The organism is Caulobacter sp. P1_D6, from assembly GCF_056406095.1.
Map to the genome: position 1 here is coordinate 54056 of NZ_JBFUAW010000004.1, position 55900 is coordinate 109955.

Annotated in this window: 55 protein-coding genes and 1 tRNA gene (2 of these 56 cut by a window edge); 36 read left to right on the plus strand and 20 right to left on the minus strand. The window is 67.5% G+C overall.

Translation table 11 applies throughout. The annotated features are described in order from the left end of the window. The 13 genes from AC1DYP_RS02335 to AC1DYP_RS02395 all read left to right on the plus strand — a co-directional run. Positions 1-565, plus strand: the 3' end of a protein-coding gene (locus tag AC1DYP_RS02335; protein ID WP_477044961.1) for an alpha/beta hydrolase family protein. 1364 nt of this gene lie to the left of the window's left edge; 565 of the gene's 1929 nt are visible here — the last part of the coding sequence; its start codon lies off the left edge, out of view; it ends in the stop codon at positions 563-565. Between the two features lie 157 nt (positions 566-722). Beyond that, positions 723-923 (plus strand): 50S ribosomal protein L35, encoded by a 201-nt coding sequence (rpmI, locus tag AC1DYP_RS02340; RefSeq protein ID WP_007672148.1) that lies wholly within the window; start codon positions 723-725, stop codon positions 921-923. A gap of 13 nt (positions 924-936) precedes the next feature. Next, positions 937-1296 (plus strand): 50S ribosomal protein L20, encoded by a 360-nt coding sequence (gene rplT, locus AC1DYP_RS02345; RefSeq protein ID WP_165185547.1) that lies wholly within the window; start codon positions 937-939, stop codon positions 1294-1296. Positions 1297-1416: 120 nt separating this feature from the next. Beyond that, a complete protein-coding gene (gene pheS, locus AC1DYP_RS02350; RefSeq protein ID WP_477044962.1) occupies positions 1417-2505 on the plus strand; it encodes a phenylalanine--tRNA ligase subunit alpha in 1089 nt (362 codons plus the stop codon). Beyond that, positions 2505-2894, plus strand: coding sequence for a hypothetical protein (locus AC1DYP_RS02355; RefSeq protein WP_477044963.1), 390 nt, complete (start codon positions 2505-2507; stop codon positions 2892-2894). The genes pheS and AC1DYP_RS02355 overlap by 1 nt, the downstream gene beginning before the upstream one ends. After that, positions 2894-5398 carry a YtpR family tRNA-binding protein gene (gene ytpR / locus AC1DYP_RS02360; RefSeq protein WP_477044964.1) on the plus strand — a complete coding sequence of 835 codons (2505 nt, stop codon included), beginning with the start codon at positions 2894-2896 and terminating at the stop codon, positions 5396-5398. The genes AC1DYP_RS02355 and ytpR overlap by 1 nt, the downstream gene beginning before the upstream one ends. A 104-nt stretch (positions 5399-5502) precedes the next feature. Next, the gene (locus AC1DYP_RS02365; RefSeq protein ID WP_477044965.1) at positions 5503-6483 is read left to right on the plus strand and encodes a hypothetical protein; all 981 of its coding nucleotides are present in this window, start codon (positions 5503-5505) and stop codon (positions 6481-6483) included. Between the two features lie 104 nt (positions 6484-6587). After that, positions 6588-6734, plus strand: coding sequence for a hypothetical protein (locus tag AC1DYP_RS02370; protein WP_477044966.1), 147 nt, complete (start codon positions 6588-6590; stop codon positions 6732-6734). Between the two features lie 113 nt (positions 6735-6847). Next, on the plus strand, positions 6848-7144 hold the full coding sequence (locus tag AC1DYP_RS02375; RefSeq protein ID WP_035072771.1) for a hypothetical protein: 297 nt from the start codon (positions 6848-6850) through the stop codon (positions 7142-7144). After that, on the plus strand, positions 7141-7413 hold the full coding sequence (locus AC1DYP_RS02380) for a hypothetical protein (protein ID WP_477032095.1): 273 nt from the start codon (positions 7141-7143) through the stop codon (positions 7411-7413). The genes AC1DYP_RS02375 and AC1DYP_RS02380 overlap by 4 nt, the downstream gene beginning before the upstream one ends. Before the next feature lie 63 nt (positions 7414-7476). Next, on the plus strand, positions 7477-8070 hold the full coding sequence (gene msrA, locus AC1DYP_RS02385) for a peptide-methionine (S)-S-oxide reductase MsrA (protein WP_477045023.1): 594 nt from the start codon (positions 7477-7479) through the stop codon (positions 8068-8070). A gap of 119 nt (positions 8071-8189) precedes the next feature. After that, entirely contained in the window at positions 8190-8726 is a 537-nt protein-coding gene (locus AC1DYP_RS02390) for a TIGR00645 family protein (RefSeq protein ID WP_477044967.1), read from the plus strand. A gap of 59 nt (positions 8727-8785) precedes the next feature. Next, positions 8786-9559 carry a transglutaminase-like domain-containing protein gene (locus tag AC1DYP_RS02395; protein WP_477044968.1) on the plus strand — a complete coding sequence of 258 codons (774 nt, stop codon included), beginning with the start codon at positions 8786-8788 and terminating at the stop codon, positions 9557-9559. Between the two features lie 145 nt (positions 9560-9704). Here AC1DYP_RS02395 and AC1DYP_RS02400 read toward each other — a convergent pair whose 3' ends face one another. Together AC1DYP_RS02400 and AC1DYP_RS02405 are read right to left on the minus strand one after the other, a co-directional pair. Continuing rightward, positions 9705-10430 carry a hypothetical protein gene (locus tag AC1DYP_RS02400; RefSeq protein WP_477044969.1) on the minus strand — a complete coding sequence of 242 codons (726 nt, stop codon included), beginning with the start codon at positions 10428-10430 and terminating at the stop codon, positions 9705-9707. Positions 10431-10725: 295 nt separating this feature from the next. Next, positions 10726-11331, minus strand: coding sequence for a DUF1134 domain-containing protein (locus AC1DYP_RS02405; protein WP_477032098.1), 606 nt, complete (start codon positions 11329-11331; stop codon positions 10726-10728). Positions 11332-11485: 154 nt separating this feature from the next. Here AC1DYP_RS02405 and lepA point away from each other — a divergent pair, with 154 nt between their 5' ends. The 4 genes from lepA (at position 11486) to AC1DYP_RS02425 (ending at position 18770) form a co-directional block, all read left to right on the plus strand. Further along, positions 11486-13294 (plus strand): translation elongation factor 4, encoded by a 1809-nt coding sequence (gene lepA / locus AC1DYP_RS02410; protein WP_477032099.1) that lies wholly within the window; start codon positions 11486-11488, stop codon positions 13292-13294. Positions 13295-13370: 76 nt separating this feature from the next. Further along, a complete protein-coding gene (locus AC1DYP_RS02415; protein WP_477044970.1) occupies positions 13371-16457 on the plus strand; it encodes a type ISP restriction/modification enzyme in 3087 nt (1028 codons plus the stop codon). A 32-nt stretch (positions 16458-16489) separates the two neighbouring features. Beyond that, on the plus strand, positions 16490-18118 hold the full coding sequence (locus tag AC1DYP_RS02420) for an NAD(P)/FAD-dependent oxidoreductase (protein WP_477044971.1): 1629 nt from the start codon (positions 16490-16492) through the stop codon (positions 18116-18118). Positions 18119-18146: 28 nt separating this feature from the next. Further along, complete coding sequence (locus tag AC1DYP_RS02425; RefSeq protein ID WP_477044972.1) at positions 18147-18770, plus strand: glutathione S-transferase family protein; 624 nt, start codon at positions 18147-18149, stop codon at positions 18768-18770. A gap of 53 nt (positions 18771-18823) precedes the next feature. Here AC1DYP_RS02425 and AC1DYP_RS02430 read toward each other — a convergent pair whose 3' ends face one another. After that, a complete protein-coding gene (locus AC1DYP_RS02430) occupies positions 18824-19546 on the minus strand; it encodes a winged helix-turn-helix transcriptional regulator (RefSeq protein WP_477044973.1) in 723 nt (240 codons plus the stop codon). Between the two features lie 173 nt (positions 19547-19719). Here AC1DYP_RS02430 and AC1DYP_RS02435 point away from each other — a divergent pair, with 173 nt between their 5' ends. Then, a complete protein-coding gene (locus tag AC1DYP_RS02435) occupies positions 19720-20868 on the plus strand; it encodes an acyl-CoA dehydrogenase family protein (RefSeq protein ID WP_477044974.1) in 1149 nt (382 codons plus the stop codon). Here AC1DYP_RS02435 and AC1DYP_RS02440 read toward each other — a convergent pair. Continuing rightward, entirely contained in the window at positions 20826-21671 is an 846-nt protein-coding gene (locus AC1DYP_RS02440; RefSeq protein WP_477044975.1) for a protein NO VEIN domain-containing protein, read from the minus strand. The genes AC1DYP_RS02435 and AC1DYP_RS02440 overlap by 43 nt on opposite strands. A 90-nt stretch (positions 21672-21761) precedes the next feature. Here AC1DYP_RS02440 and AC1DYP_RS02445 point away from each other — a divergent pair, with 90 nt between their 5' ends. Beyond that, positions 21762-21932, plus strand: coding sequence for a hypothetical protein (locus AC1DYP_RS02445; RefSeq protein WP_477044976.1), 171 nt, complete (start codon positions 21762-21764; stop codon positions 21930-21932). A 71-nt stretch (positions 21933-22003) separates the two neighbouring features. Next, positions 22004-22564: a hypothetical protein gene (locus AC1DYP_RS02450; RefSeq protein ID WP_477044977.1), complete on the plus strand. Its 561-nt coding sequence runs from the start codon at positions 22004-22006 to the stop codon at positions 22562-22564. A gap of 228 nt (positions 22565-22792) precedes the next feature. Here AC1DYP_RS02450 and AC1DYP_RS02455 read toward each other — a convergent pair whose 3' ends face one another. Continuing rightward, entirely contained in the window at positions 22793-23512 is a 720-nt protein-coding gene (locus AC1DYP_RS02455; RefSeq protein ID WP_477032109.1) for a sensor histidine kinase, read from the minus strand. Between the two features lie 342 nt (positions 23513-23854). Here AC1DYP_RS02455 and AC1DYP_RS02460 point away from each other — a divergent pair, with 342 nt between their 5' ends. The 8 genes from AC1DYP_RS02460 (at position 23855) to AC1DYP_RS02495 (ending at position 30868) form a co-directional block, all read left to right on the plus strand. Then, positions 23855-24094: a hypothetical protein gene (locus AC1DYP_RS02460; protein ID WP_477032110.1), complete on the plus strand. Its 240-nt coding sequence runs from the start codon at positions 23855-23857 to the stop codon at positions 24092-24094. A 117-nt stretch (positions 24095-24211) separates the two neighbouring features. Continuing rightward, positions 24212-26317 (plus strand): acylase, encoded by a 2106-nt coding sequence (locus AC1DYP_RS02465; RefSeq protein ID WP_477044978.1) that lies wholly within the window; start codon positions 24212-24214, stop codon positions 26315-26317. 117 nt (positions 26318-26434) lie between these two features. After that, positions 26435-26569 (plus strand): entericidin A/B family lipoprotein, encoded by a 135-nt coding sequence (locus tag AC1DYP_RS02470; protein WP_018061959.1) that lies wholly within the window; start codon positions 26435-26437, stop codon positions 26567-26569. A gap of 299 nt (positions 26570-26868) precedes the next feature. Then, positions 26869-27267, plus strand: a complete 399-nt coding sequence (locus tag AC1DYP_RS02475; protein WP_477032112.1) for a DUF983 domain-containing protein — start codon at positions 26869-26871, stop codon at positions 27265-27267. 87 nt (positions 27268-27354) lie between these two features. Then, on the plus strand, positions 27355-28209 hold the full coding sequence (locus AC1DYP_RS02480; RefSeq protein WP_477044979.1) for a hypothetical protein: 855 nt from the start codon (positions 27355-27357) through the stop codon (positions 28207-28209). A gap of 108 nt (positions 28210-28317) precedes the next feature. Continuing rightward, positions 28318-28473: a DUF3309 family protein gene (locus AC1DYP_RS02485; RefSeq protein ID WP_018061962.1), complete on the plus strand. Its 156-nt coding sequence runs from the start codon at positions 28318-28320 to the stop codon at positions 28471-28473. A gap of 106 nt (positions 28474-28579) precedes the next feature. Next, positions 28580-30037, plus strand: a complete 1458-nt coding sequence (locus tag AC1DYP_RS02490) for an MFS transporter (protein ID WP_477044980.1) — start codon at positions 28580-28582, stop codon at positions 30035-30037. A gap of 93 nt (positions 30038-30130) precedes the next feature. Continuing rightward, a complete protein-coding gene (locus AC1DYP_RS02495; protein WP_477045024.1) occupies positions 30131-30868 on the plus strand; it encodes a DUF599 domain-containing protein in 738 nt (245 codons plus the stop codon). A 42-nt stretch (positions 30869-30910) separates the two neighbouring features. Here AC1DYP_RS02495 and AC1DYP_RS02500 read toward each other — a convergent pair whose 3' ends face one another. Both AC1DYP_RS02500 and msrA (AC1DYP_RS02505) read right to left on the minus strand, forming a co-directional pair. Beyond that, the gene (locus AC1DYP_RS02500; protein WP_477044981.1) at positions 30911-31258 is read right to left on the minus strand and encodes an MmcQ/YjbR family DNA-binding protein; all 348 of its coding nucleotides are present in this window, start codon (positions 31256-31258) and stop codon (positions 30911-30913) included. After that, positions 31255-31908 carry a peptide-methionine (S)-S-oxide reductase MsrA gene (gene msrA, locus AC1DYP_RS02505; RefSeq protein WP_477044982.1) on the minus strand — a complete coding sequence of 218 codons (654 nt, stop codon included), beginning with the start codon at positions 31906-31908 and terminating at the stop codon, positions 31255-31257. Before msrA (AC1DYP_RS02505) ends, AC1DYP_RS02500 begins: the two co-directional genes overlap by 4 nt. A 154-nt stretch (positions 31909-32062) precedes the next feature. Here msrA (AC1DYP_RS02505) and AC1DYP_RS02510 point away from each other — a divergent pair. Beyond that, positions 32063-32152 (plus strand) — tRNA-Ser (locus AC1DYP_RS02510). 116 nt (positions 32153-32268) lie between these two features. After that, positions 32269-32544, plus strand: coding sequence for a plant Invertase/pectin methylesterase inhibitor family protein (locus AC1DYP_RS02515; RefSeq protein WP_477044983.1), 276 nt, complete (start codon positions 32269-32271; stop codon positions 32542-32544). Positions 32545-32785: 241 nt separating this feature from the next. On the opposite strand, the gene AC1DYP_RS02520 is transcribed toward AC1DYP_RS02515, so the two are convergent. The 4 genes from AC1DYP_RS02520 to AC1DYP_RS02535 form a co-directional block, all read right to left on the minus strand. Beyond that, positions 32786-34732 carry a hypothetical protein gene (locus AC1DYP_RS02520; RefSeq protein ID WP_477044984.1) on the minus strand — a complete coding sequence of 649 codons (1947 nt, stop codon included), beginning with the start codon at positions 34730-34732 and terminating at the stop codon, positions 32786-32788. Next, entirely contained in the window at positions 34729-36591 is a 1863-nt protein-coding gene (locus tag AC1DYP_RS02525; protein ID WP_477044985.1) for an alpha-L-fucosidase, read from the minus strand. Before AC1DYP_RS02525 ends, AC1DYP_RS02520 begins: the two co-directional genes overlap by 4 nt. Before the next feature lie 63 nt (positions 36592-36654). After that, positions 36655-36903, minus strand: coding sequence for a hypothetical protein (locus AC1DYP_RS02530; RefSeq protein WP_477044986.1), 249 nt, complete (start codon positions 36901-36903; stop codon positions 36655-36657). Continuing rightward, positions 36900-37106 (minus strand): hypothetical protein, encoded by a 207-nt coding sequence (locus AC1DYP_RS02535; protein ID WP_477044987.1) that lies wholly within the window; start codon positions 37104-37106, stop codon positions 36900-36902. Before AC1DYP_RS02535 ends, AC1DYP_RS02530 begins: the two co-directional genes overlap by 4 nt. Before the next feature lie 48 nt (positions 37107-37154). Here AC1DYP_RS02535 and AC1DYP_RS02540 point away from each other — a divergent pair, with 48 nt between their 5' ends. Further along, positions 37155-37346 (plus strand): helix-turn-helix domain-containing protein, encoded by a 192-nt coding sequence (locus AC1DYP_RS02540; protein ID WP_477044988.1) that lies wholly within the window; start codon positions 37155-37157, stop codon positions 37344-37346. 444 nt (positions 37347-37790) lie between these two features. After that, positions 37791-38192, plus strand: coding sequence for a GreA/GreB family elongation factor (locus AC1DYP_RS02545; protein WP_477044989.1), 402 nt, complete (start codon positions 37791-37793; stop codon positions 38190-38192). Here the strand turns inward: AC1DYP_RS02545 and AC1DYP_RS02550 are convergent. Continuing rightward, positions 38189-39337: an alpha/beta hydrolase family protein gene (locus tag AC1DYP_RS02550; RefSeq protein ID WP_477044990.1), complete on the minus strand. Its 1149-nt coding sequence runs from the start codon at positions 39335-39337 to the stop codon at positions 38189-38191. The genes AC1DYP_RS02545 and AC1DYP_RS02550 overlap by 4 nt on opposite strands. Before the next feature lie 118 nt (positions 39338-39455). Between AC1DYP_RS02550 and AC1DYP_RS02555 the strand changes: the two genes are divergently transcribed. Beyond that, positions 39456-40145, plus strand: coding sequence for a VOC family protein (locus AC1DYP_RS02555; RefSeq protein WP_477044991.1), 690 nt, complete (start codon positions 39456-39458; stop codon positions 40143-40145). Positions 40146-40258: 113 nt separating this feature from the next. Here the strand turns inward: AC1DYP_RS02555 and AC1DYP_RS02560 are convergent, their stop codons facing one another. From AC1DYP_RS02560 to AC1DYP_RS02575, 4 genes are all read right to left on the minus strand, one after another. Further along, positions 40259-40600, minus strand: a complete 342-nt coding sequence (locus tag AC1DYP_RS02560) for an ArsR/SmtB family transcription factor (protein ID WP_477044992.1) — start codon at positions 40598-40600, stop codon at positions 40259-40261. Beyond that, positions 40587-41033, minus strand: coding sequence for an SRPBCC family protein (locus AC1DYP_RS02565; RefSeq protein WP_477044993.1), 447 nt, complete (start codon positions 41031-41033; stop codon positions 40587-40589). The genes AC1DYP_RS02560 and AC1DYP_RS02565 overlap by 14 nt, the downstream gene beginning before the upstream one ends. A 188-nt stretch (positions 41034-41221) precedes the next feature. Then, the gene (locus AC1DYP_RS02570) at positions 41222-41686 is read right to left on the minus strand and encodes an EF-hand domain-containing protein (protein WP_477044994.1); all 465 of its coding nucleotides are present in this window, start codon (positions 41684-41686) and stop codon (positions 41222-41224) included. A 14-nt stretch (positions 41687-41700) separates the two neighbouring features. After that, positions 41701-42498 (minus strand): DUF4198 domain-containing protein, encoded by a 798-nt coding sequence (locus AC1DYP_RS02575; RefSeq protein ID WP_477044995.1) that lies wholly within the window; start codon positions 42496-42498, stop codon positions 41701-41703. A 163-nt stretch (positions 42499-42661) separates the two neighbouring features. On the opposite strand from AC1DYP_RS02575, the gene AC1DYP_RS02580 reads away from it, so the two are divergent. The 3 genes from AC1DYP_RS02580 (at position 42662) to AC1DYP_RS02590 (ending at position 46909) form a co-directional block, all read left to right on the plus strand. After that, positions 42662-44941, plus strand: a complete 2280-nt coding sequence (locus tag AC1DYP_RS02580; protein WP_477044996.1) for a TonB-dependent hemoglobin/transferrin/lactoferrin family receptor — start codon at positions 42662-42664, stop codon at positions 44939-44941. 162 nt (positions 44942-45103) lie between these two features. Then, positions 45104-45973, plus strand: a complete 870-nt coding sequence (gene purU / locus AC1DYP_RS02585; protein WP_477044997.1) for a formyltetrahydrofolate deformylase — start codon at positions 45104-45106, stop codon at positions 45971-45973. A 57-nt stretch (positions 45974-46030) separates the two neighbouring features. Then, entirely contained in the window at positions 46031-46909 is an 879-nt protein-coding gene (locus tag AC1DYP_RS02590) for an amidohydrolase family protein (protein ID WP_477044998.1), read from the plus strand. On the opposite strand, the gene AC1DYP_RS02595 is transcribed toward AC1DYP_RS02590, so the two are convergent. The 4 genes from AC1DYP_RS02595 to AC1DYP_RS02610 form a co-directional block, all read right to left on the minus strand. Continuing rightward, positions 46906-47706, minus strand: a complete 801-nt coding sequence (locus AC1DYP_RS02595; protein WP_477044999.1) for an HvfC/BufC N-terminal domain-containing protein — start codon at positions 47704-47706, stop codon at positions 46906-46908. The genes AC1DYP_RS02590 and AC1DYP_RS02595 overlap by 4 nt on opposite strands. Continuing rightward, the gene (gene bufB / locus AC1DYP_RS02600; RefSeq protein WP_477045000.1) at positions 47699-48589 is read right to left on the minus strand and encodes an MNIO family bufferin maturase; all 891 of its coding nucleotides are present in this window, start codon (positions 48587-48589) and stop codon (positions 47699-47701) included. The genes AC1DYP_RS02595 and bufB overlap by 8 nt, the downstream gene beginning before the upstream one ends. Beyond that, positions 48589-50565: a ferritin-like domain-containing protein gene (locus tag AC1DYP_RS02605; RefSeq protein ID WP_477045001.1), complete on the minus strand. Its 1977-nt coding sequence runs from the start codon at positions 50563-50565 to the stop codon at positions 48589-48591. Before AC1DYP_RS02605 ends, bufB begins: the two co-directional genes overlap by 1 nt. Positions 50566-50702: 137 nt before the next feature. Beyond that, positions 50703-55900, minus strand: the 3' portion of a protein-coding gene (locus tag AC1DYP_RS02610) for a M10 family metallopeptidase C-terminal domain-containing protein (RefSeq protein WP_477045002.1). The gene runs 4798 nt beyond the window's last position; 5198 of the gene's 9996 nt are visible here — the last part of the coding sequence; its start codon lies beyond the right edge, outside the window; it ends in the stop codon at positions 50703-50705.

Consider the following 55900-nt stretch of genomic DNA (forward strand, 5'->3'; position numbering starts at 1 on the left):
CTTCATTCGCGCCAGCGACGGCGAGTGGGGCGGCAAGATGCAGACCGACCTGTCCGACGGCGTGCGCTTCCTGGCCAAGCAAGGCATCGTCGATCCCAAGCGCGTCTGCATCGCGGGCGCCAGCTATGGCGGCTACGCGGCCCTGGCCGGCATCACGATGGACAAGGGCGTCTACCGCTGCGCGGTGTCGGTGGCCGGCATCGGCGACCTGCGGCAATTCCTGAACTTCAAGCTTCTGCGCTATCGCGAGGAGAACCCGACCATCCGCTACTACAAGCGCATCTTCGGGATCGAAACGCCCACGGACAACAAGCTGGACGATCGCTCGCCCGAACGTCACGCCGGCGACGCCGACGGTCCGGTGCTGCTGATCCACGGCAAGGAAGACACCGTCGTGCGCTACGAGCAGAGCACGGGCATGCGCCGCGCCCTGGAGAAGGCCGGCAAGCCGGTCGAGTTCGTCGATCTTCGCGACGAAGACCATTGGCTGTCGCGTGAAGCCACCCGCCAGCAGATGCTGTCGGCGACCGTGACCTTCCTCGAGAAGAACAACCCGCCGAACTAGCCCTGGCGGGAGTCACCGGAGGGGCGGAGACGGCGCTTGCCTTCTCCGCCCCTTTCCCGTACTAACCCCGCCTTTCCGGAACCGCCTGGCCAATTGGCATGCCATGGCGGTTCGTCATGCTATCTCAGAGGACGGGGCCGTGAGGCTCCGACGCGAAATGCCTAAGTTGAAGACCAAGTCGGGCGCGAAGAAGCGCTTCAAGATCACGGCCACGGGCCTGCTGAAAGCCGGCGTCGCCGGCAAGCGTCACCGTCTGATCGGCCACAACGGCAAGTACATCCGCCAAAACCGCGGCACGAAGGTCATGAGCGAATCCGACGCCAAGACCATCCGTTCGTACCTGCCCTACGGCCTTTAAGGAGCGCTGACACATGGCTCGCGTTAAACGTGGCGTCACCGCCCACGCCAAGCACAAGAAGGTTCTTGAACAGGCGAAGGGCTTCTACGGCCGCCGCAAGAACACCATCCGCACCGCCAAGGCCGCCGTCGACAAGGCCGGCCAGTACGCGTACCGCGACCGCAAGGTGCGCAAGCGCGCCTTCCGCTCGCTGTGGATCCAACGCATCAACGCCGGCGCTCGCATCGAGGGCTTCACCTACTCGCAATTTATCCACGGCCTGGACGTGGCGGGTATCGTGATCGACCGTAAGGTCCTCTCGGACATCGCGGGCAACGACCCGGTCGCGTTCAAGGCCATTGCTGACAAGGTCCGCACCGCCCTGGCCGCCTAAAGGTCTTCATCGGGTTCGTCCTGATTGCGATCTGAAGAGCCCTCCGGTGCGAACCGGAGGGCTTTTTGCTGCGCGCTCCCCTACTCCCCGTCCCACGAATGCTCTAGACGGAACCCCGTCATGACCGATCTCACCACTCTCGAAGCCGACGTGCTGGCGCAAGTCGCCGCCGCCGGCGATCTCGCCGCCCTCGACGCCGTGCGCGTCGCCGCCCTGGGCAAGACCGGCTCGATCTCGGGCCTGCTCAAGACGCTGGGGGCCATGAGCCCCGACGAGCGCAAGGAACGGGGCGCCGCGATCAACGTCCTGCGCGACCGCGCGCAGACGGCGCTGAACGACAAGAAGGCCGCGCTGGAAACCGCCGCCCTCGACGCGCGCCTGGCCAGCGAGACCCTGGACCTGACCCTGCCCGCCCCGCATCGTCGCCGCGGCAGCGTCCATCCGACCATGCAGACCATGGACGAGGTGATCGCCATCTTCGCCGAGATGGGCTTCGCCGTCGCGGAAGGTCCCGACATCGAGGACGACCTCCACAACTTCACGGCCCTGAACTTCCCGCCCAAGCACCCGGCGCGGGAAATGCACGACACCTTCTTCTTCAATCCGAAGAAGAACGAGGACGGCTCGGACGGCGAGCGCATGCTTCTGCGCACCCACACCAGCCCCGTGCAGGTGCGGACCATGCTGTCGCAGAAGCCGCCGATCCGGATCATCGCCCCGGGCCGCACCTACCGTGTCGACAACGACGCCACCCACACGCCGGTGTTCCACCAGGTCGAGGGTCTGGTGATCGACACCGACACCAACATGGGCCAGCTGAAATGGACCCTGGAGACCTTCCTGGCGCGGTTCTTCGAGACCGACGCGGTGAAGACCCAGTTCCGGCCGCACCACTTCCCGTTCACCGAGCCCTCGGCCGAGATGGACGTTCAGTGCGACCGCTCGGGCGGCGAGATCAAGATCGGCCAGGGCACCTCCTGGCTCGAGATCCTGGGCTGCGGCATGGTTCACCCCAACGTCCTGCGCGCCTGCAACATCGATCCGGACGAGTACCAGGGCTTCGCCTTCGGCATGGGCGTCGACCGGCTGGGGATGCTGAAGTACGGCATGCCCGACCTGCGCGACATGTGGGCGTCCGACGTCCGCTGGCTCGAGCATTACGGCTTCAGCGCGTTCGCCGCGCCGAACGCGGCGTCGGGACTGAGCTGATGAGCTTCCAACCGGGCGGCCGCGACGGCCGCATCCCCACCGACGCCATGGCCAAGGTGTTCGAGAACGTCGACATCTCGCTGTTCGACCTGGCGCGCGCCGTCCTGAAGGCCGGCCAGCGCACGATCAACGGCCGGACGTTCCGCAACTGCTTCATCGAGGGTCCGGCCGTGATGCTGGTGCTCAACAACGTCAATTTCGACAACACCAATTTCGGCCCCAACGGCGGCGACATGCGCAACCTCGTGCTGCGCCCCGCCGGGCCGACCAGCGTGGTCGGCGCGATCCCCGTTTCGGACTGTGAGTTCATCAACTGCGAGTTCTTCGGCCTGGGCTTCACCGGACCCGACCAATTCCTCGACCAGTTGCTGACCCTGGAAACCCGCTAATGAAGTTCACCCTTTCCTGGCTCAAGGACCACCTCGACACCGAGGCGTCCGCCACCGAAGTCGTCGCCGCCATGACCATGGCCGGCCTCGAGGTCGAGCACGTCACCGACCCGGCGTCGAAGCTGGCCGCGTTCACGGTCGCCAAGATCGTCGAGGCCGTGCAGCACCCCAACGCCGACCGCCTGCGGGTTTGTCAGGTCGACACCGTCGACGGCCGCAAAGAGATCGTCTGCGGCGCGCCCAACGCGCGCGCGGGCCTGACCACCGTCTACGCCCCGATCGGCGCCTATGTGCCCGGCCTGGACGTGACCCTGGTCGAGAAGCCGGTGCGCGGCGTGGTGTCCAACGGCATGCTCTGCTCGGCCTCCGAACTGGAAGTCGCTGGCGAGAACGACGGCATCATGGAGCTGCCCGACGACCTAGCCGTCGGCACGCCGGCCGCCGACGCCCTGGGCCTGGAAGCCGTGATCGACTTCGAGGTCACCCCCAATCGCCCCGACTGGCTGGGCGTGGCCGGCATCGCCCGCGACCTGGCCGCCGCCGGCGTCGGGACGCTGAAGACCGCCCCCATCGACGAGATCCCGGGGACCTTCGACTGCCCGATCTCCATCAAGGTGGACGGCGAAGCCTGTCCGGTGTTCGCCGGCCGCGTGATCGAGGGCGTGAAGAACGGTCCTTCGCCCAAGTGGCTGCGCGATCGACTGACCGCCATCGGCCTGCGTCCGATCAGCGCCCTGGTGGATATCACCAACCTGATCACCTACGACCGCGCCCGCCCGCTGCACGTCTATGACCGCGCCAAGCTGGTCGGTACGACGATCGAGGCGCGCCTGGGCCACGGCAAGGCCGAAGCCACGCTCAGCGACCAGCCCTCGCCCGCCGAGCATCACGACGAGCAGCTGATCGCGCTGGACGGCAAGACCTACGACATCACGGCCGCGATGAGCGTCATCGCCGACGCCGACGGCAACCGCCCGATCGGCCTGGGCGGGGTGATGGGCGGCGAGAGCACGGGATGCTCGGACGACACCGTCGACATCTTCGTCGAAAGCGCCTGGTTCGACCCGATCACCACGGCCCAGACCGGCCGGGCCACCGGCATCAACAGCGACGCCCAGTACCGCTTCGCGCGGGGCGTGAACCCGCAGTCGTGCGAGGAGGGCCTGCACCTGGCCACCAAGCTCATTCTGGAGCTGTGCGGCGGCAAGCCTTCCAAGATCGTCGTGGCCGGCCAGCCGCCCGCGCCGCCCGCGCCCTTCGAGTTCGACTTCGGCTACATCGAAAAGCTGACGGGCATTTCGGAACCGCTGCAATCCAACGTCGCGATCCTCACGTCGCTGGGCTTCACGGTGGAGTCCCAAGCCGTGCACGTGATCGCCGATCTACCCACGGTCAGGATGGCTCCCATCGAGGGGCAGGCCGCGACCTCTTCGGTCTACACGATCACGCCGCCGCCCTGGCGTCGCGACGTCTCGCAGCCCGCGGACATCGTCGAGGAAGCCGCTCGCATCGCCGGGTTCGACAAGGTGCCCTCCCAGCCCCTGCCCGAGGTTCCTCGCGCGGTCGGCGGCGTGCTCACCGTCAAGCAGGCCCGCGCCCGCACGGCCCGTCGCGCCCTGGCGGCGGCCGGCTACGCCGAGGCCCTGACCTTCAGCTTCACCAGCAAGGCCACCGCCGAGCTGTTCGGCGGCGGCGCGCCCGAGCTTATCCTGGCCAATCCGATCGCCTCGGACCTGGACTGCATGCGCCCGTCGCTGCTGCCCAACCTGATCGACGCCGCCGGCCGCAACGCCCGCCAGGGCTTCCCGGGCGTCGCCCTGTTCGAAGTGGGCCCGGTGTTCTTCGGCGACCGCCCGCAGGACCAGAAGACCACGATCGCCGCCATCCTGGCCCCACGCGCCCCGCGCGGCTGGGCCAAGGCGCCGGCCGAGGACCTGTTCGACGTGAAGGCCGACCTGCTGGCCCTGCTGGAGGAGATCGGCGCGCCGGTCGCCTCGCTGCAGACCGCCCAGGGCTCGGCCTCGTCGTGGTGGCACCCGGGCCGCTCGGCGCGCCTGCAGCTGGGCCCCAAGGCGGTGCTGGCCGAGTTCGGCGAGCTGCATCCGGCGGTCCTCAAGGCCCTGGACGTGGCCGGCCCGGTCTATGGCTTCGAGATCACCCTGGAAGCCGTGCCCGAGCCCAAGAAGAAGGCCATCAAGTCGCGCCCGGCCTTCAGCCCCTCGCCGCTGATGCCCCTGACCCGCGACTTCGCCTTCGTGGCCGACAAGGCCAAGGCGGCGGGCGACCTGGTCAAGGCCGCCGCCGGCGCCGACAAGGCGCTGATCGACGCCGTGCGCGTGTTCGACGTCTACGAGGGCCCCGGCGTGCCGGAAGGCTCCAAGTCGGTCGCCCTCGAGGTGGTCGTCCAGCCGCGCGACAAGACCCTGACCGAAGCCGAGATCGAGGCCCTGTCGGCCAAGATCGTCGCTGCGGTCGAGAAGGCCGGCGGCAAGCTGCGGGGCTAAGCTGCTCTTCGCCTCCCGCGACATGTTGTTCGCGGGAGGCGATCGCAACCTCTCCTTAACCAAAGCCACACAACTTCCGGTGCAGTCGCCGGGAGACAAACGCCGTGGTCGCCAGCATTCCGCCCGCCAGCCTTCCGTCGGTCAGCGCCATACAGGCCATGCTCGCGGCGCGCCCTCGACTGACCGAGGACGAAATCCAGACGCGCAAGGCCAAGGCCGAGGCGATGAGCCAGCCGCCGGTCAAGGTCACGCTGTCGGACGAAGCCCAGGCCGCCCTGGCCGCGGACAAGCAACGCTTCGACCTGGAGATCAAGAAGAGCGACCTGCACAAGGCCTGGAGCGAGAATATCCACGCCATGTTGAAGGCCGATCCGCGCGCGCCCCAGGGCGGCGTCTATGCCGAGATCCGCAAGGACGGCAAGGTGATCGCCACCATCAACAACGACGGTTCGGCCAGCTGGCCGGGAACGTCGTCCTTCCCGCCCAGCGTCTTCGACGGCGAACCCAAATGGGGCGGTACGGCCTTGGCCCAGCATCGTCTGCAGGCCCTGCGCAAGGCCAGCGGCGGCGAGATCGTCATGGCCAAGACCGCCATCACCGATCCCTTCGCCCAGGCGGCCAACCGCGAGACGGTCATGGCCCCGTTCCGCGCCGAGAAGCAGCGGCTGGACGAAGCGACCTACGAGATCGACAAGCAGCTGGCCGACCAGTTCGGCTTCCCGGTTCCCACGCCGCCAGTCTCGCTGACGGAAGATCCCACCGGCGGCGATCCGCCGTTGGGCCTGACCCAGGACGCCCTGGACTACCTGAAGGCCCAGTTCGAAGACCCGGACGTCAAGACCGCCCTGGCCGACGGCGACCTGCAACCGCCCGACGCCGAGCAACTGACCGTCGAGCACGCGCTGGACGCCCTGTCGCAGCTGAACGAAGACATGAAGGCCCGCTTCGACGATCTGTTGAAGGGTCCGAACCTCTATCTCGCGCTGGCGCGACAGGCCGAGGATCCGCCCAAGCCCGACGCGCTTGCGCCGTCGCCGTCCGTTCCATCCTCGCCTTTGCCCGTTACCAAGGCGGCCGCTGGCTAGAACCTAGCCACCTCGCCTCGCCATCGCCCGCGAGCAGGCTAGACCTTGCGCTGTGCCTAAGCCCACGCTAACTGTGTAATCGCACACGGAGTTTCCACGCCATCATGCTCTCGCAGCTGGCCCTGAACGTTCTGATCGCCACCGGCCTCACCGCCGGCGTCGCGATCTCGTGCGCGCGCAACATTATGATGCAGGCCAAGATTAAAACCGTTCGTGTGCGAACGGGGCAGCACAGGCGCGCGGTCGACTAGACGACCAACAAGCCGAAAGATCGCAAGATCCGCAAAGCCCCGCTTCCCACAAGGAGCGGGGTTTTTGCTGTGCGGTCCTCGGTCCCCTTCAAATCCATAGGACCTTTGAAACCATGAGCTACCTGCCTTCCCCACCCGCCTTCAATTCCGACCACGAAGGCGTCACCGTCCACCAGCTGCTGCTGGCCGCCCAGGACGCGCCTTCGGCGCTGGAAGCCGTCCGCCAGGGCCTGGCCGACAGCGGCGCCGAGCTGTGCGCCCTGTCGATGAAGCCGGTCGGCCAGATCGTCGAAGGCTCTCTGCGCGTGCGCCACCTCAGCGACCAGGCCGCCCGCCTGCTGGCCCGCGATCTGGCCGCCTGGCCCGGCGTCACCTCGGCCAGCGTCGAGCATCAGTGGGTGCGGCCGTGAGCGAGCTTAAATCCCCCAAAGACGGAGAAGACGACAAACGCCGGCTGTTCCTGGTGATCGCCGACGACACGCCCGACGCCCTGATGCGGGTGCTGGGCGTGGCCAATGTCCAGCAGACCCGCCTGCGCGCCCTGACCGCCCAGCCGGACGGCGCGGGCCTGAGCATCCGCCTGGAGCTGGACGACCAGGGCGACGAGCGGGCCCAGATCCTGGCCGCCCGCCTGTCGGCCTGTCCCTCGGTGCGCGGGGTGGGCTTCGGCTGGCGATAAGGGTGTAACCTTTGACCCGCGCCATCCGTAACTAGAGGTACATCCTCCCGGAGCCACCCGATGATCCGCCGCCTGCTCGTCCTGATCGCCAGTTTCGCCGCCATACTGCTGCCCGCCGACGTGCTGGCCGCGCCCAAGCCCCAGCCCGCGACCGCCGTGTTCGCCGGCGGCTGCTTCTGGTGCATGGAGAACGACATGCGCGGCATTCCGGGCGTGCTGAAGGTCGAGAGCGGCTACACCGGCGGCCACGTCGATCGGCCGACCTATCGCGACGTGACCAGCGAGACCTCGGGCCACTACGAGTCGGTGCGCGTCACCTACGACCCGGCCAAGCTCGACTACGGCTTCCTGCTCTACAAGTATTGGAAGCTGGTCGACCCCACCGACGACGGCGGCCAGTTTTGCGACCGCGGTCCGTCCTACAAGCCCGCAGTGTTCGTCACCCCCGCCCAGCGCCCGATCGCCGAGAAGTCGCGCGCCGAGGCCGCCAAGCGCCTGAAGACCGGCACGATGAAGGCCCAGATCCTGGACCTGAAGACCTTCTGGCCGGCCGAGGCCTATCATCGCGACTACGCCAAGAACCACGCCGTCGAGTACCACGCCTACCGCATCGGCTGCGGCCGCGACCTGCGGCTGAAGCAGGTCTGGGGCGGTTGAGTTCGACCATCTAGGGTGCCGCCCGCTCCGAAACCGGCTTTTCCCTGATTGGCGCCTCGGGCGGTTGAGCATCGACTCCAGCCACGTTCGCTCCCGGCGAACACGCCCTGGAGCGCGCCATGCCCATGATCAAGCCGTTGGCCGAGCGCTGGCTGGAGCGGTGCCTGTTCGCCTCCCGCTGGCTGCTGGCGCCGATCTATCTGGGCCTGGTGGTCATACTGGCCGTCATGATCCTGGTGTTCTTCCAGGAGCTGATGCACGAACTGCCGATCATCCTGACCTCCAAGCCGGAGTTCGCGATCATCCTGGCGCTGTCGCTGATCGACCTGTCGCTGACCGGCAACCTGCTGGTGATCGTCATCCTGGCCGGCTACGAGAACTTCGTGTCGCGGATCGACACCGCCTCGCACAGCGAGCGGCCCCACTGGATGGGGTCGGTCGACTATTCGGCCATGAAGATGAAGCTGATCGCCTCGGTCGCGGCGATCTCGGCCGTTTCGCTGCTCAAGGCGGTCCTGAAGATGAGCGAGGATCCCGACATCCCGTTCGACCAGCCCCGGCTGGCCTGGCTGATGGGCATCCACCTGACATTCGTGATATCCGGGCTGCTGATGGCGGTCATGGACTGGATCGCCGGCAAGATCACCAAGCACTGAACTTCGTCGACGGCGGGCCGTTGTGCGTCGTGCCGGCTGAGCGGCGGGGAGACGACGGCATGCGCGTGCGCATCGAGACGCGGCTGGACTACGACTTCCCCGTCCGCGCCGAGTCCCTGCTGCAGATCGAGGCCGCCGTCGCGTCGGACCAGACGGTGGTCGAGGAGCGCCTGACCTTCGATCCGCCCCTGACGTTCGTCCGCCGCGACGACCCGCTCAGCGGCGAACGGCGCGTGGCCTTCGAACACCAGGGCCGGCTGGCCATCGCCTACACCGCCACCGTCGAGATCGCCGATCGCGAGATGGACTTGGCCGGCGCCGTCCAGCACCGGGTCGCCGAACTGCCGATCGAGACCCTGCCCTACCTGCGCGGCAGCCGTTACTGCCCGTCCGACACCTTCGAGACCATCGCCGATCAGAAGTTCGGAACCCTGAGCGGCGGCGATCGCGTCGCGGCCATCGTCGCCTGGATCATCGGCCACCTGGAATACCGCCCGTGCAGCGACTGGCGCACCACGGCTCTCGAGACCTACGTCCAGCGGGCCGGCGTCTGCCGCGACTTCGCTCACCTGGCCGTCACCCTGTGCCGGGCCAGCGACATCCCCGCGCGGGTGGCCAGCGTCTACGCCCTGGGCCTGCACCCACCCGACTTCCACGCCGTGGCCGAGGTGTTCGTCGGCGGCCGCTGGCGGCTGCTGGACCCCACGGGCCTGGCGCCGATCGACGGCCTGGTCCGCATCGCCTACGGCCGCGACGCGGCGGACGTGGCGTTCCTGACGATCTTCGGTCAGGCGACGATGGTCAGCCAGAGCGTGACGGTGACGGCGGCCTGATCCCTCTCCCCTTGCGGGAGAGGGTGGCCTCCGAAGGAGGTCGGGTGAGGGGTCGATGGCCGGCTCAGCCGCGCACTACGGACAGATTTGAGAGACCCCTCATCCGTCGGCTTCGCCGACACCTTCTCCCGCAAGGGGAGAGGGATCAGGCCGCCTTCTTCCGCCTCGGCTTCGGCTTCTTCTTCAAGAACCGCTCGAACAGCACGAAGGCGGCCGGCAGGGTCAGCAGGAACGACAACAGTCCCACTCCGCCCTTGGCGAGCAGCACTGTGGCCTTGGGCACGCCGTAGATCGTGAACACCTTCACCGGCAGCAGGACCTGCGGGTCCGACCCTTGCGCCTGGCCGTTGGCCGAGATCGGGATCGCCTTGAACGTGGCCGGGCTGACATTGAACCGCACCAGCAGCACGTGGTCGCCCTCGTCCTTGGGCGAGACGATCCACTTCACCCGCTCGACCCCGGTGGCGGCGATGCGCTGGACGTCGAACTCGTGGGTCGGGGACGGTGTCAGGGCCAGGTCCGCGCCGCTGAGTTCGACCTTCATGCCGGCCGGCGGCTGCACAGAGCCGTAGGCGTAGCCGTCCCCGGGCTCCTTGGCCTGGCCGGTCTTCCAGTGGGTGCCGCCAGTCGTGTACTCGGCCTCCAGCACCCCCTCCTCGTTCTCGCGGATCGTGCGGGGGTACTTGATGTTCAGCCAGCCGATGACCGTACCGTTCGGGTCATGGACGACGAAGCGCGACGCGGCGGCCGGCGTGGCCGGCGGCGGGGGCTGAGGAGCCGCGCGGGCGTCGATCAGCCTGGGCAGCACCACGGCCAACACCGCCGCCATCGCCAGCCAGATAAACCAGGTACGCTTCAACCGCTCGATCATGGCGCATCCCTGCGGGCGAGCGCGCGGCGGGCGAACAGCCGGCCCCCACCGACGGACCGCTCATGGCGGGCTCATTCTCGTTGGGATTGATAATGGCGAGGAACTCTCGCGAATCCAAGCGCTTGGATTTCGCGGCGTGGGATCACACCTACTTGCCCCCACCTGACCGCTTCGCGGTCTGTCCGCCCCCATAGGGGGCGGAGGACGAGAGCGCGGCTCCTCTTCCCCCTGTGGGGGAAGACGACCGCGAAGCGGTCCGTAGGGGGCAAGTGATCGCCGCCGCCCTCTATGGGTTTTAGAACGGCAGGATGTTGCGCTGGCGGCTGTAGGCCAGGTAGCCGATGTTGGCGCCCAGGCGCAGGCCGACGCCGGCGCGGATCGGGGCCAGGGTGATGGTGTCGGCGCGCTGGTAGTTCACGCCCAGGCCGCCGATCAGATAGGCCGTGCCCTCCACGCCCGGGAAGCGGCGGAAGATGGCGTCCGGATACTGCAGGTTATAGCACAGGGTGAAGACCCGGCTGGCGTTGCCGCCCCAGTCCCAGCCCACCGACGGGCCCTGCCAGAACACCTCCTGGGTGTCCTTGCCCTTCATGTACAGCAGGCCCCGGCCGTAGCGCAGGCCCACGCCGATGGCGCCCGAGCCCTCTTCGCCGGCGATGTAGCCGGTGGGCTGGCCGTTGTCGCGGAAGGCGCGCTCGATCACCGCCCCGGCGCTCTCGGCCGTGACGCCGAGGAAGTCCGAGGTGCTGCGGACCATTTCGTCGGCCGAATAGGTGGCGGCCCGGCCGGTGTCGTACTGCGACTGGCGCGGCGGGTCGCCCGGACGCTCTTGGGCGGTGCTGGCGCAGGCGCCGAGCCCCGCGGTGGCCATGCCCGAAAGGATCAGCTTGCGACGGTCCATGTTCTCTCTCGCGATTCCAACAGCCTAGACTGTCTCAACCCTTTGAGTCGGGTTTGCGGCTTGAAGCTTAACGGCGAGTTAACCATGAGGGATCCGGGCCGGGGCCGGATGAACGACACTCGCGAAACGCCGCAAATATGCTAGAGGCAGCCCCATGACTTCGACGCCTCTCGACCGCATTCGCAATTTCTCGATCGTGGCCCACATCGACCACGGCAAATCGACCCTCTCCGACCGCCTCATCCAGGAGACCGGGGGCCTCACCGCGCGTGAGATGACCGCCCAGGTCCTGGACAACATGGACATCGAGAAGGAACGCGGGATCACCATCAAGGCCCAGACCGTGCGTCTGGACTACAAGGCCGACGACGGCCAGACCTACGTCCTGAACCTGATGGACACCCCCGGCCACGTCGACTTCGCCTATGAGGTCAGCCGCAGCCTGGCCGCCTGCGAGGGCTCGATCCTGGTCGTCGACGCCTCGCAGGGCGTGGAAGCCCAGACCCTGGCCAACGTCTATTCGGCCATCGACAACAACCACGAGATCGTCCCGGTCCTCAACAAGATCGACCTGCCGGCCGCAGAGCCCGAGCGCGTGCGCGCCCAGATCGAGGACCTGATCGGCCTGGACGCCAGCGACGCCGTCCTGGCCAGCGCCAAGTCCGGCCTGGGCATCCACGACGTCCTGGAAGCCATCGTCACCCGCCTGCCGCCGCCCAAGGGCGACGAGAACGCGCCGCTGAAGGCGCTGCTGGTCGACGCCTGGTACGACGCCTATCTGGGCGTCGTCGTCCTGGTCCGCGTCTTCGACGGCCGCCTGCGGGCCGGCCAGAAGATCAAGATGATGCAGCACGGTTCGACCCACCTGGTCGACCGCGTCGGCGTCTTCAAGCCCAAGAACACCCCCGTCGAGAGCCTCGGCCCCGGCGAGATCGGCTTCTTCACCGCCCAGATCAAGGAAGTGGCCGACGCCGCCGTCGGCGACACCCTGACCGACGAGAAGAAGCCCACCGACAAGGCCCTGCCCGGCTTCAAGGACGTCCAGCCGGTCGTGTTCTGCGGCCTGTTCCCGGTGGACGCCGCCGACTTCGAGGACCTGCGCGCCGCGGTCGGCAAGCTGCGCCTGAACGACGGCAGCTTCACCTACGAGATGGAATCCAGCGCCGCCCTGGGCTTCGGCTTCCGCTGCGGCTTCCTGGGCCTGCTGCACCTGGAGATCATCCAGGAGCGCCTCAGCCGCGAGTTCGACCTCGACCTGATCGCGACCGCCCCCTCGGTGGTCTACAAGATCCACATGCGCGACGGCACGGAGGTCGAGCTCCACAACCCCGCCGACCTGCCCGACGTGATGCAGATCGAGAGCATCAGCGAGCCCTGGATCAAGGCCACGATCTTCACCCCCGACGAATATCTGGGCGGCGTGATCAAGCTCTGCCAGGACCGCCGCGGCATGCAGCGCGAGCTCTCCTATGTTGGCAGCCGCGCCATGGTGGTCTACGACCTGCCCCTGAACGAGGTCGTGTTCGACTTCTACGACCGCCTGAAGTCGATCTCGAAGGGCTACGCCAGCTTCGACTACCAGATCGAGGACTACCGGGTCGGCGACCTGGTCAAGATGTCGATCCTGGTCAACGCCGAGCCGGTCGACGCCCTGTCGATGCTGGTCCACCGCGACCGCGCCGAAAGCCGCGGCCGGGGCATGTGCGAGAAGATGAAGGAGCTCATCCCGCAGCACATGTTCGTCATCCCCATCCAGGCGGCGATCGGCGGCCGGATCATCGCCCGCGAAACCGTCCGCGCCCTGCGCAAGGACGTGACCGCCAAGTGCTACGGCGGCGACGCCTCGCGCAAGCGCAAGCTGCTGGACAAGCAGAAGGCCGGCAAGAAGCGCATGCGCCAGTTCGGCAAGGTCGAGATCCCGCAGGAAGCGTTCATCGCCGCGCTGAAGATGGACGGGGATTGATCAGGGTAGCTGTATTTAGAAGTCTCGCCAAACGAGGTCGAAGCGGCCTAGGGTTGAGCGGCTATTCGGGGGCGGAATGAGCCAACTGCTGATCAACCAATATCTGAACGAACTCGCGGACCTGAAGCGGGTGTCAGGCGCTAGCCGCGAAAGCGTAGTGCGCGAGGCCTTCAAGGACCTGCTCAAGGCCTGGGGCAAGTCACAGCACCTGACCTTCATCCCCGAGCACGAGTTCATCACCACCGCCAAGGTGCGCAACTATATCGACGGTGCCCTGCTGCATGACCTGCGCGTGCCGTTCGGCTACTGGGAGGCCAAGGACGCTGGCGACGACCTCGACGTCGAGATCGCCAAGAAATTTCGGCGCGGCTATCCCAGCACCAACATTATCTTTGAAGACTCGACCAAGGCAGTGCTGTTTCAGCATGGCGTGGAGGTGATGCGCTGCGCCGTCGATGGGCCCGAACTGCAAAAGCTGCTGGAGTTGTTTTTCGGCTATCAGCGGCCGGAGATCGCCGACTTCCGCAAAGCGGTGATCCAGTTCAAGACCGACCTGCCGGCGGTGCTTGAGGCGCTGCGCGCGCGGATCGACACCGCCTATGCCGGCAACGCCAAGTTCAGCGCGGCGGCGGCGAAGTTCCTGCAAACGGCCAAGTCCACGATCAATCCGTCGGTCACCGAAGACGACGTGCGGGAGATGCTGATCCAGCACATCCTGACCGAGGAAATCTTCGCCCACGTCTTCAATGACGGCGACTTTCACCACCACAACAACGTCGCCAAGGCGCTGTACGATCTTGAGGGCGAGTTCTTCAAAGGCGACGTCAAACGCCAGACACTGGCTGCGCTGGAGCCCTACTACGCCGCCATCCGCTCGACGGCGGCGCTGATCTCGTCGCACTCGGAAAAGCAGGGCTTCCTGAAGGCGATCTACGAGAACTTCTACAAGGTCTACAATCCGGGGGCGGCCGACAGGCTGGGCGTGGTCTATACGCCCAATGAGATCGTCCGCTTCATGATCGAGAGCACCGACTGGCTGTGCGAGAAGCACTTTGGCAAGTCGCTGATCGATCGCGACGTCACCATTCTCGACCCGGCCACGGGCACGGGCACCTTCATCGTCGAACTGATGGAGCATTTCCGGGGGCGGCCCGAGAAGCTGATCTACAAGTACCTGACCGAACTCTATGCCAACGAAGTGGCGATCCTGCCCTATTACGTCGCCAATCTGAACATCGAGGCGACCTATGCCGCGATCGCCGGGAAGTACGAAGAATTTCCCGGGCTGTGCTTTGTCGACACTCTGGATAACGTCGCGGCCCTGGGCATCTATTCTGGCCATCAGCACGATCTGTTCGCCAGTATTTCCGACGAGAATAGCGAGCGGGTTCGTCGCCAAAACAGCCGCAGGATCAGCGTGGTGATCGGTAATCCGCCGTACAACGCTTGGCAGGAGAACTACAACCAGAACAACGCCAACCGGCCCTATGCCCGGGTCGATGAGCGCATCGCCGCCACCTACATCAAGGAAGGCACGGCCCAGAACAAAAACAGCGTCTATGACATGTACACCCGCTTCGTCCGCTGGGCGTCGGATCGGGTGAAGGACGAGGGCGTCATCGCCTTCATCATCGGCCGCAAGCCCTTCGCCAAGGCTGCCTATGACGGGTTTCGCAAGGTCATCGCCCGCGAGTTCGCCGAGATCTGGGTTTTCGACTTGGGCGGCGACGTTCGCGACAATCCCAAGCTGTCGGGCACCAAGCACAATGTGTTCGGCATCCAGACCGGCGTGGCCATGGTCTTCCTGGTTAAAAAGAAGGGCAAGAGCGGCGGGGCGGTCATTCGTTACGCGCGACGGCCGGAGATGGAGACGGCGGAAGATAAGCTGATCGCTATTACGTCGATTGGTGGGCTCAAAGGGCTGGAGGTTCAAACGATCCAACCGGATCGCAAGAACGACTGGCTGAACCTCAGCGACAACGACTGGGATAGTCTTGTGCCGCTCGTAAGCAAGGATGATAAGGCTGGAATTGGTCCAGCTCGAGGAAGCGCCATTTTCAGGCTATTCTCTCGTGGTGTTGCAACTCAGCGGGATGAATGGGTCTATGACATCGACCGCGACACGCTGGTCGCAAAATCACAGATGCTGAATTCCGTCTACGAAGCTACGCGGCGCGATCGAGCTTTCCCTGGACGTGGAACAATCAAGTGGGATCGAGAACTAACGCGTTATCTTGAGAGCCATGTTACAAAATCATTCAATGAAAATTCTGTGATCAGGGCCGCTTATCGTCCGTTTACGAAGAGGTGGCTTTATTTCGATCAGCACTTTAACGGCATGACCTATCAACTGCCGTCTATGTTTGGTCGCGGGGCAAATCCTACACTCGCGTTCCTTGGTGTGGCGTCTGAAAACCCTCTATCAGCCTTGGTCGTGCAGCAGGTGTTCGATCTCTGCCTTCTCAAGCAGGGAAATGGAGGAACCCAGAGCGTTCCGCGCTTCCGCTACAATAAGGAAGGCGACCGCCTCGACAACATCACCGACTGGGCCGTCGCCCAGTTCACGGCCCGCTATGGCAAGGCCGCCGCGATCAGCAAGGATGACATCTTCGCCTATGTCTACGCCGTGCTGCACGATCCGGTGTATCGCGAGACCTATGCGCTGAACCTCAAGCGCGAGTTTCCGCGCGTGCCGCTCTATCCCGACTTCAAGCGCTGGCGCGACTGGGGCCAGGCGCTGCTGGACCTGCATATCGGCTACGAGACCGTCGAGCCCTTCCCGCTGGAGCGGTTGGAGGCGCGCGATCCCAAGCGGGCCGATGACACCACTCCGGCGGTCAAGCTGAAGTCCGACGCTGAGCACGGGATCATTGTGCTGGACGCCGACACCCAGTTGTCGGGCGCGCCGGCCAAGGCCTGGGACTATCGGCTGGGCAACCGCTCGGCGATCGACTGGGTGCTGGACCAGCACAAGGAAAAGACTCCCAAGGACCCGACCATCCGCGAGAGGTTCAACACCTATCGCTTCGCCGACTATAAGGAGCAGGTGGTCGAACTGCTGGGCCGCGTGGTCGCCGTCAGCACCGCTACGGTCGACATCGTTGAATCTATGCGGGCGCTGCCCGCCAACGCCCGCGACCAAAAAGCGAAAGCGGACGCCTAGCAGCTAGAGCCCACCAGAGCTAAACCCACCCCATGCTCCGCCTCTCCGACCTCAAGCTCCCTCTCGACCACCCGCCCGAGGCCCTCGCCCCGGCGATCTGCAATCGCCTGGGTATCCCCGAGCGCGACCTCCTCAGCCACACGATCGCCCGCCGCGCCCATGATGCGCGGAAGAAGGCGGCGATCCTGATGGTCTATACGGTCGACGTCGCGCTGCGTGACGAGGCCGCCGTGTTGGAGCGGTTCGAGCGGGACAGCCAGGTGCGGGCGAGGCCCGACACCGACTATCGCCTGGTGGCGCAGGCTCCGAAGGACTTCGCCGGCCCCCGCCCCGTCGTCATCGGCGCTGGCCCCTGCGGCCTGTTCGCCGGGCTTATCCTGGCCCAAATGGGCTTCAAGCCGATCATCCTGGATCGGGGCAAGGTGGTGCGCGAGCGGACCAAGGACACCTGGGGCCTGTGGCGGCGCGGCGAGCTGAACCCGGAGTCCAACGTCCAGTTCGGCGAGGGCGGCGCGGGCACGTTCTCGGACGGCAAGCTCTACAGCCAGGTCAAGGATCCGCGCCACCTGGGCCGCAAGGTGCTGGAGGAGTTCGTCAAGGCCGGCGCGCCCGAGGAGATACTGACCGAGGCCCACCCGCACATCGGCACCTTCCGCCTGGTGACCATGGTCGAGAGCATGCGCGAGACCATCGAGGCCCTGGGCGGCGAGTACCGCTGGCAGCACCGGGTCGAGGACTTCGACATCGAGACCGCCACCGACGGCTCGCGCAGGCTGAAGGGCCTGCATCTGTCGACCGGCGACTATCTGGAGGCCGACCACGTGGTGCTGGCCGTCGGCCACAGCGCCCGCGACACCTTCCAGGTGCTGCACGACCGGGGCGTCCACATCGAGGCCAAGCCGTTCTCGATCGGGGTGCGGATCGAGCACCCGCAGTCGTGGATGGACAAGGCCCGCTTCGGGGCCTGCGCCGGCCATCCGGACCTGGGCGCGGCCGACTACAGCCTGGTGCATCACTGCGCCAACGGCCGCGCGGTCTACAGCTTCTGCATGTGCCCGGGCGGCACAGTGGTGGCGGCGACGTCCGAGCCCGAGCGCGTCGTGACCAACGGCATGAGCCAGTATTCGCGCAACGAGCGCAACGCCAACTCCGGCTTCGTGGTCGGCATCGATCCCGAGCGCGACTATCCGGGGCACCCGCTGGCCGGCATCGAATTCCAACGCAAGTGGGAGAGCCTGGCCTATACGGCGGGCGGCTCGACCTACGCCGCCCCGGCCCAGAAGGTCGGCGACTTCCTGGCCGGCAAGGCGTCGCAGGAACTCGGCGTCGTCGAGCCCTCCTACAAGCCGGGGGTCAAGATGACCGACCTGGCCGAATGCCTGCCGCCGTTCGTGATCGAGGCCATGCGCGAGGCCCTGCCGGTGTTCGGCCGCCAGATCGCGGGCTACGACCACCCCGACGTGCTGCTGACGGGCGTGGAGACCCGCACCTCCTCGCCGATCCGCATCACCCGGGGCAAGGACTTCCAGAGCCTGAACGTCGCCGGCCTGTTCCCGGCCGGCGAAGGCGCGGGCTACGCCGGCGGCATCCTCTCGGCCGCCATCGACGGCATCAAGGTCGCCGAGGCGGTGGCGGCGGCCTATGTAGGGGAGACGGCCTAGTTCGCCGCCAAAGCTTACGGAGCCCGTCATGCTCAAGATCCTCGGCCGCACCTCCTCGCTGAACGTCCGCAAGGTGCTGTGGACCTGCGACGAGCTGGGCCTGGCCTATGAGCGCGAGGACTGGGGCACGGGCTTCGCCTCGACCCGCAGCCCCGAGTTCCTGGCCCTCAATCCCAACGGCCTGGTGCCGGTGCTGATCGACGAGCAAGGGGCGCTCTACGAGAGCAACACCATCTGCCGCTACCTGGCCGCCCGCTACGGCCACGGCCACCTGCTGCCCGTCGAGCCCCGCCCCCGCGCCGGGGTCGAGCAGTGGATGGACTGGCAGGCCACCACCCTGAACCCGACCTGGGGCTACGCCTTCCTGGCCCTGGGCCGCCCGACCCCGGGCTATGACGACCCGGACAAGATCGCCGCCAGCCTCGAAGCCTGGAACAAGGCCATGGCCATCCTCGACCAGCGCCTGGCCGAAACCGGCGCCCACGCCGCCGGCCACGACTTCACCCTGGCCGACGTGGTGCTGGGCGTCTCGGTCCACCGCTGGAAGGCGACGCCGATGGAGCGGGCCGACCTGCCGGCGGTCGAGGCGTACTACGCGCGGCTGAAAGCGCGGCCGGAGTTCGGGCGGTGGGCGCTGGACGCGGTTCCCTAGCCCTCCTCTCCGCTCATCCCGGCGAAGGCCGGGATGAGCGGATCTAAAAGGAGCTAGCTCGCGAGCTTCCGCGTCTTCGCGAACGGGCTGAGGCCCAGCCAGGACTGCATGTTCGACGCCAAACCCGCGTCCCCCGTCAGCATCATCCGCTGGCTGTCCAGCGCCGCGCGGACGGTGTCCAGGCCCATCCAGATGGCGGTCATCGTCCGCAGGTCGCTGGCGACATAGAGATCGACGTCGAAACCGGGATCGACCGAGCACAGATCGACCGGCGCGCCGGCCCTGCTCGCGTGGGGGCCCGCGTCCGGCTCGACGATCAGCCACCAGGAGCGGTCGACGGCCGGCTGCTCGGCGTAGAGGAACTGGATGACGCTGCGCCGCCGAGGCATCGGCTCCAGGTTCAGCTTGCGGCGCATGTCCCACATCAGCAGGGAGGCGTCGAGCTGCTGCAGCGACAGCTCGCTGGTCACCCAGCGCTGGCCCCAGTGGCCCATGGCCTCGACCATGGTCTCCAGCTCACGGCCGGCCGGGGTCAGGTGATATTCCAGCACCCCGCTCTCGCGGCCGGCGACGCGGCGCACCACCCCGGCGTCCTCCAGGTCGCGCAGGCGCTGGACCAGCAAGGCCGGCGACATCCGCGGCACGCCGCGCCGCAGGTCGTTGAACCGGGTCGAGCCGGCGACCATCTCGCGCAGCAGCACCACGGTCCACCGCGTGCACAGCACCTCGGCCGCCATCGCGACCGGGCAGAATTGCCCATAGCTGCGCTGAGACATCGCCACCTCCGAATGACAGAACGATGTTAGATTAAACCCGCCAGGCCGGGCGGACCAGTTCAGTAGATGTACCGGCCAGGTTCAGTTGCTGAACTAGCTGACGAGGGCACGCCTTGGGCAAGGTCGAGGAACCGGCGGGGTCAGGCCCCGCCTCCGACAAGAAGGTTCAAGACATGCCGCTCGACACCGCCGTTCCCGAGACCGCCGCCGCCAGCATCGACTGGCTGGCCCGCGCCGAGGTCCTGGCCCAGACCATCGCCGCCCAGGCCGCCGCCCACGACGCCGACGACAGCTTCGTGGCCGACGCCTACGCCCAGCTGAAGGCCGGGGGCTTCTTCAAGGCCCTGGTCCCCGTCGAGTTCGGCGGCGGCGGGGCCGATGTCGCCGAGGTGTGCCAGGTGATCCGCCGCCTGGGCGCGGCCTGCGGCTCGACCGCCCTGGCCTTCGCCATGCACAGCCACCTGGTGGCGGTCGCCGCCTGGCGCTGGCGCAAGCAGGGCGCGCCGACCGAGGGCCTGCTGAAGCGCGTCGCCGCCGAGGACCTGGTGCTGGTGTCCAGCGGCGGGTCGGACTGGCTGGCCAGCGGCGGCCAGGCGGTCAAGGTCGAGGGCGGTTTCGCGATCACCGCCCGCAAGGCGTTCTCCAGCGGCTGCCTGGCCGGCGACCTGCTGATGACCAGCGCGGTCTGGGACGACCCCGAGGCCGGCCCCACCGTGTTGCACTTCGCCGTGCCGCTGAAGGCCGCAGGGGTCGAGATCGCCCCGACTTGGCGCACCCTGGGCATGCGCGGCACCGGCTCGCACGACGTGGTGCTGACGGAGGTCTTCGTGCCCGAGGCCGCGATCTCGGGCCGGCGCCCCAGCGGTCCGTGGCACCCGCTGTTCCACATCATCAGCATGATCGCCTTCGCCCTGATCTATTCGGCCTATCTGGGCGTGGCCGACGGCGCGCGGGCCCGGGCGCTGGAGATCGTCCGCCGCAAGTCGCCGGACCCGCACGTGGCCGAGCTGGTCGGCTCGATGGAGAACGCCTTCGCCAGCGCCGAGATGGCGTGGGAACGGATGGTCGACACCGCCGAGACCGGCGCGCCGGGTCTAGACAGCACCAACCGCGCCATGATCTGCCGCACCCTGCTGGCCCGGGGCGCGATCGCCACGGTCGAGCGGGCCATGGAGGCGGCGGGCGGGGCGTCGTTCTATCGCGACACCGGCCTGGAGCGGGCGTTCCGCGACATCCAGGGCGCGCGCTTCCATCCTCTGCAGGACGCGCCGCAGCGGCGCTATTCGGGCAGGGTCGCGCTGGGCTGGGACATTGATGGCTGAGTCTGGGACGGCTGAGCCTGAGGCTGGCCCCGCACCCGGAACACCCGGGCCTCTCTAGCCACGTCGTACAGGCGATAGATGATGAACGCCCCCGGCTGGGCCTCGCGCAGGGCTTCCTCCGCGGGGGTCAGCCGGCACGGCGTGGCCGGGCCGCCGGTGGTGGTCTTGACCGCGATGCGGCGGGCCGCGCCGGTGCGGCTGAAACTGACCAGGTCGCAGCCCTCCTCGTCGGTGGGCAGGGCCAGGCGGATCTGGTCCGCCAGGTCCTGGCGGCCGCGCTCCTCCAACCGGCGCTGCTCGTAGACCAGGGCGGCGGCGACGCCGATCCGGGCCAGCATGCGGGCCTCGTGGTCGCGGGCGGCGGGGTCGAACTTGGCCACCAGCCGTTCGGCCCGCTCGCTGGGCGGAACGTGATGGGCCCGCGACGGGGCGCCCTCGGCCAGGATCGGCGCGACGGCGCGACCCAGCAGGATCGGCGGCTGGGCCAGGTCCTTGAGGGCGCCGGGCTTGGCGGTCAGGCAGCGGTCGATCGAGTCGACCAGGCTGTCGCCGAAGTCCCAGCGCGGCGGATGGTCCTTGAGGGTGGGCAGGCCGATCAGGGTCAGCACCGCCGAGATCTCGCCCTGCAGGAAGGTGATCGCCCCGCCCGAGCGGTTGGTGACGAAGCGCAGGGCGCGCTGGTGGTTGGCCGGATCGTAGGCGCGGCCGGTCATCACCTTGTCGAGCATGACCAGATAGTCGCCGACCACCAGGTCCTGCTCGGCCTCGTTCCAGGTCTTGCCGTTGATCGCCGAGTCGCCCACGCGGGGACGATGCCCCAAGCCGGGCCCGGACGCCAGGATTCGGGTCCGCAGCCTCCGGACAGATCGCGCCGACCGTGCTAGAAGCCGCTCATGACCGACCAGCCTGACGATCCCAACGAGACCCCGATTCAGCGCGCCCTGCGCCTGAAGAAGGCCGCCCTGGCCGCCAAGCCCAAGCCGCCCCGCGGCGGCCGCTTCCAGCGCGAGCAGGCCGCCGCGGCCGCGTCGAGCAGCAAGAACAAGCCCTGGATGACGCGATAGGCGCTGGATCGCGCGCGTTTCTCCCAAGCGGCGCCTTGAGAACGCCGTGCTTTGACCGCACGTTGAGGACCATGCGCGCCATCCCCTTCGCCCTGCTCCTCTGCCTCGCGGCCGGCCCGGTCCTGGCCCAGACGGCCAAGCCGGCGACCAAGCCGCTCGCGGAGCCGCCGACGCCGGTCTCGCCCGTCACCGTCATGCCGCCGACCGAGAAGCCCAAGGTGGTCGCCACCTGGCCGGCCAGCGGCGAGACGATCACCCCGGGCGTGCTGGTCCTGAAGGTGGTGTTCGACCAGCAGATGACGCCGCGCGACTTCGCCTACGGCCTGGGAACGGACGGCGACACGCTGAGCTGCCTGAAGACCCCGCGTCTGCTGAACGACAACAAGACCTTCGTCCTGCTGTGCACGACACTGCCGGGCAAGACCTACACCGTCGCGCTGAACCCGGGCGCGCCCGGCGGTCCCGCCTTCAGCAACCTGGCCGAAAACCGCGCCGAGCCCGGCGCCCTGACCTTCACCACCGGCACCGGCGAGCCGGTCACCAAGCTGCGCGACGCCATCAAGGCCGCCGGCCTGGGCGGTCTGGACATGCCCGTCGAGGAAGCGCCGGACGCGCCCAAGACCGCGCCCTGATCGGAGGTCGCGACATCCACGGAAGGGAATTGGGGGAGAGCCGGCCGAATTCGTGCGTCGGGACACCCCGGCCGGCTCTCGGCCTGCGGCTGGACGCGCCCCGTCGGAAGTAGGCGGCCCGGCGCGTCGAGGGGAATCGGGGGAGGACACCTCGACGTCTGCAAGCCCGCTCAGGTTGCAACATCCGCGTCGGGGCTGCCATCAGGTAAAACCCTAGAACGCGATCGTTTAGTCCCGATTGGGCCACAGGGGGATGACGCGGTGCTCGTCTTCGGCGCCCAGGGTCAGCCGTACGGTCAAGCCGATGCCGCGGGACTCGTAGACCAAGTCCGCGCCCAGCTGTCGGGCCAGGCCGCGCACCACGCGGAAGCCCAGGCCGCCGTCGCTGAGCGGATCGAAGTCCTCGCTGAGCCCCACGCCGTCGTCGGTGACCTCGACCACCAGACCGCGGCCGGTCGAGCGGCACGACACCAGGATCCGGCCGGCCACGCCGCTGGGATGGGCATACTTCAGGGCGTTGGTCACCAGCTCGCTGACGATCAGGGCGACCGGGGTGGCCTGGTCGGGCCGCACCATGCAGCCGCCGGCGTCCCTGTGGGTGATGGTGGTGTCGCCGGCGAAACTGACGGTCTCCATCAGGCTGTTGCACAGCTTGGCCAGGAAACGTCCCAGGTCGATGCCGCCTTCGACGTCGCCGGGCGCGCCTGACAGCAGTCGGTGCAGTTCGCCGACCGTCTCGATGCGGGCCGCCACCTCTTCCAGAACGATGCAGGCCTCGCGGGCCGACAGCGCCTGGCCGGCCTTGTTCACGCGGGTGGCTTGCAGCCGCGTATAGCCCGCGATCAGGGCCAGGTTGTTGGCGATGCGATGCTGGGCTTCGCTGAGCCGGTCGTCAGACCCGACATGGCGAACGGCCGCACCACCGAACTCTCGGTGCTCGACGTCCATGACTCGGGGGCTTTCAGTGAGGCGGCAGGATATTCCGTCGCCCCATACAAGCACAACTCAAACAAAAATGCGATGGTTTTGTTTGACGAAGAATCCCAGCTTTATTTATCTGCCTTACAAATCACGCCTTATGTCGGAAACTCGACTGATCAATTACCTAAATTCAGAGTTTTGATCACTTGACGCTTACTTAGCGAAACACGCCTAGCGCGCTTAATGAGTAAGTGGCATATTTTCGATCTAGTGCGGTTTTTGAGTGTTTATGGAACCCCATGGCGGAGCTCGCGCGTTAACTCCACCAGACACAAGGAGCGTTGCCCCTTTTCCGGGGGCCGAGATCCCATGAACGACCTGACCCGCCCCGAACGCCTGCAGATCATGCTCACGCAGGAAGAGCTCGCCGCGTTGGACGATTGGCGCTTCGCGCGCCGCATGCCCAGCCGCGCAGCGGCCGTGCGCGAACTGCTCAAGCGCGGCCTGGAAGCCGAAGGCGTCCAGTCGGCCGAAGGCAAGATGCGTTCGCGCGACTTCGGCGTCGTGGACGGCCCCATGCGCTCCAGCGCCTCCGGCGACGGCGAGTAGCCCCGCGTCCCAGGCTCGCCGTTTTCGAGCAAGCCTGGCCTTTCCCCAACGTCCACCTTTCGCCGGCGGCGATCCGCGCCCATCATCGTCTCAAAAGAGCGATAGGGGCGGAACGTCATGCGGTGGATCCTGCGAGGCCTGGCGGCCGTCGTCTGCTTGGCGCTGGTCGCCGTGCTGGCCCCGATCGGGCTCGACCTCGCCACCCGGCCGCCCAAGCCCGACACCCAGGCCCTGATAACCAAGGCCGCGACCTATGACGTCCGCATCCGCCGCGACGAATGGGGCGTGCCGCACATCCTGGGCAGGCGCGACGCCGACGCGGCGTTCGGCCTGGCCTACGCCCAGTCCGAGGACGACTTCGCCACGCTGCAGACGGTGGTGCTGGCCACCCGCGGGACCCTGGCCCGCCGGGACGGCGCCAAGGCGGCGGTCACCGACTATCTGGTCGGCCTGCTGGACGTCTGGCCGACGGTCGAAGAGGGCTACCCCAAGCTGCCGGCCGACCTGCGCGCCGTGCTCGAGGCCTATGCCGACGGGGTCAACTACTACGCCGCCACCCATCCGAAGGCCGTGTCGCCAGGCCTGCTGCCGCTGACCGGCAAGGACGCCCTGGCCGGCTTCGTGTTCAAGCAGCCGTTCTTCTACGGCCTGGATGGCGAGCTGAAGCGGCTGAACGCGCCGGAGACGCCCCAGAAGGAGCCGCCCAAGGGCTCGAACGGCCTGGCCCTGGCCCCGTCGCGCACCGCCGACCACCTGCCCCGCCTGCTGGTCAATTCGCACCAGCCCTATACCGGCCCGGTGGCCTGGTACGAGGCCGTGGTCGAGAGCGGCGACGGCTGGCACGTGGCCGGCGGCTTCTTTCCCGGCGCGCCGTTCATGCTGCACGGCCACAACGCCCATCTGGGCTGGGCCAATACGGTGTCCAAGCCCGACCTGTTCGACGCCTACCGCCTGACGATCAATCCCCAGAACAAGAACCAGTACCGGCTGGACGGCGCCTGGCGCGACTTCCAGCGGCACGACGTGAAGATGAAGATTAGGCTGTGGGGTCCGATCGTCATCCCGGTGACCAAGCGCGCCCTGCGCACCGTCCACGGCCCGGTGCTGGAGACCAAGCACGGCCTGTTCGCCCTGCGCTACGCCGGCATGGGCGAGTACCGCCAGCCGCTGCAGTACTGGCGGCTGAACAAGGCGCGGAACGTCGAGGAATGGCGGGCCGGCATCGCCACCCACGCCTTGCCCAGCCTGAACTACATCTATGCCGACGCCGCCGGGAACATCGGCTTCGTGCACAACGGCCAGTACCCCAACCGCCGCGAGGGCGTGGACTGGAGCGGCGTGCTGCCCGGCGACCGGTCCGACCTGATCTGGCACGGCTATCGCCCGGTCGCGGCCATCCCGCAGCTGTGGAACCCCAAGTCGGGCTACGTCTACAACTCCAACAACAGCCCGTTCCTGGCCAGTGATCCGGCCGACAACCTGAAGGCCGCGGACTTCCCGACCAGCCAGGGCCTGCAGACCAACCTCACCAACCGCGCCCTACGCGTCCAGGAGCTGGTCGGCGCCGATCCGGCGATCACCGACGAGGCGTTCCGCCGCTACAAATATGATCTCAGATACAGCGAGCACTCGTCCGAGGTGGCGATGATCAAGGCGCTGACGGCGCTCGATCCAGGGACCGACGCCGACCTGAAGGCGGCCCAGGCGATCCTGCGCGGCTGGGACCGGCGCACCGACGTCCACAACCGCGCCGCCGCCCTGGCCTCGCTGACGATCCAGCCGATCCTGGTCGCCCAGATCAACGGCGATCCGCCGCCCGTCCCGCTGGACAGCCTGAAGGCGGCGATCACGACCCTGAAGGCGAACTTCGGCCGCCTGGATCCGGAGTGGGGCCAGGTCAACCGCATCCGGCGCGGCAAGGTCGACCTGCCGATCGACGGCGGGGCCGACACCTACCGCTCGGTCTGGGGTATCCCGCAGAAGGACGGGACCCTTACCGCCGACGCCGGCGACACCTTCATCATGTTCGTGCGCTGGGACGCGGCCGGGGTTGTGCATTCCGACAGCATCCATCAGTTCGGCTCGGCCACGCTGGACGCGAGCTCGCCGCACTATGCCGACCAGACCCCGCTGTTCGCGACCATGCGCACCAAGCCGGTGCTGTTCACCGAAGACGCGCTGCGCGGCCACGTGAAGGAGGACTACCGGCCGGGCAAGCGCTGACACCCAGGTTCGGCGCCCAGGTTCGGCGCCATGACTTCGCCGTGGTGACGCGCTTGAACGTGGCCGTGGGCCAAGGTTAAGGTCCGCCGCCATTTCTCCAACTTTAGAGACCTCTCCATGCGCAAGATCGTGATCCTCGCCACCGTGGCCGCCGCCCTGATGGTTTCGGCCTGCAACACCGTCGCCGGCGTCGGCCAGGACGTGTCGGCCGCCGGCCGCGCGGTGACCAACACCGCCAAGGACGCCAAATAGTCGCAGCATCAAGGGTTGCGGACTTCGACCGAACAAGGTCCGCGACCCTTGGTATAGTTAAGCTGCGGCGCCGCACGGCCCCGCTGACGTTACGTTTTCCCAGAGCGGACCGTGACTTATCCACAGAACCCCAAAACAGTTGTGGTTAACGGTCCCGAGTAACGGCGCTTCTACTCGCTCGCCTTGCGGGTGAATTCTTGAACCGCTAGCCGTTCATCTCAACGAAAACTGATTCAAAATGGCGCATGCGACCGCGCGCCCCCTTTCGCCAGGACCGTCGCGGAGGCATATCCACGCCCATGAACGAGCAGACCTCCCCCTGCCCGCCTCCGGTCAGCATGCTGACCGGCATGAAGCGCGGCGTCCGCCACCGTTGCCCCAACTGCGGCGAGGGACGGCTGTACACGCGCTACCTGAAGGTCGACCTGGATTGCGAGGTCTGCGGCCATGACCTGGCGCGCTATCCGGCCGACGACGGCCCGGCCTATTTCACGATCCTGATCATCGGCCACCTGGTGGTCGCGCCGCTGCTGCTGTTCCCGTTCATCTGGAAGATGTCGCCGGTGCTGGTGGTGCCGCTGACCGTGCTGCCGCTGGCCGCCCTGACCCTGATGCTGCTGCCCCGCGTCAAGGGCGCGGTGATCGGCGCCCTGTGGGCCGTGGGCCTGCGCAAGGCCGAGGACTGCCCGGGCGGCTGAGCCGCGGCGCACGACGACGCTTCGCGCGAGGATTGATAAACCGCCCGCATAGCGCGACTATGACGCCGCTCGATGGAGAGCGCGGTCATGGCGGACTTCCTTTTCTGGGTGGCGACCCTCGGCGGCCTCGCGATCTTCGGCCTCATCAGCCAGGCGTATGTCCGCTTCCTGCGTCGCCGGCTTCCGCCGATCCTGGCGACCATCGCGGTGCTCCTGTCGGCCCTGGCCGCTTTCGTCGTCTTTCTCCTGGTCGCTGGCTTGCTGATCGTCGGCGGCGGCATGGGCATGAAGTCCGCGACGGAGGCGCCCCCGTCGCCCTGCGCCATCGAAGGCCAGGTCTGCGACGACATCGAGCGCGAAGCCTACCTGTCGGACCTCGCCCGCCGACAGATCCGCGACATCCCCGTCTTCGTCGGCTGGCGCGACGAGCTGCGCTGGGGCGAGCAGACCCGCATCACGGCCGTCATCGCCTCGGCCGACCGCGCGGCGGCGCAAGCCTCGATCGGCAAGGCCCTCACCGACCAGCATGTCGATCAGCAGACCGTGGCGATCGGACGAAAGGTCCGCGCCGAGCTGACCGGCGACAACGTCGAGATCGTCAAGCCCGAGCAGACGATCCGCGACGTGACCCGCCTGCAGAACGTCACCTTCGAATGGCTGGTGAAGCCAACGCGTCCGGGCAAGACCGTGCTGACGCTGCGGATCTTCAACGAACTGGTCACGCCGGGCGGCCCGGTCGAGCTCGAGCGGCCGGCGCTTGTCCACGAGATGTCGGTGAAGATCGGCCTCCTGGACTGGCTGACCTGGCAGATGGACAGGATGAAGGGCCTGCAATGGGCGGTCGGCGGGGTGATCGTCGTCCTGGGCTTCGCCTTCGCCAACCGCGCCAAGCTGCGCCGCTGGTGGAGACGGCGGCAGGGGGCCAAGCCCCCAAAGCCCTAGCGGGCGCCCGCCCCCGCCAAAAAACCCTCGCGGAACCTTGGCCGCACCCCTCGCATTCCCTTCCCCGAACCCGAGCGCGCAACGCGCCCGGATGCAACGGAGACGGACATGCTTGGCACGATCCTCATCATCATCCTGATCCTGGCCCTGATCGGCGCCCTGCCGACCTGGGGCCACAGCCGCTCGTGGGGCTACTATCCGTCCGGCGGCCTGGGCCTGGTGCTCGTGATCATCATCATCCTGGTCCTGATCGGCAGGATCTAGCGACCATACGGAGACACGCGCATGCGCGTGTCTCCGACCGCCCGCGCGCACTTCCCTGGACGACCCATGTTCGCCTAAGGTCCCGCCACGACACACGGGGAGCGACATGACCGACACCGCTACGGCGACGCCGCCCCAAGGCGCCGCGCCCTTGAGCGCTTGGCGTCGGACCCGGGCCATCCTGGGCGGATCGGCCGGCAATCTGGTCGAGTGGTACGACTGGTTCGCCTACGCCGCCTTCTCGATCTATTTCGCCAAGATCTTCTTCCCCAAGGGCGACCAGACCGCCCAGTTGATGCAGACGGCCGCCATCTTCGCGGTCGGTTTCGGCGCGCGGCCCGTCGGGGCCTGGCTGATGGGGCTGTACGCCGACCGCAAGGGCCGCAAGGCCGGCCTGACCCTCGCCGTGGGCCTGATGTGCGTCGGCTCGCTGGTCATCGCCCTGTGCCCCGGCCACGCCACGATCGGCGACGCCGCGCCGGTGATCCTGTTGCTGGCCCGCCTGCTGCAAGGCCTGTCGGTGGGCGGCGAGTACGGCGCCAGCGCCACCTATATGAGCGAGATGGCCGGGCGGAAGCGTCGCGGCTTCTGGTCCAGCTTCCAGTACGTGACCCTGATCATGGGCCAGTTGGTGGCGGCCCTGGTGCTGGTGATCCTGCAGAACACCCTGAGCAAGGAAGACCTGGCCGACTGGGGCTGGCGCATCCCATTCTTCGTGGGCGCGGCCCTGGCCGTGGTGGTGTTCTGGATCCGCACCGGCATCGAGGAAAGCGTCTCGCACCAGAACGTCTCGACCGCCGCGCGCGACCCGGTCAGCCGCCGCCAGGTCGCCTGGGTGAGCGGGCTCCTCCTGGCCACCGTCGGGTCCATGGTCGTGGGCTTCACGGACGCGCCGTTCGCCGCGACGATGCAGTACGGGGCGGTGCTCCTGCTGGTCGCGACCTACGTCGCCCTGGCCGCGCCGCTGGTCTCGCGCCATCCCAAGCAGACCCTGGCGATCATCGGCCTGACCGCCGCCGGCTCCTTGGCCTTCTACGCCTACACCACCTACATGCTGAAGTTCCTGACCAACACGGCCGGCTTCGACAAGGCCACGGCCGGGGCGATCAACCTGGCCACCCTGGCCGGCTTCATGCTGATCCAGCCGCTGTTCGGCTGGGCCTCGGACAAGGTCGGCCGCAAGACCATGCTGGTCTTCGCCTTCGGGGTGGGCGCCCTGATCGCCTGGCCGGTGTTCAGCCTGACCGCCAAGGCCGCCAGCCCGGCCGTCGCCTTCGGCCTGATCTTCGCGGCCCTGTTCGTGCAGTCGGGCTACACCTCGATCAGCGCCGTGGTGAAGGCCGAGCTGTTCCCCACCCACGTGCGCGCCCTGGGCGTGGCCCTGCCCTACGCCATCGGCAACGCCGCGTTCGGCGGCACGGCCGAGTACGTCGCCCTGTGGTTCAAGCACGAGGGCATGGAGAGCGGCTTCTACCTCTATGTGTCGGCGATCATGGCCGTGGGCCTGACGGTCTCGCTGCTGCTGAGGGACACGGGCAAGCACAGCCTGATCCTCGAGGACTGATACCGCTCCCCCTTTCACCGACTCTCGTTACGGCCTTAAGTTCGCTCCATGTCCTCCACGCTCTCCCACGCCCTGTCCAAGCAGTTCCTGGCCATGCCGATCATCGATCTGCTGGTCCTGGCCTTCTTCCTCTTCTGCTGGCTGTTCTACGAGCCGATGCTCAAGCGGCTGGGCCACGAGAAGAACGTCATCAACACCGACATGACGGTGATCCGCCGCCGCTGGATGGCCGAGATGGCGGTGCGCGAGATCGCCCTTCTGGACGGCCAGCTGCTGGGCCACGCGATCAATTCGGCCTCGTTCTTCGCCTCGTCCAACCTGATCCTGATCGCCGCGGCGGCCGGGGTGCTGTTCGGCGGCGACAGCGCGCTGAAGACCATCGAGGGCATCGCCGTCCTGGCCCCGGCCTCGGCCCTGGTGTTCCAGATCAAGCTGGGCGTCGTGCTGATCGCCCTGGCCCGCGGCCTGCTCGATTTCATCTGGGCGATCCGCCAGATGAACTACTGCCTGGCCGCCATCGGCGCGACGCCGATGTGGGCCCCGCGCGCGGTGCTGGAGGAATATGCCGAGGCGACCGGCGCGATCCTCAATCCGGCCCTGTCGGCGTTCAACGCCGGGGTGCGCGGCTACTATTTCGCCCTGGCGGCGGCGGCCTGGCTGCTGGGGCCCATCGCCTTCGCGGTGGCGACCGGCGGGGCGATGATCCTGCTGCTCTGGCGCCAGCGCCGCAGCCCAGCCTCGGCCGCCGTGCGCAAGGTCCGCCAGATCCTGGAACGCCAGCCGGTGGTGATCGGTCCCCACCTGGCCGGCAAGGACAGCGAGCAGGTTTAGGGGAGGCAAGGCCCTCCCCCCTGTGGGGGAGGGTTTGGAGCCCTAGAGCCCCAGTTCCGCCCGCGCCTTCCTGGTCAGCTTGGCGGCGATCAGGCCATGGGCCGTCTTCAGCCAGTCGGCCACCTCGTCCGCGTCCTCGGCGGCGAGGTCGGCGAAGTGCAGCCACTTGGCGCGCGCCAGATAGGGCGCCGGGATGGCCCGGCCCGTCTCGCTCAGCACCTCGAACGCCACGTCCGAGGCCTTCAGCGAAAAGCCGCTCGCGCCCACGGCCCCGCCCAGCACGGCGAACATCTTGCCGCCCACCTTGTAGACGTGGTCGTCGCCCCACTGGATCGTCATGGTCGCGCCCGGCAAGGCCAGGGCGGCGGCGTCGAAGGCCTCGGGGGTCATGCCCGCACCCCCACGCCGATCGGACAGACCACGCCGGTGCCGCCGATGCCGCAATAGCCCTCGGGATTCTTGGCCAGATACTGCTGGTGATAGTCCTCGGCGAAGAAGAACGGCCCGGCCGCGCCGATCTCGGTGGTGATGGTCCCCAACCCCTGGGCGTCCAGGGCCTGCTGATAGGCCTCCTTCGAAGCCACCGCGGCGGCGGCCTGGCTGTCGGAGGTGACATAGATCCCCGAGCGGTACTGGGTGCCGATGTCGCCGCCCTGGCGCATGCCCTGGGTCGGGTCGTGGTTCTCCCAGAAGGTCTTGAGCAGGGTCTCGTAGGTGACCGAGCGCGGGTCGAACACGATCTGCACCACCTCGGTGTGGCCCGTGCGGCCGGTGCAGACCTCCTCGTAGGTCGGGTTCGGGGTGATCCCGGCCGCGTAGCCGACGGCGGTGACATAGACGCCCGGAACCTTCCAGAACACCCGCTCCACGCCCCAGAAACAGCCCATGGCCAGCACCGCCACCTCCATCCCGTCAGGATAGGGACCCTTCAGCGGATGGCTGTTGACGAAGTGGGCCTTGGCCGTCGGGATCGCCGCCGCGCGCCCCGGCAGAGCGGTGTCGACGGTCGGCATTTCGAGGGTTTTGGGGGCGGAAGCCATGACGGGATCTCGGGATCGAAACAGAACCATCGATACTAAGGTGTTCGCGATCTCGTTTCACCTCGTATGGCCGCTTGCTACCGCAACCTTCCTGAGTATATTGCGCCCCTTCCTGCGTCGGGGGCCTCAACCGCCTTCCGCATCTGGTGCGCATGGTGAGGTGGCCGAGTGGTTGAAGGCGCACGCCTGGAACGCGTGTATAGGGGAAACTCTATCGAGGGTTCGAATCCCTCTCTCACCGCCACCGCTCCCCAATAAAAACAACCACTTAAGTGCGCCAAGATTTCTGCTTTGGCACAGTTGCGCACCGTCCGCTTCTTGAAGGTGGATAGCAGGCGCGCGCTATGACAAGTCTGAGCGATGAAGATTCCCGACGGCTTCCATGAACTCTGCCAAGGGCTCCACCAAGATGCGCTCTACCTCGCTCAGGATAGCATTGAGCGACTCGCATCCGATTGTGTGGAACATGTTCGACGAGATCACAGAGCGGACCTCCGCGAGTTCTTGCGCAGCGCGGTACAAGAGCGAACGGCAGCGGAACTGAAGGGCGAAATCAATCGGCAGAAACCGGACATTCGTCTCTCTTCAGCCGATGCGAAGATCTTCCTAGAAAACGCTCTTCACTTGCTGGGCTGACAGGCGGTAGCTGCGGCAAAGGAGGAGCGGTCGGACTTCAGCGGAAGCTTGGCGCCGACTACTGCCTAGTGGACAAGGTCTCGACCTGTCGAACGCCAGGGTGTGGCGGTGTCGTGGGGTTTCGGTATGGCCACGGCTACAACACGCCCTCACGCCCCCCTAAAGGCGACAATGGAGCGGCGCTGACTGATGCCTGGCCAGGATGGGTTGGCGAGGGACCGGAGGAGATGAGAGAAGGTCCCTACCCGCACCCCTGATCTACCAGAGAGACAACCGTGTCCTTGGTCAGGTTCAGAACCGCGACGCCAGACGCAGCGGGTTCTGACTTCACCGGTCCCCTGACCGACCACTTCCGACCGGTGAACATTGCGCCGTCGAGGGCGACGCGGCTCGCGGGCGGGGGCTCACGGGCCGCTTCGGGCGCTGTGACCGACGCGAAGCCATAGTAGTTGTAGACGCCGAAATTGTTGTTCTCGACCATGACCTGAGCTGAGCACTTGTCTTGTTGGATGACGTAGGCTCGCACCTGGGAGTCGGACGTTGCCTTGACCAGGGGCGGCGTCGAGGCCAGTAACCGGCTGACGATCAGATGATGCGGCCGCAGGCCGTAGTTGAAGAAATAGTATCCAGCTGGATACGCCAGGGTCTCAACCTGAGCTTTGCCCACGACCCGATGAAACGCTATGGCTCGGCCAAGTCCGCGCAGCGATGCATCCACCTTCAGAGCGGGATCGATGGGCTTGTAGTCGAGAACCGGCGTCGAGTGGAAAGTGTCGGTCGTGGTCTTGTCGCCGAAGTCCACTTCATCGCGCGGGATGAAATAGGCTGACTCCAGGAACTGCAGGCCCGTGAGGTTCTGCATCACCGGATTGTTAATGAACTCGCCGGAGAACGAAGGTTCGATGATCACCTTGGCGCTAGAGGTAGTCAGCGCGGCGCTCACAGCCGGAGTGAAGATGCCGCGGTAAAAGGGCTGGCTTGGAATGTAGACCACGGCCGGCTTCAGGCCCGCCAATTGGTCCGGCGTGGCGTAAGCGACCGAGTATCCGTCCTGCTCCAGCATCATGGCGGCGCCAACGGCGGCGTTGATCCACACATCGCCAGTCGCGTAGGCCGTGTTGACGATGTCGCCCAGAGCGGGGTCGAGCAAAACGACGGCATCCACTTTGCGTTTGGAGCCTGGCGGTAGGGCTACAGGGGCGCGCGAGGGAAGCCAGGAGCCGCCCTGGTGCTTGAGCAGTTCAGCGACGGCGTTCCTAGGGCTCAGGAGAGACTCGGAAGCTCCGGCGCGGCGGCGATAATCCAGCCGGGTGTTCAGAAGGTCCGTGAAGTCCAGACGCGGGCTGTCGGCGGAGCGTGGAACCGCGACCTCAACCGCGTTGAAGGCGAAAGCCATCTGACGGAGATTGGTGGGCGTGGCGCGGAAGGGCGCGACATTGGCCACGCGCATTTCGTGGGGTCCGCTGCCGGCCGTGAAACGGGTTCGGTAGAAGTCCTGGAAAAAGCGATCGCCCAGGCTGCGCTCGAAAATCGCCGTCTCCTTGCCGTTAAGCGAGATGAGGGCATTGGCTGAAAGGTAGGCGTCGAGCGTCAGGTAGCCGCTCGCACCAGGCTCCAGCGGAAGGTTCAGTGTGACCGGGTCGTTTCCGTAGCGGAAAAACTTGTTCCACACCCAGCCGGCCGTCTTGTAAGCGCCCTCGGCGTAGGACAGGTTCTCGCCAAGAAACGGCTGATCGTCCGGCTTGCCGAACATGATTTCGTAGGACTGAAAGCGTCCTGTTCCGCCGGCGGGCTCAGCGGTCAGCACGTCGACCGGCTTGGTGACATCGTCGGTGAGGATCCAGGGCGACGAGGGCTCAAGCATCAGATGGGCGCGGTTATCGGCCCCGATGTACTTGGCCGGCAGGTAGATGAAGGCGTCAACAAAGCGCATGTCGCTCTGCCGCACGGTCGAGACGACGTCTCCGGTCTTCACGTCGCGGACGAGCACGACCTGGGTGGAGAAATCCGAATACGCCTCGTTCCCGCGAACGAAGGTGAAGGACGGCCTGGCATTGATGCGGAAGTGGACGAACTGCGTTTGGCCGGCCTGAACCTCAAGATCCAGGGGAAGCTGACGAGCAATGGTATCGGCCGAAGCTGGGGCGCCAATGAACAGGGCCGCCAGAGCGCACAGAGCGATCCTCATTGCGTGCACTCGATCTTGGAGAGGGTTTCAAACGGCTGGGCGACGATTTCACGGCCGGCGGGAAACTTTGTCTCTCCAGTGAGTGTCTTCTGGACACAAGACCAGCTTCGGTCGAACCGAACCGTCACCGGCGGCGTGACGTCCAGCTTGTCGAAAAGCGTGTGCCGGCCAAGCGTGGATCCCCCCCAAGCGACTGACGACAGATAGACCGTCAACTTATGCTCGTCCCCGTAGGGTAGCGCATAGACGTAATCGGGCTTGCCGGGAAAGGTGACGGGATTGCGCAGGTCGCTCGTGAAGCTGGCCATGACGCGGTCATCGACCCGATCCACGATCCAGATTTCACCGCCCGACTTCGCGCGGATGACCTCGCACCCTGCCGGCTTCGGGCAAAGCGGATTGCTTGCCTCTTGGAACCGGGGGTCTTGGCGGAGGGCCGACAACACGCGCTTGGTCTTGTCGTCGGCGCGGGACTCATTCACGCTCCACAGCACCTTCGCGCCAGCAGCCGCCAGGTCGCCGACGAGCTGAGGACGCTCGACCCGTTCCATGCGCGGAAACACGACGTGCGAATAGCTGCCCTGGCTGACTAACGTCTCCGTCGTCAGAGCGTGGGCGATCCCGGCCCCAAACAGCCCCAGAGACACCGCGCGCAGGTCGCCGAAGCGCCGCGTCGCCACCGCATCGCCATTCGTATCGACCACGGCCAACTTCGCCAGGAGCTTCTGGCCATCCTTGGTGCTGAAGCCGAGGTGTTGTTGGAACTCGTCGTAGACGTCGATCGCCGGCTGGATGCGGTCTGGCGCGATCGTCCCGTCCAGGCCAAGCGGAAGGTAGAAGCTCATCAACGACCGATTGGCGACAGCGACGGCTAGTTCCTGCTTTAGCTGAGCCTTGCCCTTGTACTGGAAAGCCGTGGCGCCCTCGGACTGAGCAAAGAGTGGATAGACAATCTCTGCTCCTCCCTTGAGCCGCTGGCTGAACAGAGACTCGATGTAGGCTTCCCCCAGGGCGAAGAACGGCAGATCCACGGCGACAGTGCCGTAGCCCTTGGGCTCGGGGCTGGGGTCACGCACCGTGAAGGCGGCGTTGATCGACCAGTTCAGCGGCTTCCTCTGCCGCGCGAAGAAGGCCTCCAGCTTGGCCACGTAGCTGTCACGGTAGGAGTCGTAGGTGAACTGGACAAAGGCCGGATAGCTGGCCTGGGGGTAGTCTGTCGGGACCGGCAAGCCCGTCTTCGCCGCGAAGGCCTTGGTTGTGGCCGGGTTCCAGCTTTCGTGCAGGGTCCAGTAGTCGGCGTCGAGGAAAAAGCCGTCCGGATGATAGCGATCGATGATCTCCTGCAGCCCGGGCAGCAAGACCTCGTCGGCAAAGGCGGAGTTGTGATCGATCACCGTGGCCCGAACGCCGTTGCCGAAAATCCGCAGGTATTCAGGATGCAACTCGGCCAGCGCGTCGTTTCGCAACGTGCTGACGTAGACGATCATCTTGGTGTCGGCGCGCTCGGTCTCTTCGCGCCAGATCTTGAGGAGATCCTGACCGGGAGCCTTGAGTAGGGGATAGGCCTTGCTGGGCCGCTGTTGGGGGAAGAACTTACTGGGGTACTGCGCGTGGCCGTCATGCCCCACGGCAAATACGACAACCCGCTCGGGCCGAACCCTCTCTAGGGTGCCCCGGATGCTCGCCCGCAAAACGGACTCGTCGAACTCAAAGGGCTTGTTCGGATAGACGATGTGATTGTCGATCAGCAGGACGACGTCGCGCTTGGCGGCCGCCTGGGCGACCGAAGGGGCTGGCGCCGACAGGACCGCCGTTACGGCCGCAGCAGCCAGCCAGCGCCTTGTAAATAGTCGCTTCATCCGTGTGGCGCTCCAAGGTGGTAGCACCTCTAGCGCACGGCGCGAGCTTCGGCCAAGGCCTTCCTAAGCGGCGGCCTCGGCAACGGCTGCTGCGGCGGCATCCATGGTTGGAAACTCGCCTAGGCCCGCGTCTCCGCGGCCGGTGTTTGGAACGCCCTGGAACGCCAGCCAAGGGCTCGCCAGCGTCTGGTCGTCCTTGAGGTCTCTGCAGCGAACCACGCCAAGCAAGACCTGATCGCCATCCACCACGGCGCGCAGATCGAAATTCGGAGCGTAGTTCGCGTAGGGGGTCTCGATGCTTGAAAAGGTCACGCTGCGGTTCCTCCAAGTTCGGCGCGCCCGACACCACCAATGACGCGGTATTGCCAGGCCACTTCGGTGCCTGCGGTCGATGGGGCCAGGGTCATGGCGATGCTGACCTGCACGCCCGTGATGTTCGTCACGAAGTCAGGCATGCCGGTGAAAGACGACGCGGGATTGGTGTAGCCCAAGGCGGCAATGTCCGTGGCCGTCACGTTCGTGCCGTCGTGACGCAGGCTGTGTTGAGGGGCAGGAGAGCGACCATGCCTGAGAAGCTGGCCTACACCATCGCCGAGGCGGTCGAAGCGACCGGGCTGTCCGACGACACGCTTTACCGCAAGCACCAGGCGGGGGAGATCACCATGAAGAAATCCGGCCGCCGGACRCTCATCGACGCGGACGATCTCAAGCGCCTGATCGCCAACCTTCCCGCCCTCCCGAGGCGCGCGGCTTAGGCTGAAACTTAGGCTCCAAATATTTTCCGGCGCATTTCCCCTTATTCAGCAAGGGGGATGTGTCGGTCTCTCTCACCGCCACCGCTCTTCCTTGAATTTGACATCGGGGCGCCGCGTCCCCACTTAACAGTCACCGAGCGCGACAAGATCGCGCCGGACGCCTGATCACAGGCTTCCAGTCTCCAAAGCTCGCGCTCAGCGCCGAGGGCTTGGAGCCAGACGGAAAATCCCCGCCATGCCCTTTTCAGATCGGCCGTAAGAGACGGCCAGCGTCGCCTTAAGGCCACGCATGATCCTGAGCAGGGCCGCGGCTTCGTTCCCGAAGCTTACGGTCTTCATGAAACGCTTGCGCCGCATGCGCTGCGTTTGCCGAGCCCTCACACGGTCCCGCGCTCAGAAAGCGCCGGCCAGGGCTCAAGACAAATCCAGAAAGACACTACGACTATGTTTTCCACCCAAACCCAATCCCAAGCCCTGCCCGCGGTCTATGTGACCGAGGCCGACTTCGAGATCCTCTCCAACCTGGCCGACGCCGCCGCCGGCCGCGCGCCGGGCGGCCGCGTGCTGGCCGACGAGATGGCCCGCGCCGTGATCGTCGAGCCCGACGAGGCGCCCCGCCCGTTCGTGCGCATCGGCTCGCGGGTCGCGTTCCAGGACCTGTCCAACGACCAAACCCGCATCGTCCACATCAGCCTGCCCCGCGACGCCAGCATCGACGACAACCGCATCTCCGTGCTCAGCCCCGTGGGCGCGGCCCTGATCGGCCTGACCGCCGGCGAAGCCTTCCACTGGACCGACCCCGAGGGCCGGGCGCGCGGCGTCCGCGTGCTGGCGGTGCACGACTAGAAGCCCCGCTCCTCCAGCCACCCCCGCACCGCCGCCACCGCTTGCGGCAGCAGGTCCGGCCGCTCGATGTAGTAGTGGTCGGCTCCCTCGATCTCGACATAGCGCTTGTCGGCGCAGCCCAGGGCGTCGAACAGGCGACGGGCGTGGCTGGGGGTGCAGGCCAGGTCGGCGGTGTTGCTGATCACCAGGGCCGGACAGCTGATGTTGGCGGCGTTCAGCACGCCGTTGGCGCGGCTCTCGTCATGGCTCCATTGCGACAGCCACGAGCGCAGGGTCGTGAACCGCGCCAGGCCCACCGGCCCGTCGTTGGCGATGCGCGGATCGCCCAGATAGCAGGCGTGCGGCCGGCGGTCCGACGGGTCCTGGGTTGGGTCGGTCCAGCGCACGTCGCACATGGTGCCGTAGACCACGAACGGCCGCTCCATGTCCGGGTCGCGGGCCTTCAGCGCCGTCAGCGTTTCGCGGACCCGGGCGGTGATGTGGCGGTTGCGGGCCAGTTGGGCGTGGCGGAACACCGTGACGAACGCCGCGTCATAGGGTGGCTGGTGCGGGCAGTTGGGGGCATAGATGTCCAGGGCGGGGTCGCGGTCGAAGGGCCGGTCCTCGTCCAGGATCGAGGGGTCCAGCCATTCGGTCAGGGTCACCGAGCGGCTGATGTGGGCGGCCAGCAGCATCACCCCGTCGGCCGGCTGCAGCCCCGCCCCGACCAGATCGACCGGATCGCCGGCCGGGGTGTGGGTGATCGTCGGCTGCTCGGCCTGCTCCTGATAGAACAGCGACAGCGAGCCGCCGCCCGACCAGCCGCCCAGGATCACTGTCTTGTAACCGAACCGGGTCTTCAGGTCGGCGACGCAGGCCCCCAGGTCCAGCACGCACTTCTCCAGGATCAGCGCCGTGTCGTTGCCGCGATACCGCGTGTTGCAATAGACGACATGCCGCCCGGCCCTCGCCAGGGCCGTGACCAGCGGCAGGAACGAGCCGCCGCCGATCGGGTGGCTGAACAGGATCACGGTGTCGGAGTCGCCGGCTTCGGGCCGGATGCGCATGCACTCGACGAACACCTGGCCGTCGGGACCGCCATAGGTCTCCTTCAGCCGGGAGCGTTCGGCATAGGCGTAGCCGTAGGGCTCGCGAACGACGCGCATCGAACCACTGCTCACTTGCCGCCCCTTACGTAACCTCGTTATCTGAAGGCTCAAGGACAGGAAATTGTCCCCGGGGAAGTCAAGCGCCCCGAACCCCCATCGCACGAGGACCGCCGCCATGGCGCAGCATCCGACGGGCATCCACCACCTGGCCTTCATGGCCGGCGACATCAAGAAGCACATCGCCTTCTTCAGCGAAGTGATGGGCTGTCCGCTGGTGGCGCTGTTCGACATGCACGGCGTGCCGGGCGGGCTGCACGCCTTCCTGCGGATGAACGACCACAGCTACTTCTCGATCGTGCAGCTGCCGGACGTCGACAAGATCCCCGTGCAGCTGGGCGTCACCCACGCCGGCAACGGGGCCCTGCCCAGCGCGCCGGGCACGCTGCAGCACCTGGCCTTCCGGGCCGACACCGAGGAAGAGCTGCTGGCGATGCGCGACCGCATCCGCAGCCACGGGATCAACGTGCTGGGCCCCATCGACCACGGCATGTGCCGCTCGATCTACTTCGCCGGTCCCGACCAGATGACCCTGGAGGTCGCCGCGCCCGGCGAGCCGCTCGACGCCGCCCGCTGGGTCGACCCCGCCGTGCTGGCCAAGGCCGGGATCTCGCCCGACGAGGCCGAGCGCTTCAAGGCCCCCGCTCCCTATGACGGCCCCAGCCCCGTGCCTCAGCCGGCCTATGCCGACGACAAGCCGCACATGGCCTATCCGAAGAAGGCCTATCTGCAGATGTTGGCCGTGCCCGACGAGGTGATCACGGCGTCGGCTTCGTATGCGGAGCCGCCGGTGAAGGCGGGGGTCTGAACCCTAATCCTGTCATCCCGGGCGTAGCGAAGCGAAGACCGGGACCGCCGGAAGCGCCGCGTTCACGCGTCGGTCCCGGATCGGCGCGCTCCGCGCTTGTCCGGGATGACAGCTTAAGGGGTGTCGCTCTCCACGAACGCCTTCAGCCGGCCCAGCGTGTCGTCCCACTGGCGCGAGACGCCGTCGAGATAGGCGCGGGCCTCGTCGATCGTTTCCCGCCGCGCGGCGAAACGGCTCTCCCGACCGACCCGCAAGGACGCCACCAGGCCGGCGTCCTGCAGCACGTGCAGATGCTTGGTGATCGCCTGGCGGGTCAGGGCGGTGTCGGTCGACAGGGCCGCGATCGACCGCGCCTGGCCGTCGCCCAGCTTGCTGAGCAGCGCCAGGCGCGTGCGATCTCCCAGGGCCGCGAAGATCGGCGCCGGGTCGAGGACGGCGGCGCTAGGATTCAACATGGGCCTTGATGTTCTGGACCTGCTGCGTCCACCCCCCGTCGTTCATCCGGAAGGCCTCCTCGCGGCGATGGGCGGGGACCTTGTCGAAGCCGGACTCGATGACCGTCAGCCGCGTGCCGGCGCCGTTCGGCTCGAGCAGGAACTCGACCAGGGTCGGCTCTTCCTTGTCGTAGTCGACGTCGGGATCGACGCCATAGGGATGCCAGGTGAAGGCCAGGCGCTTAAGCGGCTCGATGGCCGTCACCTTGGCCTTCCACGTCACGTGCTCGTAGCCCGGATGGGTGATCCGGCCCCGCGCCTCCTGGCCGACGACGAACGGGGCCTCCAGGTCGACCTTGAACCAGGTCCCGAATTCCTTGTGGTCGCTGACGGCGCGCCAGACGCGCTCGACGGGCGCGTTCAGGTCGATGGTCTTCTCGATACGATCGGTCATGATGGCAACCTCCTGGTTGCCTATTCATGACTCCAGTAGATCAGATAGGCAACTCATTAGTTGCTAATGTCTTGTCATCCCGGGCGGAGCGAAGCGCAGACCCGGGACCGACGCCTGAGCTCAGCACTTTGGGTCGGTCCCGGATCGGCGCGCTTCGCGCTTGTCCGGGATGACAGCAATTAGGGGATCTAGTCCTTTTCTTCCGCCACCGGATCGGCCGCCGTGACCGCGCCGTCCTTGTTGGTGTCGTGGGTGACGAACATCCGCCAGCCCGAATATTCGAACTCGGCCGGGGTGATGCCGCCGCTCTTGTCGGTGTCGAGCACGCCGAAGCGGACCTCGGCCTGGCGGGTCTGGCGCACACGCTCCTCTTCCTTCTTCTCGGCCGTGTCGGTCGAGGCGGCCAGGCGCTTGGTCAGGCGGGCGGTGAACTCGCCGACATATTCGTCGTGCGACAGGGCGCCGTTCTTGTCGGCGTCGATGCCGGCGAACTGCTTCTCGCGGCCGGTCTTGAACTCTTCCTTGCTGACCGAGCCGTCGCCGTTGGCGTCCTGCTCCTTGATGAAGGTGTCGCGGGCGTGCGAGGCGGCGAAGGCGGGCGCGGCGACGGCGCAGAGCGCGGCGGCGGCCAGGAGGGCGATCTTGGTGTTCATCGGGCTGGTCTTTCTCAGCGCAGGGATTCGAAGGTCAGGGCGTAGGTGTAGGAGTGGCCGACCGGGTCGGCGGCCGTTGGGGCCACGCGGTGGCGGGCCTGGATCTGGTAGACGCCCGAGCGGGCGACCTTGACCGTGAACCGGCCCTGGTCGTCGCTGACCAGGTCGACCGTCGGGGTCTTGGCGTCGGCGTAGCGGTCGTCGCCGGCGTGCAGGGTAATGGCCTGGCCCTTCACGGGCTTGCCGTCGAACAGCACCACGAACTTGGCGTCCTGGCCGGTGAAGATGCTGCTGGGATGGGTGACGGGCACGAACTCCAGGCCCTTGCCGATGGGCGCCAGGGCCGCGGCGTTGGGCGCGCCGCGCGTGACGTAGACGTCGGCCAGGGTCAGGCTCTGCATGTCGACCGGGGTGGTTCCGGCCGGGGCCTTGCTGGGATCCTCCAGGAACTCCCACTCCCCCTTGACCAGCACAGCCTTGGCGGTGCGGCCGGTGCGCTGGCCGGTGGTGACGCGATAGGTGCCTGGCTTGTCGGTGGTCACTTCGACCAAGGCCAGTTCGCGCAGGTTGACTGCGGTCAGCGGGGTGCGCGCGCCGTCCGGCCCGACCACCGCCCAGGCGTCGGACTTCATCACCACCTCGGGGCTGAAGAAGCTTTCGGTGAACGAGCCCTGCACCGTCACCAGCTTGCGGTCGGTGACATCGAAGGTGCTGGGCAGCAGGTAGGGCGAGTGGGCCTGGGCCGCGCCGGCCAGGGTCCCGGCGAGGGCCGCGCCGATCGCAAAGGCGGCGAAGGATAGCGAACGGCGCATGGGCGGAATCTCCGGATGTGAGTGAAGCGTCGCCGAAAGCCTTATTGCTAGTGATTCTAAGAATCAATCTCATTTAGCTTGACCGAGCCGTTCGATGGCCGTAGCTCGACCCCAACGAGATGCGAATGGTTCGCATCTATAGAACCAGACCCGGGGGTCTTCGATGTCTCGCTCCAAGCTCGCCAAGCTCACCTGCTTCGCGGCCGCTTCCGCCACCGCCCTGCTCTGCGCCCAGGCGGCTTTCGCCGCTTCGGGCGCGGCCGACGCGGCGCCCAGCGCTGACGCCGCCGTCGAGCTCGACAAGGTGACGGTCACCGCCACCCGCTCGGAGAAGAAGCTGCAGGACGCCCCGGTCACCGCCAGCGTCATCTCCAGCGGGGAGATCGAGGACGGGCTGGTCAAGGACATCAAGGACCTGGTGCGCTTCGAGCCGGGCGTCTCGGTGCGCCGCGCGCCCGCCCGCTTCACGGCCGCCGGCGCCTCGACCGGCCGCGACGGCAACGCCGGATTCAACATCCGGGGCCTGGACGGCAACCGCGTGCTGACCCTGGTCGATGGCGTGCGCGTGCCCGACGGCTACGCCTTCGGCGCCCAGAACATGGGCCGTGGCGACTATGTGGACCTGGATGTGCTGAAGTCGGTCGAGATCGTGCGCGGCCCGGCCTCGGCCCTCTACGGCAGCGACGGCCTGGGCGGCTCGGTCAGCTTCTTCACCAAGGACCCGTCCGACCTGCTCAAGAACGGCAAGACCTTCAGTCTGCGCGGCCGGGTGGGCTACGCCTCGGCCGACGAGAGCTGGACCGAAAGCCTGATCGCCGCCGGCCAACAGGGGCGCTGGGAAGGCCTGATCGCCTACACTCGGCGCGACGGCGAAGGCCAGAAGACCGCGGGGACCAACGACTCCGCTAATATCGACCGCACCACCGCCAACCCCGAGGACAACCAGTCCAACGCCGTGCTGGCGCGGGTCGTCTACACCCTGAACGACCAGAACCGCTTCCGCCTGACCTATGACCATCTGGACAGCGACACCGACTGGACGGTGCTGAGCGCCATCGCCAAGCCGCCGGTGGCCGCGACCGGCGTGGTGGGCCTGACCGCCTTCGACCGCGTCGAGCGCGACCGCGTCAGCCTGGACCACCGCTTCACCGGCGGCCAGGGCGCGATCCGCTCGGCCACGACCACCCTCTACTACCAGAGCAGCACCACCCGGCAGTTCTCGGCCGAGGACCGCAGCACCGCCGCCGATCGCACCCGCGACGCCACCTTCGACAACGAAGTCTGGGGCGCGGCGCTGGAGTTGAAGAGCGAGGCGACGACGGGCGCCGTGACCCACAAGCTCGTCTGGGGCGGCGACGCCTCGATCACCCGCCAGGAGGGCGTGCGCGACGGCGCCGTCCCGCCGGCCGGCGAGACCTTCCCCACCCGCGCCTTCCCGACCACCGACTACACCCTGGCCGGCGCCTATGTGCAGGACGAGATCGCGGTCGGTCCGGTGACCTTCTATCCGGCCGTGCGCTTCGACCATTACAAGCTGGAGCCCAAGAACGACGCGCTCTACACGGCCAATGTTCCCGCCAGCCAAAGCGACTCCCACGTCTCGCCAAAGCTGGGCGTGGTGTGGAAGGCCACCGACCTGGTGACGATCTTCGCCAACGCCGCCGTCGGCTTCAAGGCCCCCTCGCCGTCTCAGGTCAACAACGGCTTCGCCAATCCCGTCTCGAACTACATGTCGGTCTCCAACCCCGACCTGAAGCCCGAGACGAGCGAGACCTTCGAGGTCGGCGTCCGCCTGAACCGCGCCCGCTGGAACGCCAGCGTCACCGGCTTCACCGGCAAGTACGACGACTTCATCGAGCAGGTGCAGGTGCGTGGCTCGTTCACCGCCGCCGATCCGGCCGTGTACCAGTACATCAACCTCTCCGAGGCCGAGATCAGCGGCGCCGAGGCCCGGGTGGCAGTCGAGCTGGGCGAAGGCTTTACCCTGCAAGGCGCGGCTTCCTATGCTCGCGGCGCATCGGAAACCAACGGCCGCAAGACCCCGCTGGCCTCGATCGATCCGGCCAAGCTGGTCGTAGGCCTCGGCTATCGCGATCCGGGCGGCCGGTTCGGCGGCGAGCTGAACGGCGTCCACGCCAACCGGCAGACGCCCGGTCGTTCGGGCTCCAGCTGCAGCCAGTTCGTCAACCCGATCACCCAGGCCGGTTCGGGCGCCACCGGTCCGCAATACTGCTGGATGCCCAAGGCGTTCACGGTGTTCGACCTGACCGCCTATGTGAACATCACCGACAACGTCACGCTGCGCGGCGGCGTCTTCAATATCACCGGCCAGACCTACGCCTGGTGGTCGGACGGGCGCGGCATCGCCAACGCCTCGCCGGTCAAGGACGCCTACACCCAGCCCGACCGCAACTACAGCGTCTCGCTGGCGGTGAAGTTCTAGAGATCCTCAAGCCGGGCCTTATCCCCTTCGGCCGGCTTGAAGCCCGGGCCGCGATCGTGTCGGCGATCGCGGCCCGTTTTTCGTTGGGTGCTCGCCTTTTGTGAGAGCCCTGTGAGAACTATGCGTTTGGCCCGGCCCCGCCGATCGACTACGACCCCTGCCATGACCGCCAAGACCGCCGCCGACCGCTACATCCTGATCCTGCAATGCCCCGACCGTAAGGGCGTGGTCGCCGCAGTGTCCGGCTTCCTGGCCGACAACGACGCCTCGATCGTCGAGAGCAGCCATTTCAACGACGGCCTGGCCGACCAGTTCTACATGCGCACGGTGTTCCGGCCGGACGGCGAGATGCCGGGGATCGACGACCTGCGCCGGGGCTTCGAGCTGATCGCCAAGCGCTTCGGCATGACCTGGGCCCTGCACGACGCGGGCGCCAAGCCCAAGGTGCTGATCGCCGTCTCCAGGTTCGGCCACTGCCTGTTCGACCTGCTGCACCGCTGGCGCGCCGGCCTGCTGCCGGTCGAGATCGTCGGGGTGGTGTCCAACCACGAGGACCTGCGCTCGTTCACCGAATGGAGCGGCCTGCCCTATTTCCACCTGCCCACCACCAAGGCCAACAAGGCCGAGCAGGAGGAAGCCTTCCTCAAGCTGGTCGACGACCTGGGCGTCGATCTGGTGGTTCTCGCCCGCTACATGCAGATCCTGTCGCCGGCCCTCTGCGCGCGGCTGTCGGGGCGGTGCATCAACATCCACCACTCGTTCCTGCCCAGCTTCAAGGGCGCCAAGCCCTATCATCAGGCCTTCGAGCGCGGCGTGAAGATCATCGGCGCCACGGCCCACTACGTCACGACCGACCTCGACGAAGGGCCGATCATCGAGCAGGGCGTCCACCGCGTGGACCACAGCCACACCCCCGAAGACCTGGTGACCCTGGGCCGCGACGTCGAATGCACCGTGCTGGCCCGCGCGGTGACCTGGCACGTCGAACACCGCGTGCTGATCGCCGGCGCCAAGACGGTGGTGTTCGACTAGACCGTACCTATATCCGAAGCTTCACCGAACAACGTTCGCGGCAAGCAGGGATACGGGATGGGCAAGATCGGACTCGCGGCGCTGTCGGCGCTGTTGCTGGGCGTTAGCCCCACACCCGCGTTGGCCGCCGAGCACTATACCGGTCCGATCATCGACACCCACGCCCACCTGCGCACCAACGACGGCAACGGCCTGTCGCCGGCCCATCCGCTCGGCACGGCGGCCTTGCGCGCCCTCGACCAGGCGGCCGGGGTCGAGAAGAGCGCGCTGATCGTCATCGTCCGCCCGGGCGACATGGCCGCCAGCCGCGCTCTGAACGATGCGGCGATCGCGGCGGCCAGGGCCGATCCCCAGCACTTCTACGCCATTGCCTCGGTGCATCCCGCCGACGGCGACGCGGCCCTGGTCGAGTTGGACCGCCTGGCCAAGCTGGGCGTGAAGGTGATCAAGCTGCATCCCAACACCCAGCGGTTCGACGTCGCCGACCCGGCCGTGGCCAGGGTGACGGCCAAGTGCGGCGAGTTGGGCATGGCCGTGCTGTTCGACAGCTTCAACCCGCTGGACGCCAACGAACTGGGCAAGCTGCTGATGCTGTCGCTGCAACAGCCCAAGACCAACTTCATCTTCGCCCACATGGGCTTCACCCAGTTCCGCGACACCCTGACCCTGGCCACGCTGAAGAAGCTGGGCATGGGCGGCAATGTCTGGCTCGACATCTCGGCCATCGGCACGGCCTATGCCGGCTCGCCGGTGCAGCCGGAGTTCGTCTGGACCTTGCGCCAACACGGCATGGACCATGTGCTGATGGGGTCGGACTGGCCGGTCGACACCCCCGCGACGGCGATCGCCGCCGYCCGCGCCCTGGGCCTGACGGCCGACGAGGAACGGCTGGTCCTGCATGACAACGCCGCCAAGCTGCTGGGACTGAAACCCTAGACCGCGACCAACCCGTTGGCCGCCGCCACCGGCAGCCACAGGACCAGGTCGGCGATCACCGCGCCGGTCTGGCGGCCGCTGGCCTGGGCGGCGCGGGCGGCGGCGGCGTGGACGTCGGCGCCGTCTTCTCCGAGAGCTTCCAGCCAGGCGTGACGCCAGGCCGGCAAGACGTGGACGGCGACGCGCCAGCGGCTGCGGGCGACGGCGACCGGGGTCTGGCATGGCGGCGGCGGGTCGATCGGGCCGCCCTGGTCGACGGCGGCCAGCACCGGTCCCGGATCGAAACCCAGGGTCAGCAATCGCACGCTGTCGGGACAACGCAGCCGCGCGCCGGGCGTCAGCAGCAGGTCGGCGCCGGGGGCTGGTCCGGCCAGGCGCTCCACGCCAGCCGCGCGCTGCGCCTCGGCCCGCGCCCGATCCAGCCGCGCGAAGTCGGCCGGCAGGGCCGACAGCGCGGCGGGCCCGTCGTCGCCGGGCGGCCGCGTGGCCTCCAGATAGTCCGCGAAGCCCGCGCCCAGGCCGTAGAGGCTGGCGTCGGTCGAGGGCCGCGCGGCGATGTATCCGGCCGCGAACAGCTCGAACACCTGCTCGCCGGCCAGGGCCTTCAGGCAGGGGAACTCCGCCGTCATGCATTCCATCAGCCGGGCGCGGTAGCCCCGGGCATAGAGGGTCAGGCGCTGGTCGGCGGTCAGGCGTTCATTGCCGACGATGACCCTGTCCAGGCCCGGCGGCGCGGCCCGCCCCAGGATCGCGCCCTGCATCCAGCGCTGTAGGTCGGCCAGGTCGGGCTCAACCATGGGCGCGGGCCGGCGTAGGGCGCGCGGCGGGCAGCCAGCCGTTCCGCGCCGCGCCCGCCTTGGCCAGCTCGGCCAGCAGGTCGGCCCAGGCGGGGATGTTGGCGTCCCATTCCAGCAGGGTCGAGACCCCGCCGGTCCGCGCCTGGACCTCGGCGTAGAGCGGCCAGACCGCGTCCGGCACCGGAGCGTCGTGGGTGTCCATCAGGTGCGTGCCGAAGTCGCTGGGCCCGGCCAGGTGGGTCTGCACGATCCGCTCGGCCGGAATGGCGGCGATATAGGCCGTCGGGTCGAAGCCGTGGTTGAAGGCGCTGACATGGACGTTGTTGACGTCCAGCAGCAGGCCGCAGTCCGCCGCCTCGGCCAGGCGGGCCAGGAACTCCCATTCGGGCATCTGCGAGACGTGGAATTCCAGGTAGCTGCTGGGATTCTCCAGGATCAGCGGCCGGCCCAGGCGGTCCTGCACGGCCTTCACCCGGTCGACCACGTGGGCCAGGGCCGCCTCGGTCAACGGCAGGGGCAAGAGGTCGTGGGTGTTGATCCCCGCCACCCCGGTCCAGCACAGGTGGTCCGAGATCCAGGCCGGCTTGATGCGGTCGGCCAGGGCCGCCAGCTTGTCCAGATAGCCTGAGTCCAGCGGGTCGGCGCCGCCGATCGACAGCGACACCCCGTGCATCACCACGGGCCGATGGGCCGCCACCACCTCGAGCACATGGGCGGCGTAGCCGGCGTGGTCGAGGAAGTTCTCGCTGATCACCTCGAACCAGTCGACGCCCCAGTCGGCGGGGGCGGTCGACATCAGGTGCGGGAAATGCGGCTCGCGCAGCCCCACCCCGTCGCCCAGGTTGGGCAGGCCGAGACGCGGGGCTGGTCGGGAACGGGCCATTAAGTCGACGGCGGGAAGACGAGGCGCAGGTTGTCCGGGGCCGGAGGATCGGCCGGAACCGTCTTGCCCCGGTTGGCCATCACCGCCTGGTAGGCGCGATAGGCCACGTCGTGCACCTTCTCGCCGCGGTCGTAGGTCATCGGTTCGCCGAACGCCACGGATTGCCAGCCGTCCTTGCCCTCGCTGCCCTTCTCGAAATCATAGAGCTGCATCTGGCCGAAGGCGGGGAACACCTGCGAGGCCGAGATCGGCACCGCGCAGCCACCGAACCCGCCGCACTTGTTGTCGCTGGGGGCCGAGTACAGCTTCTGGGGCGGCAGGCCGCAGCCGCCGCCGACAGGGGCGCCGGCCCCGCCGCGCACCGCCACCGCCGAGCCGCAGTTGCCGCCGCCGCCGATCGGCTGGACGAAGCCGCAGCCGCCCTGGGCGTGGCAGTTGTTGGACCCGCGGCAGGTGTGGAAGATCTCGACCGCGGCGCAGGTGTTGTCGCCCGTCCCGTCCAGGTCCAGCGCCTGGCACGAGTGGTACAGCTTGTTCGGCGTTGCCGGGTCCAGGCCGATCGACAGGTCGGGCGTCTGGCCCAGCACCGCCCAGGCGATCGACATCCGGTCGCCCGACCCCGCCATCGACGGGAACGGGAACAGCATCGGCCCAGTGGCCGGCGGGCTCCAGTAGTCGTTGAGCACCGTGGTCACCCCGGCGATCGCGCCGATCACCGCCTGGCTCAGCAGCGTGTGGCTCTCGGCCCGGGCGGCGGGTTCGTTCAGGGCGTTCAGCGCCGCCGCCAGCTCGTCGGGGGTCGGCAGCTTCAGGGGGTTGGACGGATCATAGTCCGGCCCCTGCAGTTCCTGGGCCGTCCAGACCTTGTTCGCCTCCAGCCACATCGGCCATGTGACGACCTGGGGCAGCAGGTCGGCCACCTTCTTGAACCGCTCGTAGTGGTCCATCGGATCGTTGTCCGACCGCGCCACGGCGTCGGCCGACGGGATCTGGGTTCCGGTGTCGTCATAGCTGGGATAGTCGGCGCGCAGGGCGGTGTTCGACGGCTGGTACTTGGGCTTGACCGCCTGCAACAGCTGGGGCCGCCGCTGGATCTCGCTGCCCTCGCCCTGGTCGGTGATGGCGTCCATCATCGAGATCATCTGCTCGAAGGCGATGGCCTGGTCGGTGGTGGCGATCGTGGTCTCGAAACCCATGAACTCGCGCATCGGGTGGCCGGGCGAGGAGAAGTTGTTGAACAGGTCGTTCTGCACGGCGCTGGCCGTGAACATCTCGTCCCACAGCGTCGTGCCATCGCTGTAGGTCAGGCTCAGATAGTCGTAGTAGCACTGGTACATCCAGCCGATGGTGCCGAACGGCGGCAGGGGATCGTCGGTCGTCCAGTCGGCGAACGGCGCGGCGGGGAAGTAGTCCTTCTCCTTGCCCGGCTTGATGTTGGCGCGGGCGTCGGCCTCGGGCTGCTCGATGGCGATGAACAACCGCAGCAGGGTGTCGGACAGGGGCCCGACATTCACCGGCACGTCCTCGTGGTGGATCGTGTCCTTCAGGTCGATGATGTTGGGGATGATGCTCTTGGCCGGGCCGTAGCAGGTCCAGCCGTGGCGATCGTCCTGCAGGGCGGTGTCGGTGAAGCGGGGACTGACGCCCAGCACCGTGGCCATGTTGGCGGCCATCTGCAGGTGCAGCATCTCCTGGATGAACACCGAGAACACCAGGTTGAAGGCCTGCTCGTTGGCGGTGACCGGGTTGGCCGAGGTCTTGGAGCCGGGCCACAGCCGGCCCTTGTAGAAGGCGTTCCCCTGCCCCGTGATCGCGTGCATGCCCTGGATCGAATAGAGGCTGGTCATGTAGAGCGGGATCGTGAACAGCTCGACGTCGACCGCCGCCTGGGCGATCAGCCGCAAGGCCGTCCTGTCGGTGTTCTTGAGCGCGGGATCGCGCGGCGCCTGAGCGCTGGCGCTGAGGGTGCGGGTCACGGCGTCCTCCGAGCTATTCCGGCGAACGCCCGTCGAGGGGCGGCCGGCGCAACCGGGACGACTCGACCCGATCGGACATCATCTTAGGTTGTGATACGCCCAGATCAACACTCAAGATTGATCTGGGCGCGAAGTCGCTACAGCAGGATGTCCGACGCGGCGAGCGTGCCGGTGACCTTCAGGGCGATCACGAAGTCGGCCACCCCGTCGCCGTTCACGTCGCCCGAGACGTGGTAGTAGCCCGAGGCGTCCGGGGCGGCGATGATCAGCTGGCCCGCCACGCTGGAGAAGCTGGTCACCACCGAGAAGGCGTCGTTGGCGCCCGTGCCGGAATTGGCGTCGATGCCGGTCAGGTCCAGCTTGTCGGCCTCGGCGCCGCTGAAGTCGAAGATCAGGTCCTGGGCGAACGGCGCGCTGTCGGCCGGAGCGGTGTAGACGAAGCTGTCCGCCCCCGCGCCGCCCAGCATGAAGTCGGCCCCGCCGGCCCCGGTCAGGGTGTCGTTCCCGTCCATGCCGTACAGGATGTCGTTGCCCGCGCCGGCGACCAGGGTGTCGGCGATGTTGGCGCCGGTGCCGTCGCCGACCATCACGAAGGACTGGGTGGCGCCGCCGCTGGCGATCACGTCGGTGGCCTTCAGCGAGGTGCCCGAGACGGTGATCACCGACTGGAAGTTCCCGCCGGCGTCGGGCGCCGAGTAGATGAAGGTCGTTCCGGCATAGTGCGCGATGGTGACCTTGCCGCCGTCGATCGCCGAGATGTCGATCTTGTCTTGGTTGGAGGTGAAGTCGATGACGCTGTCGTAGGCGCTGAAGTTCGAGTTCGAGATCGAGTCGTAGCGGAAGGTGTCATGCGCGGCGCCGCCGTACATGATGTCGGCGCCGTCGCCGCCGGTCAGGGTGGAGTCGGTCGCGCCGCCGACCAGGACGTCGTCCCCGCTGCCGCCCGCCAGGCTGTCGCTGCTGACGCCGGCGCCGCCATGGCTTCCGTCGTCGCCGAACATCGAGAACTTGACGCCGTTGCTGACGATCAGGTCCGAGGTCCTGATGTCGCCGAAGACCTGGATGACGCTCGAGTTTCCGGGGGCGCCGAAATAGATGAAGGTGCTCGCGCCGAAGCGCGCCAGGATGACGATGCCGTCGTCGGCCGCCCTGAGGTCCAGCTTGTCCTGGCCGGTCTGGAAGTCGGTGATCACGTCCCAGTGCAGGATGGGCGAGTCGTTGTCGTCGTAGACGAAGGTGTCGAGCCCCGCTCCGCCGGTCAGGATGTCGCCGCCGCCGTAGCCGCGGATGGTGTCGTTGCCGCCCGAGCCGTTGATGACGTCGGCGGCCAGGCCGCCCGTCAGGACGTCCGCGCCGGCCGACCCGTTCAGCGTGAACCCGTGCCCGCCCCAGCCGGTGACGATGTCGCTGACCTCCAGGCCCAGGCCCAGGAACTTGATCTGGCCTTCCGCCGTACCGTCGCCGTCCTGGTCGATCAACAGGGTCTTGTCGGTCCCGTCGGTGTTCAGGGTCAGCTTGCTGGAGTGGTTCAGCAACGGCACGAGCCGGAGTGAATCAACGTCGTGGGTGAAGTCGGTGATGGTGTCGAAGGCGGCGATGGTGCTGTCGCCGATGGCCTCGTAGGCGAACAGATCCGTTCCGCCGCCGCCCGTGATGGTGTCGGCCCCGCCCTTGCCCGTCAGATTGTTGGCCGAGGCGTTGCCGATCAGGATGTTGGCGTTGGCGTCGCCGGTCTCCGAGCCGGTGACGGTCACCGTCAGCTGGGCCGTCGCCGAGGCGCCGGAAGGATCCTTGATCGTGTAGTCGAACTTGTCGGTCACCACCTGGCCGACGACCAGACCTTCGTAGTCGGCCTTGTAGGTGTACGTGCCGTCCGGATTGATCGTCAGCTTGCCGTAGGCGCCGTTCACCACCGTGCCGCCGGCCACGACGGCCTGGTCGACGTGGGTGGTGTTGAAGGCGACGTTGGTCACCGTCAGCGTGCCCAGCGCGTTGTCGATGTCGCCGTCATTGGTGCGGACCGAGTCCACGGTGGTGGTCAGACGCTGGGTCACGGACTTGGCGTCGTTGGCGGCGGTGGGCGCGTCGTTGACGTTGGCGACCGCCGCGGTGGCGGCGCTGGTCTTGCTCTCCGCCGTGCTGCGCTGGTCGGTGTAGCCGACCACCACGCGGATGGTCGCGCCGACGTCGGTGTCGCCCAGGGTGTAGGTCGCCTGGTCGGTTCCGACATTGACGAAGCCGCTGCCGGCGTTGCGCTGCCACTGGTAGTGCAACGGACCCAGGCCATCGGCGTCGGCCAGGGTCGAGACGTTGGCGGTCAGGACCTGGTCTTCGGCGACCGTGCCGGCGATCGTCACCGTGCCGGTCGGCAGGTCGTTGACATTGGCCACAGCCGCGGTCGCGCCGCTGGTTTCGCTTTCGAGCACGCCCTGGCCGTCGGTGAAGCTGACGGTCACGCGGATCATGGCGCCGACATCGGCGTCGCCCAGGGTGTAGGTCGCCTGGTCGGTTCCGACGTTGACGAAGCCGCTGCCGCTGTTGCGCTGCCACTGGTAGTGCAGCGTGCCCAGGCCGGCGGGATCGGCCAGGGCCGAGGTGTTGGCGGTCAGGACCTGGTCCTCGGTCACCGTGCCGGTGATCGTCACCGCTCCAGTGTGCGGACCATTGGCGGGAAGGATCGTCGAGGTGGCGGCGCTGGTCGCCGACTCCGCCGTGCCGTGGCCGTCCGTATAGCTGGTCACAGCCCGGATCACGGCGCCGAGGTCGGCGCCGACGAGCGTGTAGGTCGACTGGTCGGTCCCGATATTGACGAAGCCCGCACCGGAGTCGCGCTGCCACTGGTAGTGCAGCGTGCCCAGCCCGTCGACGTCGGCCAGGGTCGAGGCCACGGTCAGGACCTGGCCCACGTTCACGGCGCCCGTGATCGAGACGCCGCCGGTGTGCGGGTCGTTGACGTTGGCGATCGCCGCGGTGGAGGCGCTGGTCGCCGACTCCGCGAAGCCCTGGCCGTCGGTGTAGCTGACCACCACGCGCACGATCCCGCCGACGTCGGCGTCGCCCAGGGTGTAGGTCGCCTGGTCCGCGCCGACATTGACGAAGCCCGAACCGACGTCGCGCTGCCACTGGTAGTGCAACGTGCCCAGGCCGTCGACGTCGGCCAGGGTCGAGGCGGCGGTGAGGACCTGGTCCTCGGTCGCCGTACCGGTGATCGACGCGCCGCCGGTGTGCGGGTCGTTGACCCCGGCGATGGCGGCCGCGGCCGACGAGGTCACCGCTTCGGCCGTGCCTTGGCCGTCGACATAGGACACCACCACGCGAACCGTGCCGCCCACGTCGGCGTCGCCCAGGGTGTAGGTCGCCTGGTCGGTTCCGACATTGACGAAGCCGCTGCCGGTGTTGCGCTGCCACTGGTAGTGCAGCGTGCCCAGGCCGTCGACGTCGACCAGTGACGCCGTGCTGGCCGTCAGGACCTGGTTCTCGGTCGTTGTGCCGGTGACGCTGACGCCGCCGGTCGGGGCGTCATTGACGTTGGAGATGCTCGCCGTGGAGGCGCTGGTCGCCAACTCGGAGAAGCCCTGCTGGTCGGTGTAGCTGATCACCACCCGGACGATGCCGCCCACGTCGGAGTCGCTCAGGGTGTAGGTCGCCTGGTCGGTCCCGACATTGACGAAGCCCGAACCGACGTCGTGCTGCCACTGGTAGTGCAGCGTGCCCAGGCCGTCGATGTCGGCCAGGGTCGAGGTGGCGGTGAGGACCTGGTTCTCGGTCGGCGTGCCGGTGATGCCGGCGCCGCCGGTGTGGGGATCGTTGACCCCGGCGATGGCCGTGGTCGCCGCGCTGGTGACCGCTTCGGCCGTGCCCTGCTGGTCGACATAGGCGACCACCACGCGGATCGTGCCGCCGACATCGGCGTCGCCCAGGGTGTAGGTCGCCTGGTCGGTCCCGACATTGACGAAGCCGGAGCCGGTGTTGCGCTGCCACTGGTAGTGCAGCGTGCCCAGGCCGTCGACGTCGACCAGTGACGCCGTGCTGGCCGTCAGGACCTGGTTCTCGGTCGTCGTGCCCGTGATCGAGACGCCGCCCGTCGGGGCGTCGTTGACGTTGGAGATGCTCGCCGTGGAGGCGCTGGTCGCCGACTCGGAGAAGCCCTGGCCGTCGGTGTAGCTGATCACCACCCGGACGATGCCGCCGACGTCGGAGTCGCTCAGGGTGTAGGTCGCCTGGTCGGTCCCGACATTGACGAAGCCGCCGCCGACGTCGTGCTGCCACTGGTAGTGCAGCGTGCCCAGGCCGTCGATGTCGGCCAGGGTCGAGACCGCCGTCAGGACCTGGTCCTCGGTCGCCGTGCCGGTGATGCCGGCGCCGCCGGTGTGGGCGTCGTTGACTCCGGCGATGGCCGCGGTGGCCGCGCTGGTGACGCTGTTGGCGAAGCCCTGGCCGTCGGTGTAGCTGACCACCACCCGCACGATCCCGCCGACATCGGCGTCGCCCAGGGTGTAGGTCGCCTGGTCGGCCGCGCCGGTGCTGACGAAGCCCGAACCGGTGTTGCGCTGCCAGTCATAGTGCAGCGTGCCCAGGCCGTCGGAGTCCGCCAGGGTGGCGGTGTTGGCGGTCAGGACCTGGTTCTCGGTCGGCGTGCCGGTGATCGACGCGCCGCCGGTCGGGGCGTCATTGGTCGCCGAGATCGCGGCGGTGGACGCGCTGGTCGCCGATTCCGCCGTGCCCTGGTCGTCGGTGTAGCTGATGACCACGCGGACCACGCCGTCGATGTCCCCGTCGCCCAGGGTGTAGGTCGCCTGGTCGGCGCCGACATTGACGTAGCCGCCGCCGACGTCGTGCTGCCACTGGTAGTGCAGCGTGCCCAGGCCGTCGTTGTCGGCCAGGGTCGAGACAGCGGTCAGGACCTGGTCCTCGGCCGCCGTGCCGGTGATGCCGGCGCCGCCGGTGTGCGGATCGTTGACGTTGGCGATGCTCGCCGTGGAGGCGCTGGTCGCCGACTCGGAGAAGCCCTGGCCGTCGGTGTAGCTGATCACCACCCGGACGATGCCGCCGACGTCGGAGTCGCCGAGCGTGTAGGTCGCCTGGTCGGTGCCGACATTGACGTAGCCGCCGCCGACGTCGTGCTGCCACTGATAGTGCAGCGTGCCCAGGCCGTCGATGTCGGCCAGGGTCGAGACCGCCGTCAGGACCTGGTCCTCGGTCGCCGTGCCGGTGATGCTGGCCCCGCCCGTGTGCGGATCGTTGACCCCGGCGATGGCCGTGGTCGCCGCGCTGGTCAGCGCCTCGGCCGTGCCCTGGCCGTCGGTGTAGCTGACCACCACGCGGATCGTGCCGC

Coding starts and splice junctions, on each gene's coding strand:
- rpmI (WP_007672148.1), top strand. CDS start 723: ATGCCTAAGTTGAAGACCAAGTCGGGCGCGAAGAAGCGCTTCAAGATC.
- rplT (WP_165185547.1), top strand. CDS start 937: ATGGCTCGCGTTAAACGTGGCGTCACCGCCCACGCCAAGCACAAGAAG.
- pheS (WP_477044962.1), top strand. CDS start 1,417: ATGACCGATCTCACCACTCTCGAAGCCGACGTGCTGGCGCAAGTCGCC.
- AC1DYP_RS02355 (WP_477044963.1), top strand. CDS start 2,505: ATGAGCTTCCAACCGGGCGGCCGCGACGGCCGCATCCCCACCGACGCC.
- ytpR (WP_477044964.1), top strand. CDS start 2,894: ATGAAGTTCACCCTTTCCTGGCTCAAGGACCACCTCGACACCGAGGCG.
- AC1DYP_RS02370 (WP_477044966.1), top strand. CDS start 6,588: ATGCTCTCGCAGCTGGCCCTGAACGTTCTGATCGCCACCGGCCTCACC.
- AC1DYP_RS02375 (WP_035072771.1), top strand. CDS start 6,848: ATGAGCTACCTGCCTTCCCCACCCGCCTTCAATTCCGACCACGAAGGC.
- AC1DYP_RS02390 (WP_477044967.1), top strand. CDS start 8,190: ATGCCCATGATCAAGCCGTTGGCCGAGCGCTGGCTGGAGCGGTGCCTG.
- AC1DYP_RS02395 (WP_477044968.1), top strand. CDS start 8,786: ATGCGCGTGCGCATCGAGACGCGGCTGGACTACGACTTCCCCGTCCGC.
- AC1DYP_RS02400 (WP_477044969.1), bottom strand. CDS start 10,430: ATGATCGAGCGGTTGAAGCGTACCTGGTTTATCTGGCTGGCGATGGCG.
- AC1DYP_RS02405 (WP_477032098.1), bottom strand. CDS start 11,331: ATGGACCGTCGCAAGCTGATCCTTTCGGGCATGGCCACCGCGGGGCTC.
- lepA (WP_477032099.1), top strand. CDS start 11,486: ATGACTTCGACGCCTCTCGACCGCATTCGCAATTTCTCGATCGTGGCC.
- AC1DYP_RS02415 (WP_477044970.1), top strand. CDS start 13,371: ATGAGCCAACTGCTGATCAACCAATATCTGAACGAACTCGCGGACCTG.
- AC1DYP_RS02420 (WP_477044971.1), top strand. CDS start 16,490: ATGCTCCGCCTCTCCGACCTCAAGCTCCCTCTCGACCACCCGCCCGAG.
- AC1DYP_RS02425 (WP_477044972.1), top strand. CDS start 18,147: ATGCTCAAGATCCTCGGCCGCACCTCCTCGCTGAACGTCCGCAAGGTG.
- AC1DYP_RS02430 (WP_477044973.1), bottom strand. CDS start 19,546: ATGTCTCAGCGCAGCTATGGGCAATTCTGCCCGGTCGCGATGGCGGCC.
- AC1DYP_RS02435 (WP_477044974.1), top strand. CDS start 19,720: ATGCCGCTCGACACCGCCGTTCCCGAGACCGCCGCCGCCAGCATCGAC.
- AC1DYP_RS02445 (WP_477044976.1), top strand. CDS start 21,762: ATGACCGACCAGCCTGACGATCCCAACGAGACCCCGATTCAGCGCGCC.
- AC1DYP_RS02450 (WP_477044977.1), top strand. CDS start 22,004: ATGCGCGCCATCCCCTTCGCCCTGCTCCTCTGCCTCGCGGCCGGCCCG.
- AC1DYP_RS02455 (WP_477032109.1), bottom strand. CDS start 23,512: ATGGACGTCGAGCACCGAGAGTTCGGTGGTGCGGCCGTTCGCCATGTC.
- AC1DYP_RS02460 (WP_477032110.1), top strand. CDS start 23,855: ATGAACGACCTGACCCGCCCCGAACGCCTGCAGATCATGCTCACGCAG.
- AC1DYP_RS02465 (WP_477044978.1), top strand. CDS start 24,212: ATGCGGTGGATCCTGCGAGGCCTGGCGGCCGTCGTCTGCTTGGCGCTG.
- AC1DYP_RS02470 (WP_018061959.1), top strand. CDS start 26,435: ATGCGCAAGATCGTGATCCTCGCCACCGTGGCCGCCGCCCTGATGGTT.
- AC1DYP_RS02475 (WP_477032112.1), top strand. CDS start 26,869: ATGAACGAGCAGACCTCCCCCTGCCCGCCTCCGGTCAGCATGCTGACC.
- AC1DYP_RS02480 (WP_477044979.1), top strand. CDS start 27,355: ATGGCGGACTTCCTTTTCTGGGTGGCGACCCTCGGCGGCCTCGCGATC.
- AC1DYP_RS02485 (WP_018061962.1), top strand. CDS start 28,318: ATGCTTGGCACGATCCTCATCATCATCCTGATCCTGGCCCTGATCGGC.
- AC1DYP_RS02490 (WP_477044980.1), top strand. CDS start 28,580: ATGACCGACACCGCTACGGCGACGCCGCCCCAAGGCGCCGCGCCCTTG.
- AC1DYP_RS02495 (WP_477045024.1), top strand. CDS start 30,131: ATGCCGATCATCGATCTGCTGGTCCTGGCCTTCTTCCTCTTCTGCTGG.
- AC1DYP_RS02500 (WP_477044981.1), bottom strand. CDS start 31,258: ATGACCCCCGAGGCCTTCGACGCCGCCGCCCTGGCCTTGCCGGGCGCG.
- msrA (WP_477044982.1), bottom strand. CDS start 31,908: ATGGCTTCCGCCCCCAAAACCCTCGAAATGCCGACCGTCGACACCGCT.
- AC1DYP_RS02515 (WP_477044983.1), top strand. CDS start 32,269: ATGAAGATTCCCGACGGCTTCCATGAACTCTGCCAAGGGCTCCACCAA.
- AC1DYP_RS02520 (WP_477044984.1), bottom strand. CDS start 34,732: ATGAGGATCGCTCTGTGCGCTCTGGCGGCCCTGTTCATTGGCGCCCCA.
- AC1DYP_RS02525 (WP_477044985.1), bottom strand. CDS start 36,591: ATGAAGCGACTATTTACAAGGCGCTGGCTGGCTGCTGCGGCCGTAACG.
- AC1DYP_RS02545 (WP_477044989.1), top strand. CDS start 37,791: ATGTTTTCCACCCAAACCCAATCCCAAGCCCTGCCCGCGGTCTATGTG.
- AC1DYP_RS02550 (WP_477044990.1), bottom strand. CDS start 39,337: ATGCGCGTCGTTCGCGAGCCCTACGGCTACGCCTATGCCGAACGCTCC.
- AC1DYP_RS02555 (WP_477044991.1), top strand. CDS start 39,456: ATGGCGCAGCATCCGACGGGCATCCACCACCTGGCCTTCATGGCCGGC.
- AC1DYP_RS02560 (WP_477044992.1), bottom strand. CDS start 40,600: ATGTTGAATCCTAGCGCCGCCGTCCTCGACCCGGCGCCGATCTTCGCG.
- AC1DYP_RS02565 (WP_477044993.1), bottom strand. CDS start 41,033: ATGACCGATCGTATCGAGAAGACCATCGACCTGAACGCGCCCGTCGAG.
- AC1DYP_RS02570 (WP_477044994.1), bottom strand. CDS start 41,686: ATGAACACCAAGATCGCCCTCCTGGCCGCCGCCGCGCTCTGCGCCGTC.
- AC1DYP_RS02575 (WP_477044995.1), bottom strand. CDS start 42,498: ATGCGCCGTTCGCTATCCTTCGCCGCCTTTGCGATCGGCGCGGCCCTC.
- AC1DYP_RS02580 (WP_477044996.1), top strand. CDS start 42,662: ATGTCTCGCTCCAAGCTCGCCAAGCTCACCTGCTTCGCGGCCGCTTCC.
- purU (WP_477044997.1), top strand. CDS start 45,104: ATGACCGCCAAGACCGCCGCCGACCGCTACATCCTGATCCTGCAATGC.
- AC1DYP_RS02595 (WP_477044999.1), bottom strand. CDS start 47,706: ATGGTTGAGCCCGACCTGGCCGACCTACAGCGCTGGATGCAGGGCGCG.
- bufB (WP_477045000.1), bottom strand. CDS start 48,589: ATGGCCCGTTCCCGACCAGCCCCGCGTCTCGGCCTGCCCAACCTGGGC.